The sequence below is a fragment of the Vicinamibacterales bacterium genome (assembly GCA_036012125.1).
Lineage (GTDB): Bacteria > Acidobacteriota > Vicinamibacteria > Vicinamibacterales > UBA823 > UBA11600.
This window is the reverse complement of record DASCOS010000025.1, coordinates 57672-115342: the sequence shown is the minus strand read 5'-3', so window position 1 is coordinate 115342 and position 57671 is coordinate 57672. Positions and strand designations below refer to the sequence as shown.

The following is a 57671-nucleotide window of genomic DNA, read 5'->3' as shown; positions in this document are numbered from 1 at the left end:
CAAGAGGGCGAGGTCAGGTCAAATCCCCCTGCACGCCCATCGGAACTCGTACACCGATGGATTTTACATCGCGTCAACGAGCTAAGTGCCGAAGTTGGTGAAGCGCTTGAAACGTTCCGTTTTGACGTTGCGGCTGACCGGCTATATCACTTTTTCTGGCACGAGTATGCGGACTGGTACATTGAATTAGTCAAACCTTCTCTCCAAGAAACTGGTCCAGAGCGTGAGACCGCCATTTCTGTTTTACTGGAGGTTCACGACCGGGCCTTAAGGCTTCTCCATCCAATTATTCCGTTTATAACGGAGGAAGTCTGGCAGCAGTTACCACAGCGACCTGGCGATGGCCGTTCCCAGGATGGCCAGCACCAAACACTGACACTCGCTGCGTTTCCTGGTCCGGAAGCCAAGTGGAAAGATGATGCGGCTGCAGCCGAGATGACCTTAATCCAAGAGGTTATCACTGCAATCCGCATCGTTCGAGCTGAGTGGGGGGTGCCACCCGCACAGAAAATTAAGGTTTTTATTGAAGGTGCAGACAAGCTGTCACAGCGGATTCTTGACGGTGGCGAAGCTCATCTCGTCAGACTCGCCGGGCTTGACGAGGTAGAGTTTCAAGATCGCGTAAAACGTCACCCGGAAACCGTGGTTCGGGTTGTCAGGGACCTTCAGGTGCACGTCCCGCTTGCCGGCATCGTTAATCGTCAGGACGAAGCTAATCGTGTTGCGAAGGAACTGTTGAAGATTAAAAAACAGCATGCCGCTGACCAAAGTAAGCTAGCGAATCCCAAGTTCAGGGAGCGCGCAGCGCCAGAGGTCGTGGCTGATACTGAGGCACGGGTTCAGGGGCTGATTAAGCAGCGTGACAAGCTCAAACGCCTTCTGGAGGAGCTTTCCCGGTAATGACTGAAGCATTGGAGCCGGCAGTCTACCGGAAGCTTGTCCAACGCGCACTGAAAGAAGACCTCGGCGCTGGTGACATTACGAGCGAAGCGATTGTCGAAACTACCAGCTGGGCCAAAGGTGGCATTCTCTCAAGGTCTACCTGCGTCCTGGCTGGACTTGAGATCGTAACTGAAGTATTCAGGCAGGTAGATTCCCGCGTCAAGCTAACGTGCCAGCGGTCTGACGGGGACAGCTGTGTCGCTGGGGAGGTTGTAGCTAATTTGTCAGGAGCTGCGCGATCGATTTTGGCTGGCGAGCGTACTGCGCTGAATTTTCTACAACGTCTGTCTGGTATAGCGACCCTTACGCGCGCGTTTGTTGGTGCGAGTGCGGGCGTTTTGACTGTGTTAGATACGCGTAAGACGACTCCGATGTTACGGAGGCTGGAAAAATACGCTGTACGGGTAGGAGGTGGGTCTAACCACCGCTTCGCACTGGATGACGGGGTTTTGATCAAGGATAACCATATTGTCCTTGCTGGGGGCGTGGCAGTAGCGCTAGATCTGGTGCGGGGGGCCAAGCTTGATAAGTCGATTGAAGTCGAGGTTGACAGCGTCGAGGAAGCCGACGACGCCCTAGATGCGGGTGCTGATAGGTTACTGGTGGATAACATGACTGATGCTGATGTCCGTGAAGTGGTGCGCCGTAGTCGGGGCCGAGCCAAGATCGAGATATCAGGAGGCGTGACATTGAAAAGGATGCCAGGCCTGGTCGCAACGGGGGCAGACTACGTCTCGGTCGGTGCGCTAACGCATTCAGCACCGTCGGTTGACTTTAGTCTTGAGCTTGTGCGGTCAGATCATTGAGTAACTACGGTCTACCGGTGCCAATGGTGGCTGCGTTTAGAACACATAGGGACCGGCTCGGATGTTTCGTGGGGCGAGTTACCTACCTGGAAGAAACCGGATCAACAAACGACAAGGCGATCGAACTTGCTCTGGCTGGTGCACCAGAGGGCACGACTGTGGTTGCCGGGGCCCAGACCGCTGGGAGAGGTCGCCGCGGACGTTCTTGGTTGTCTCCCCAAGGTGCCGGCCTTTACGCTTCGGTGGTGTTCCGACCTCCACTATTGTCTCCGGTATTGACGCTGATGAGCGGCGTCGCGTTGGTCGAAGCGATACGCTGTCGGGCAGGGCTTACAGTGGTGCTCAAATGGCCGAATGACTTAATGGTTAAGCGAGGTGTTATTAGGAAGCTCGGTGGTATTCTTTCCGAAGCTGGAGCCTCGCCGACTGGTCTTGAGTACGTCGTGGTCGGGTTTGGTATTAATCTGCTAGCGGCGTCGAATCTGTCGGCACTGTCCGATACGGCTACTTCAATCGAGTCTGAATGTGGCGAAGTTGTGCCATTGGAAGACCTCCTAGTTGAAGTGTTAGCTGCACTGTCGGTATGGCGAGCAAGAATGGTCGACGGCCAGATGAATGCTATTCTGAATCGTTGGCGCACACTGTCCCCGTCGAGCATTGCCTCTGCGGTCGAACTGGATGGGCCGTCTGGAGTGCGACGTGGCACGACTGCTGGCATCGACGCTGATGGGGCGTTGTTGGTACGCGTCAATGGAACGACTGAACGGGTTGTTTCTGGTGAGGTACGCTGGGTTTAAGGCTCACCTGAAGACCATTCTGCTAAGGAACGGTATGACATGCTCCTGACGGTTGACGTGGGCAATACGAATCTCGTGTTTGGGGTCTTCAAAGGTGAAACGCTCACCCAAAGTTGGCGTCTTGCCACGCTGCGGGAGCGCACTGCGGATGAGCTCGGTATTCTTGTGAGCGATCTCTTTGAAGCGAGGGGCCTCGATAAAGCAGAGATTGACGGCGTTATCATGGCATCGGTTGTTCCGTCACTAACCGGCACAATGGCCGAGATGATCAGACGTTACTTCGATCTCCAAACCAAGGTCGTCGAGCCAGCCGAGGACGCCGTATTCGCGGGTATGCCTATACGCTACGAGCGGCCGAGCGAAGTAGGCGCCGACCGATTTGTCAATGGAATCGCTGCCTATGAGCGCTTCGGACGTGTGGACGGTAGGCCGGTTGTCGTCGTCGACTTTGGCACTGCTACGACGTTCGATTGCATCTCTTCGCGTGGTGAGTATCTTGGTGGTGTCATTTGTCCAGGCGTTGACATTTCAGCTGATGCGCTATTTCAGCGTGCAGCGCAGCTTCCACGCGTTGATGTCTGCAAACCCAAGCGCGTCATCGGGCAAACGACGGTCGAGTCGATGCAGTCAGGTTTATTCTATGGATATGTTGCGATGGTCGAGGGTATCGAGGCTCGACTACGCGATGAATTTGAGCCTACGTCTGGTGAGGGTGCACCGATTTGTGTTGCGACCGGAGGAATGGCTGCCGTCGTTGCTGAGCAAACTTCAGTTATAGAGGCAGTCGTGCCAGAACTCACCTTGTACGGTCTCCGGATAGTCTGGGAACGTTTTCGTGCCAAGATGTCGCAGTGAGTGACTACGCTGAATACTGTCGGGCTGTTGAAACTTACCTCTGTCAGAAGAACCGAGGTCGCCTCATCCGTTTGGTTGGTCCAGCTTTTGAGTTGGTACGCGGCTGGGCTGAACAGGGCTTGCCACTCAAAATAGTCATGCGCGGTATTGATGAGCGCGTAACACGGTATGAGGCCAAGAGTAAGAGTAGTCGACGGTATCCATTGCATATCGAGTTCTGCGAGAACGATGTGCTTCGTGCATTTGATGATTGGCGGCGGTCTGTTGGTCCCACGATAGATGTTGACCAGCGCGATGATAGTCGGGCTACGGCTAAGAGCCTACCAAAACATCTGACCACTGTGATGTCGAGGCTAACGGCTTGCCTTATGAATCCAGAGCCTTGGCCAGGCCTTCACGTTGTGTTGAATCGCGTCGTTCGTGCCCTTGATGAACTTCGTGAACAGGCGAAAACAGTACGCGGTTCTGTTCGTTCCGACCTCCTCAAGAGTCTCCAGAATCTAGATGGAGCCATGATGCGGGATATTCGGGTCGTGGCCGACGAACCCACGATTAAAGCTGTGGAGGCTGAAGTGGCGACGGAACTTGGTGTTTTCCGAGAGAGGATGTCACAGTCTGCGTACGAGGAAGCGACCAAACTTGCAGTCGAACAACGTTTACGGGTTCAGCTCGGCCTACCGCGCTTGAGTTCCACCTAATTGAATCGGTTGAGCTACGAGATGGACTCGGGAGCCCTACTTGAGCTAGCGATTGAGCGGCCAGCTGTTGGCGGCCGGATGATTGCAAGGCACGACGGCCGTGTAATATTGGTGTCCGGAGCAATTCCCGGTGAGCGGGTCCGGGCACGGGTCGCACACTCCCGTCGTGGCGTGCCGGTAGCCTCGACCGAAGAGGTCATTCTTGCTGACCATGACCGCCGTCCTGTGTTATGCGATCCCTCCTGCGGCGGGAATGTGTTTTCCCATATTGCATATTCGCGGCAACTCTCACTGAAACGTGAAATTGTTGCTGATGCGTTCGCCCGTATCGGGCGACTTCCGCCTCCAAAAGACATAACGATCGCCCCTTCTTTTGAGCAAGGTTATCGATTACGAGCCCGTTTGTATGTAGCAGGGAAACGGGTGGGATTTCTACGTAGTGGGTCGCATCACCTATGTGATGCTGCTAAGACAGGACAGCTTTCGACCGAGACTGGGAAAGTTATCGGCGATTTGCAATCTTTATTTTCATCGCACATTCCTGACAGCACTATCAGAGCTATTGACCTCGCCGAGTCGGTCGATGGTGAACAGCGAGTAATCCATTGCTGGCTAGACCGAGAGCGACCGGCCGATGTCACAGCACTCTCGTCACTGGGCGCTGTATCAGGCATTGGAGGAGTTTCAGCCTCCGTGCGACGCGCTGAACCAGTTCAACACGTGATCGGTGAGCCAGAAATCATCGAATCTTGGTCTACGATGCTTCCGTCGCTGTCACAAGTGCCTGAAGTTCCTCTCCGTCGACGTCCACCTGCGTTTTTTCAGGGCAATCGGTTTCTCCTAGCTACGCTCGTCGAGCGCGTTCTTATGGAGCTCACGCCTGGCCCCCTAGTTGACCTCTACGCTGGGGTTGGTGTGTTTGCGTTGGGAGCTGCAGCGTGTGGGGCGGATGATGTGACAGCCGTAGAAAACGATCCGATTTCTGTGGCAGATTTGGTAGCCAATGCACAGTCCGCCGGGGGACGGGTGCGCGTCGTGAGACGAACAGTCGAGCGCTACCTACGAGGGAAGCGGCGCAGTTCGCGTGGCGTCTGGATTATTGACCCTCCACGAACCGGGCTGTCGCGTGAGGCGCGGGTTTTGATTGCGAACACTGGACCATGCCGGCTTGTCTATGTTTCGTGTGACGTTGCCACACTTGCACGCGACCTCTCCGTACTAGGTGGTGCGGGCTACAGTCTCCGTCGGTTAGACGGCTTCGACTTTTTCCCGAATACGGCTCACGTTGAGTTGATGGCAGTGCTCGAACGTTAGTGCCAGGCCTACATTCGAGAGGGAACCTCGCACCCTATCAATCCCAAAGCACGAGTCATTTGCGTCTTAAAGTAGAGCGTCGCTCCTGCCCGCCAGAGTTGGAGCTCTGCCTGTTCTTCGTTCACGATTGGGTGATGGTGGTAGAAGGTGTTAAACAGTTGCGCCAGCCCGAAAGAGTACTTGGCTAGTATGGATGGCTCGAGACTTCTCACGGCCTGATCGACAACCTCGTCGAGTCGTGCAGACTCGAGCACCAGTTCCCACAGGCCATCGCCATCACCGCGGGCTAGGCAATCTGTAGATACCGAACCGAGCTTTTCAATGATGGCAGGCTCATCAAGGTCTGTCCGCTCGTGCAGTTTCTTGAAGATATTATTCGCACGGACTGCAGCGTATTGTAAATATGGACCACTTTCCCCTTCAAAACTCAAAGCTTCGTCAATGTCGAAGACAATAACTTTACTGCGCGAGAACTTGATCATGAAGTAACGCACAGCTGCGGTGGAAATCATACGGCTGATACTTGCTGCCTCGTCAGCAGGCAAATTCGGATTCCGCTTGGTTACTTCACGGCTTGCGGCTTCAACGAGGCGGTCCAGGAGCTCATCGGCCTTTACGCCGAGGCCTTTGCGGCCTGATACTTCAACGAATGGACGGTCCGTGTCGATGTTTTCTAGTCCTAAAGCTCGCGCCGTGCTGTGGGACAACGTGACCATCTCATATGAGAAATGAATTGAGTGTTCGGCTTGGGCGGTATAACCCATAGCCCGTAGGGCCTGCGCGAGTAGTTGCTGTAAATAAGCTTGACGGGTGTCTATAACGTTGTAGACGGTATCGGCACATCCAAACACCGGTGGAGCAGTTGCAGTAGGTTCGACCGACGGGTTTGAACTAGTGGCCCATAGCGGTTGGTCGTTAAGCGAGGTATTAAACGGGCGGTAGAAAAAATTGGCACCAAGCAGTCCAAACTTCCAGAACTGGTAGGCGATATCCTTGCCAACGTAGGTCACTGTGTTGTCCGATCGGACAATCACTTTTAGGCGTGCTTCTTCTGGTTCAACAGCCGTGTTGTTCGACGGGTTTTCGGAAGCGGTAGTGGTCTGGTCACTCAACTGCATTACCCAGCAGCCCGCGAGTTTACCTTCCTTCGGCTGAAACATTACGCCGGCTTTGGTCAGGATGTCGAAGGCGCGAGCCCAAAAGCGCAGCCTGAGAATGTCGCCTTCCCAGGTAAGTAGGTCGTAGTTGATCTTCAGTCTTGCCATCGTTGCCAAATGACAGCGGACGATGTGGTCGGCGATTATCGCAGCTGTGTCGGCCATTTCATTGTTGCCAGCTTCCAGTGCCTGCAAGGCCTCGGATCTCAGACGGAGTCGGCTTGAATCGGCTTCGTACCACTCGGTTACTCTTGTATACAAATCCCAGCAGTAGTGATCGAAGTTTGTTTTCCTGGCTTCTGATTTGACTTTGTCCAGACCCATCGATTCCAGCTCACGAAAAGCCACGACCATATCGGCGACCTGTACTCCCGTATCATCGATGTAGTTTTGAACCTCGACGTGATGGCCTTGGAAACGTAGAAGTTGGCTCAACGTATCTCCGAGCACTGCGTTCCGGAGGTGCCCGATGTGCGCGGCCTTGTTAGGATTGATCGCCGTGTGTTCAACAATGGTTTTACCTTGACTGACGCCTATGGAATCTTGCTGAACAGGCAGGTTGATTCGATTGGTCAGAAAAGATCGACGATCGAGAAAGAAGTTAATGTATCCGTTCGGAGAGGGCTCAATGGCGGTAACACCATCAATCTCACCCAGCGCGTCAACGAGCTCCGTAGAAATTACTCGTGGCGCTTTGCGCGCGACCTTTGCCAGTTCAAACGCTACCGGTACGGCTAGATCGCCAATGGTACGGTTTGGCGGTATCTGAATAGTAATTGATGGCAGTGCGGTGTCGTCGAGACCGTAGAGCCGTTTTGCCACCGCTCTTATTTGTGTCTTTATGAGTTCGTGAATCGGAAGAATCATGTGGTCTGGTTTTACTTCTTGGGTAGTTCTGGACTCGATAACATCGAATGACCGGAGTCTAGGTGCTGAAGCGCCCTGGCGTAATCATCGGGTGTATTTACGTTGGAGAAGAGTAGGCCGCTCGGATCATGCGGTGCAATCTCGTTTATTCCAACCTCTCGGACTCGTAGGTGCGGTAGTAGTTCCTGAATCTTGAGCGCGCCGTTGTTGATTTGCTGCCGCAAGCGTGATGCGCACCGTCGGGAGTAACATGCACACATTGGTTCGTAACCATTGGCGGTTTTCGGAATGGTCACATCAGCAGACCGGTCGGCATTGACGAGAAGACGCAAGAACGGTTCATTAATGAACGGCATGTCACAGGCCACGACCAGCACAGGGTCCACGGTGGCGTGCACGAGTGCCGTATAGATTCCACCGATCGCACCAGAACCTGGGATTTCGTCGTTGATCACCGGTACGCCCAGTCCGGTGTAGGCGCTTTCGTTGTTGGTGATAATCAGAAGTTTCTCAGTTATCGCTCGGAGAACCGCGATCTGGCGTTCGACGAGACTGGTCGTGCCAAATGGTAGGGTCCCTTTCACTCGCCCGTTGAGTCGCCGCGCTTCACCACCGGCGATAATGGCCGCCGTACACATGCGCCAGCGGTAACCTTATCAAAAAAGGCGTGAGGTTCGGAAAAAGTGGGGAAGGTGTAGTCTCCCGAGTTGATTAAACTTAGCCTGTTTTCATCGATTTTGGTGCGTTGACACAGTCTGCGCGCTCCGTTAGCTTACGAAGAGCGAGCGCGCTGCAGAGGCTAAGGGATTCCTGAGTGTTGTTGATTATGAAGAGATTGGCCCGTAAGGCCTGGCTGCAGGCTCTACTCGTTCAGCCTGCCTTAGCGCGCCTGAGTCCGATCCTGTTTGTCCTGTTGTTATTGAGTTCAACGACTGTGTTCAGTCGTCAGACAGTAGCCCCTTCAACATCAAATCGTCCACTCGTGCTGGTGGCTGAGGTGGATGCCATAATCCATCCTGTTTCGGCTGAGTACATGGTACAGGTGATTGACCGTGCGGATGCGGCCGATGCCGACCTAGTCGTATTCACCCTACGGACACCTGGTGGGTTGGTTGAGTCGACACGATCGATCACATCACGCATGATTTCGGCTAAGACGCCAGTTGTTGTATTCGTAGCTCCAAGTGGTGCGCGTGCTGCGTCAGCTGGCTTTCTGATCACGATTGCGGCAGACGTGGCTGCCATGGCGCCGGGTACCCACATTGGGGCAGCCCATCCTGTTAGCGGCAGCGGACAACAACTCGACGAGGCCGTATCCGAAAAGGCCGCATCGGATGTAGCGGCTTTTGCTCGATCCCTGGCGACTCAACGCAATCGTAATGTTGAGTTCGCTGAGCAGGCAGTAATTGAGAGTAGAGCGTTTACTGAAGACGAAGCTGCTGAGGCTGAACCACCACTGATCGATATCGTCACATCGGACTTAGACAGTCTCTTAGAGGTGCTCGACGGTCGTTTGATTACCAGGTTTGACGGACGTGAGGTCAGGCTGCGGACGGCCGATGCTCGGGTCGAGCGGCTACAGATGACATGGCGTCAGCAAGTGTTGAGCGTGATTGCACGGCCGGAGGTGGCCTACATTCTTTTCAGCCTCGGCACTCTAGGTCTAACGATCGAATTGTGGAATCCTGGTGCAATTCTACCTGGTGTTGTCGGTGGACTCTGTCTCTTACTGGCGTTCTTCGCGTTTCAGGTGCTGCCGGTGAATTTAGCTGGTGTTGTTCTTATTGGATTCGGTCTTGGACTGCTGGTCCTAGAAGCGATGGTAACCAGTTTCGGGATGTTAGCGTTGGGTGGTGTTGTCAGTATCGCTTTAGGTTCGCTCATGTTGATCGATTCACCGATGCCAGAGTTGCAAATTGGGTTGTCGATGGTGCTTCCGATGACGCTCGCGCTTTCAGGCATCGTTTTCTTCCTGGCGAGGCTGGGCGTTGCGGCGCAGCGTCGACGAGCTGTAACGGGCCGTGCGGGCATGATCGATGAGATTGGGCGCGCACTCACGACGTTTGAGGCAGGCGGTTCTGGCCAAGTCGTGGCCCACGGTGAAATTTGGTCGGCGACAGGCACGGAGCCAATCGCCGAGGGTGACCAGGTTAAGGTGGTCGGAGTGAACGGTCTCACGCTCACTGTCCGTCGACTGGCGTCAGCCCTACAAGGAGGAGATAAGCAATGAATGTATCCCCTATTGCAGTATTCGGCCTGATCGTGGTGTTGTACTTGATCAGCTCAATCAAGATTTTGAATGAGTATGAGCGTGGCGTCATCTTCCGTCTTGGCAAGTTGCTACCACATTCGAAGGGTCCTGGCGTGATCCTTGTCTTTGCACCGATTGATCGTATTGTTCGGGTGAGCCTCCGCACGATCGTGATGGACGTGCCGCCACAAGACGTTATCACGCGGGACAATGTTTCCGTGAAGGTCAATGCAGTTGTCTATTTCCGCGTAATGGAACCTGGCCGTGCCATTGTCGAAGTTGAGAATTTCCATTATGCGACGTCCCAATTAGCGCAGACTACCTTACGCAGCGTGCTTGGCCAGGTGGAGCTTGACGGCCTGTTGTCCCAGCGTGAACGTCTCAATCAAGACCTCCAAGGCATTCTCGATCAAAATACCGACGCGTGGGGAATTAAGGTTTCAGCAGTTGAGGTTAAACACGTCGATCTTCCACCCGACATGCAGCGAGCGATGGCTCGACAGGCTGAGGCGGAACGCGAGAAACGTGCTAAAATCATTCATGCTGAGGGTGAGTACACTGCGTCGGAGCAACTTTCGCAGGCGGCGGCCGTACTCGCCACTGAGCCGAATGCAATTACGCTCCGATACCTGCAGACTCTGACCGAGATTGCCTCCGAGAAGAACTCGACGATTGTCTTTCCGTTACCGGTCGAGTTGTTGAACATGCTGCGCAAGACCTCCGGAGCGAGTGAGCCGTCGACATAACAGGCATCAGACCATGTCGGATGACGGTTTTCGTGAAATTCAGCTGAGTGGCAAGCAACTCGTTTTCCTCTTTATGGCCACGACTGTTGTGTCCGTGGCGATCTTTCTGTGTGGTGTGCTCGTTGGGCGCGGTGTTGGTGCTCGCCAAGCGTCGGGGTCAACACCGATTGCGGATAGTATCGGTCGAGGTGGCCAAGTAATTGGGGACGAGCTGCCTAATTGGACTCAGCCTATTGACGAGGCTAATACGGAAATCGCAGACGAGTTATACGCTGAACCCTCTGAATCGTCCCTGGAAGACGAACGCGCCGCGACCATAGGTCCCAGCGAGCAAGTGTTGCCATTGGAACCTTTTACGGTACAGGTAGCAGCACTAACCGGTCGTGCTAGCGCCGAGGTAATTCGAGACCAACTTTCGGATAAAGGATACCCCGCTTATTTGCTCGATCCCCCGCCTGGCGTACCAGGGGAGATGTTTCGTGTCCGCGTCGGCCGGTATCAGGACCGTGCTGATGCCGAGCACGTTCGTCTTCGTCTCGAGCAGGAAGAAAAGTTCAAGCCCTGGATTACCCGCTAGCCATTCTTTCCGGCGTTCTTCTCGCACTGAGTTTTCCAAAATTCGGCCAACCCGCGTTGGCTTGGGTTGCGCTGGTGCCACTACTTGCAGCGCTAGGTAGTGCGAAAGGTATACAAGTCCAGCGTGCATTCGGGCTCGGCTTGGCCACGGGTGCAGTCGCATTTGCCGGGACGCTCTACTGGATTAGTGAAGTTATGATGACTTACGGCGGTTTGGCATGGCCAACGGCCTTGGCTGTGAACGCTCTACTCGTATTTTACTTAGCCATTTTTTTTGGGCTGTTCGCAGTGATGGCGATCCGCGGCATCTCAATTAGCGTAACTGTTGGCCTTGTTACCACATCGGCCGCGTGGGTTGTTAGCGAGTTTGGCCGAGGTTACCTGTTCGGCGGTTTCCCCTGGGCACTTCTCGGCTATTCCCAGGCTGAAGTTCTACCCGTAGCCCAGTTGGCGAGCGTGTTCGGGGTCTATGGTATTTCATTTCTCATCGTCCTTGTTAATGGAGCTTTGGCCAGTATTGCCGTTAGAGTGGATCGCCGCCGGCTGACTACTGGCGGTGTTGTCCTTGGCATTGCAGTCTTAATTGCGTGTTGGGGCCAATGGCGTCTTAGTCAAAATACACTGATTAACGAAGGTGAACCAGTTCGCGTAGCGATGATCCAGGGGAATGTGGCACAGGATCAAAAACATGATCCCGGTTTTCGGACGTCCATCCTGGACACTTACCTGTCGGCGAGTCGCTCCGCGGCCGCGGATGGTGCGAAGCTCTTGATTTGGCCGGAATCGGCGCTTCCACTCCCGTTTGATCAGGATGTTGGCACGGTTGTAGCAATTCAAAATCTTGCCAAGGAAACCGGTTCCCATATCCTGTTCGGTAGTGAAGAGAGTGAAGAAACCGACGGTTTTCACTACTACAATTCAGCCTTTCACGTTGGTCCTACTGGGATTGACCGACCGACCTACCGGAAAATTCATCTTGTGCCGTTCGGAGAGTATGTGCCATATAGACGCTTTCTGTTTTTTGCCGATAAGCTTGTTGAAAGTGTGCCGGATTTTTCACCTGGCACCGAAACCATCACCTTTTCGATGAATGGGCATCGATTCAGTAGCGCGATATGCTACGAGGTGGTATATCCAAGTTTGGTGCGTTCGGCTGTTTTGGCGGGCAGTGAACTCCTTACAACGATCACGAACGATGCTTGGTTTGGGCGAACATCAGCACCGCATCAGCATTTTTCGCAGGCGGCCATGCGGGCCATCGAGCAGGGACGCTACCTTGTACGTGCCGCGAACACCGGTATAAGCGGTGTGGTCGATCCCTACGGCCGTGTGCTTGCACAGACCGAATTGTTTGAAAATGCTAGAGTCGTAGCTGATGTGCGATGGATTAATGTCAAGACGGTATACGGGTGGACGGGTGATTTGTTTGTCTATCTTTGTCTCATGCTAGTGATTTGTGTTTTGGTATTTGGTGTGCGGGCGAGCTGGTAAGACCCAGAGGGAGCAAGTGTGTCTGCGACGCGTGAAGAACAATTTTCTCGGTATCAAGATTTAATTAAGCGGGCGAAGGATTTGCGGGGTTATCTTTGACGCTGCTAGTTCAGTGGGCGAACTCGCCAAGTTGGAATCCCAGGCGGCCGCGCCAGACTTTTGGAAGGACCAGATGGCGGCCCAGCGTGTGCTTCAGCGCCAGCGGAGGCTCAAGGATGATCGGGTGCTCGTCGACTCACTACAGCAGCGTAGCGAGGATCTCTCGGTACTAATTGACTGGGCCGAGCAAGGTGAGCCTGTTGATGATGACCTAAACCGAGCTCTCGATGAGTTGAACGTTGAGGTTGAGGCCGCTGAAATAAAGCGGATGCTAGGTGGCGAGCACGATCGTAAGAGTGCCATTCTTACAATTCATCCAGGTGCTGGCGGTACTGAATCCCAGGATTGGGCTGAGATGCTGCTCCGACTCTATCTGCGTTGGACTGAGCAGCGTGGATTCAGCCGCGAAGTAATCGACCTCCAACCGGGCGACGAAGCTGGGATCAAAAGCGTTACATTGACGGTAAACGGTGATTATGCCTATGGCCTGCTACTGGCCGAAGCCGGTGTGCATCGACTTGTGCGGATCTCTCCGTACGACCAGGCAGGCCGTCGACATACTTCGTTCGCCTCTGTTTTTGTCTGGCCTGAATTACCCGATGACGTTGAGGTCGAGATCGAAGACAAGGACCTTCGTATTGACACCTATCGTTCAAGTGGCGCCGGTGGTCAGCACGTGAACGTGACTGATTCCGCTGTACGAATCACCCACATTCCAACTGGTATTGTTGTTTCGTGTCAGAACGAACGGTCGCAGCATCGCAACCGTGACTCGGCCATGAAGGTATTGCGCGCGCGACTTTACGATATGAAGTTAAGAGAACAGCAAGCTAAACTGGAACAAATCGGTGGCGAGAAAAAAGAGATTGCATTTGGCAACCAGATCCGGAGCTACGTGCTACATCCGTACCGGTTGATCAAGGACCACAGGACTAAGATGGAGGTGGGCGACGTAGACAGTGTGCTAGATGGGCAACTCGACGGTTTTATCAAGGCCTATTTGATGCAGAAGGCCTCTGGAACGTTAGGGAAGCCGGCAGACGACGAGTAGACGTGACCCAAGGTTGGTCGGGGCTAGAAGGTGATGTTAGGCTCGGTGCCCGCGATAAACGTTTCACGGATGGCGTCCGGCGCAGAAGGTTCCGTGATGTCACCGGTCAGACGATTAACAGACAAGTGAACGATGTTTACGGGTTGAAGGAATTCCGGTCGATCTGTTCTGTCACCAATGTAAGCTCGCATAAAGTCGATCCAGATTGGCAGTGCTGCGCGAGCACCCTCTTCTTGTGGCCCTAAAGTCATCTTCTGATCGTGGCCGACCCACACGCCAACAGTCACATCCGGGTCATATCCTACAAACCACGCGTCAGTGTATTCGTCCACTGTTCCAGTTTTCCCAGCAAGTGGCCAATCGAGCACCTTTGCCTGCTGACCCGTTCCCCGTTCCACGACGCCACGTAACAGACTTGTCATGATGAATGACGTGTCTGCGGGAAGTGCCTCGTACGCGCTAGGCCGATTGTCTTCAATGGTGTTACCATCCCGATCCATTACCCTTAACACTTGAAACGGTTCGAGCCGAACACCTTGATTGGGGAAGATTGCATAGGCGGTCGTAATTTCCAAAAGTGTACTCTCAGCTGCACCGAGTGCGACCGAGAGAAACGGTGGAAGATCGGAAGCGAAGCCCATACGTTTGGCATACTCAACGACTTGTTCAGGGCCCAATTCGGCCATCATTTGCACCGCTGGAATGTTTCGAGAATCTTCAAGTGCATGTCGGAGTGTTACTGGTCCTTCGAACTCGAGGTCATAGTTGCGAGGCTCGTACTCAGGCTGGTCCGGCCCGGCCGGAAAGCTAATAGGTTCGTCAACGATAATTGATGTCGGCGTGTAGCCTCGATCGATGGCTGTCGCGTAAAGGAGTGGCTTGAACAGTGACCCGAGTTGGCGTTGAGCCTGCACGGCTCGATTGAACTTGCTTCGCTCGAAGTTATAGCCGCCGACCATGGCCAGGATACGACCCGTGCGGTTCTCAATGGCAATCAGTGCAGCTTCTGCAACCGGTTCCTGGTCGAGAGAGGCAGAGAGCGTCAGGGCCTCGTTGTTGACTGATAAAACTTCGACGAGCACGAGATCGCCGATCTTGAGGAACTGTGGTGCTGATTTCCGAGTCCAACGAAAACCATCTTGTTCGATTGTGCCGCTGTAGCGTCCGAGGCGAAAATCAATTTGGTTTTCCGAAACGCTGGTGACGACGGCCGGCACATGGTCGCCAGGAGTCGTTGGGCGGCGCCACTGAGGGTGCTCATAGACTTCGATCGATGTAGTGGTGGTTTCGAGTACGTTCTCTATCGGTCCGCGGAAGCCACGCCGCTTATCAAGACGGTGGAGGCCCGCACGTACCGCTTCGTTGGCGGCGTGCTGAAGGCCGATGTCTAGAGTCGTGTGCACTGAAAGACCGCCCTCATACAGTTGTTTAGCACCGTAATTACTCTCGAGATGCTGCCTGACTTCCTCGACGAAGTATGGTGCAATTGATGCCTCGCCTCGTCGGTCGGTGACCTCGATCGGTGTGTTTCTTACGATGGCAGCCTCCTCAGCTGTTATGTATCCGTCATCCTCCATCCTTCCTAAAACGTAGTTACGTCTCGTGCTTGCCAGTTCGAGGTTAACGAAAGGACTCTGTCGTGCCGGTAATTGAATGATGCCAGCGAGGAGTGAGGCTTCGGCGAGGTCGAGTTCATCGGCTGATTTGTCGAAGTACATCCTAGATGCGGCTTCAACGCCGAAAGCGCCATGGCCGAAGAGAACCTGGTTGCAATACATCGTAAGAATTTCCCGCTTGGTGTACCTCTTCTCGATCTGAAAGGTGAGCAGGAGTTCCTTAATTTTCCTCTCCCAGGTCTTATCAAGGGTTAGGAATAGATTGCGCGCTAGCTGCTGCGTTATCGTACTCGCACCATAAAGACGCTGGTTCATGATGTCCCGTACAATCGTGATGGCGAGGCGGGGAATGCTAATTCCGAAATGGCTGTTGAAACCACCGTCCTCTGCCGCCACGATCGCCTCTCGGAGGCGTGGAGCCATATCCTCATAGGCAATAACAATCCTTCTCTGAGTTGCAAATTCGGTTACCACTTCTCCATTGGCTGCGTAGACGCGCGTGATGACACTCGGGGCGTAATCGTCAAGTGCAGTGATCTGTGGAAGGTCACCAGCGAATGCGAACAGGACACCGCTAACAGTCCCCAGAATCGCTATGCCGACAAATATCGCGATTATGCTAGCCCTGCGAGTGATACGAATGAGATAACGAGGCAACCAGTTACCCTTATGAGAGAAACACCTTGCCAAGGCTGAAATTTTTCTCAGCGCTCTAAAGCCAAATTATAGCACGTGAGGTACAAGTGATTGATTTGCATGTAATTAAGGAGATTAAGGTGATTTTGCTCTGAAAGTAGTTGACAATGACATACTCATATTTTATACTAACGTTAATATAAATTGACTAATTTAGCCTTCGACCGTTTAGAACAGTAGACCTGTCGGTGGCGGTGCTGGGTAAGGGTGTCGGATATGAGCAAAATTATTGGTATTGACCTTGGCACGACAAACTCGGTTGTCGCCGTGATTGAGGGCGGCGAACCTGTGGTTATCACAAATCCCGAAGGGAACCGTCTGACGCCCTCGGTTGTTGGTTTCACGTCGGCCGAGGAGCGATTGAGTGGACAGGTTGCGAAACGCCAAGCCGTGACGAATCCAGAAAACACGGTTTTTTCAATCAAGAGATTTATGGGGCGCAAAGCGGACGAGGTGACCGAGGAGATGACGATGGTCCCTTACTCGGTTGTTGCTGGATCCAACGGCGACGTGCGTATCAAAATCAGTGGTCGAGACGAGCCGTATACCCCGCCGCAAATTTCAGCGATGGTTCTCCAAAAACTGCGACAAGCTGCCGAGGCCTATCTTGGCCAGGAGGTCACGCAGGCTGTCATCACGGTACCCGCCTACTTCAATGACGCCCAGCGGCAAGCCACTAAAGATGCTGGCCAGATCGCTGGTCTTGAGGTGATGCGGATTGTCAATGAGCCGACAGCCGCTGCCTTGGCCTACGGGTTGGACAAGAAGGCTGACGAGACGATCGCGGTGTTCGATTTTGGCGGCGGCACCTTCGACATTTCGATTCTGGAGGTAGGCGAGGGGGTTGTAGAGGTCAAAGCTACGAACGGTGACACTCACCTAGGTGGAGACAATCTCGATCAACGCGTTATCGACTGGATCGTTGCCGAATTCAGGAAAGAAACAGGGATTGATCTAAGCAAGGATCGTATGGCACTCCAACGTCTCAAGGAGGCTGCAGAAAAGGCTAAGACGGAACTTTCGACTGTCAAGGAGACCGACATCAATTTGCCGTTCATAACGGCCGATCAGTCTGGACCAAAGCATTTAGCGATGAAGTTAACGCGTGCGAAATTTGAACAATTGGTTGAGGAGTTGCTTCAAAAGGTTGTTGGTCCTGTCAAACAGGCACTTGCTGATGCCGGTCTGGAGGCGTCGAAAATTGACGAAGTGGTGCTGGTTGGAGGGTCGACCCGCGTGCCGAGGGTTCAGGAGATCGTTAAGGAGCTGTTCGGCAAGGAGCCGCATCGAGGTGTCAACCCGGACGAAGTAGTGGCCGTCGGCGCAGCTATCCAAGCCGGTGTGTTAGCGGGTGAAGTAAAAGATCTCCTGCTGCTTGATGTGACGCCGCTCTCTTTGGGCATAGAGACGCTAGGCGGGGTTTCTACATCGTTGATTTCACGGAACACTACTATCCCTACTCATAAGAGTGAGGTGTTCTCCACGGCTGCTGACAATCAAACCAGTGTTGAGGTGCACGTGCTGCAGGGAGAACGGCCTTTGGCCCGCGATAATAGAACCCTGGGCAAGTTTCATCTCGTGGGTCTACCACCAGCACCGCGTGGCATACCCCAGATTGAAGTTGCTTTCGATATTGATGCGAACGGTATAGTCAACGTTTCGGCAAAAGATCGAGGCACAGGAAAGGAACAAAAGATTACGATTACGTCGTCTGGCGGTCTCAAGCAGGAAGAAGTCGATCAGATGATGAAAGAGGCTGAACTGCACGCTGAGGACGATAAGAAGCAGCATGAAGAAATCGAGACCCGCAACAAGGCTGACCAGGCCGTTTACGGGGCTGAGCGGATGCTGCAGGACAGTGGTGACAAACTTTCGGAAACTGAAAAGTCCGCCGTTGAAGCCGCGATCGCTGATGTGAAACAAGCGCTCGAGGGTGGTGAGACTGAAGCAGTTGTGCAGGCAATGGAAAAATTGAACACGGCGCAGCACAAAGCGGCTGAGACGCTGTATAAGGCAGGTCAGGAGGCTGAGACCCCGGCGCCTGATGCCGAGGCCACGGCGGACACGTCGTCGAATGCGGATGCGTCTTCCGACGGAGATGTGATTGACGCCGAAGTCGTTGAGGACGAAAAGAAATAAGGTTTTAAGGCCTAAAGGGGAGCCTTGACTGATGGACCTCTACATCATCCTCGGTCTTGAGCGGAGCGCAACACTGAGCGACGTTAGGCGTGCTTATCGCCGACTCGCCCGCAAGTACCATCCCGGTATCAACCCAGGTGACCGTAATTCAGCGAGTGTCTTTAGCCGTGTTACCGAGGCCTATCAAGTTCTCAGCGATCCCGAACAACGACGGCGCTATGACAGCCGCGGCAGCTTGACCGACACCCTGCCCGAATCGTCGTTTGAGTTTCAAGGATTTGACTTCTCAGGTTCTGCGGAGGGTGAGTCGGCTTCAACATTCGGTGATCTTTTTGCCGATGTTTTGCGGACCGACGACCGGGCAGATGGGGTAGCGGCCGATGGGACCGATTTACACCTGTCCATTCGAATTAGCTTCAACGAGTCGATGCGCGGGACTGAACGCGCGGTGACGGTGGCCCGACTTAATCGATGCGATGACTGTCGGGGCTCTGGCGTGCTACGAATGGTCGAAGGTCGCTGCGCTGCATGTCGTGGTACGGGTAGGGTGCGGTGGGTTCGTGGGCACATGGTTTTTTCGCGGACTTGTGTGCATTGTGGAGGCTCTGGCCGTCAAGAGCATCGTGCTTGTCTGCGGTGCGAGGGTAGCGGCGCGGTCCAGGGTTCGGAATCCGTCCGTGTACGTATTCCAGCCGGTGTCGACGACGGTGGACGGGTCAGAGTGCCGAAGCGCGGGCACGTGGGTCGTCGCGGTGGAAGATCCGGAGACCTGTATCTCACGGTTGAAGTCGAGCCGCACCCACTGTTTACCCGCGAGGGAAAGGACCTACATCTCGTGTTACCCGTCGCGGTTTATGAGGCCGCACTGGGAGCGAAGATTGAGGTGCCTACCTTGGATGGCCGTGGAAATATCAGAATTCCGCCTGGTACTCAGTCGGGGCAGCGCTTCCGCCTGCGTGGTCGGGGTGTGCCGGATTTTCGGGATCGTGACCATGCTGGCGATCTTGTAGTGGAGGTCCAGTTGGTATTGCCACGAGTTGTAGATGAGCGATCGAAGGCATTGTTACGCGAATTCGCCGAACTCAACGAGGGCAATGTGCGTGAGGATTTTTAGACCCTGGTGCATGACGCGCCCGGTGTGAGCGAGTAGACATGCCAAAGACACAAGCAAGTGAAGCACACTACATGATCAGCGCCGTCGCGCAGAAATATAATATTCATCCGCAAACCCTTCGTCTGTATGAGCGCGAGGGTCTCCTCAAGCCGTCTCGTACTGATGGAAACACAAGGCTGTATGGTGAAGAAGACCTCGAGCAGCTGGAAACAATACTCGCATTGACCCGTGACCTGGGTGTCAACATGGCGGGTGTTGAAATTATTCTGAACATGCGAGAAAAAATTGAAAAGATGCAGCTGGAGGTTAACGAATTCGTCGCGTATGTGAAACAGGAACTCGAGAGAGGTCTTGGTGATTGGGAACAGCGCCTTGGAACGGCTTTGGTCAAAGCTTCGCCGACTGACCTTGTCCGTGCATCCTCAGTGAGGCCTGCTGACCCATCAGCCCGTGGCGAACAGAACTCAAGTCGATCACGTTCCTGAACTGGTTCCTCGGTTCTCAGGTATCTCCGTATTGCCCCCCACGCCGTTCGCGCTACAATGTGGCGCGCCTTATTACCTACCGGCGAAGAGTGTTAGAAATATATGGCTTGTCTACACTGTGGTGATACCGGATGGAAACCCGTCGAGGCGGAGGGCGTTCAGCAGGTCGTTCGATGCGACTGCTGGCGAGAAGCACTTTCCGGTAAGTTGCTTGACGACGCACGAATTCCACCGAGGTATCGGAAATGTAGCCTCGACGGGTTTGTTGTCTACCCAAACGAAAAGTTGCAGAAGGCTGTAGTGCGGGCACAGGCGTTTACCGACGCCTTTCCAGTGGTTGAGCAGGGATTGTTTTTTGTCGGACCGCCGGGCATTGGCAAGACCCATCTAGCCGTCGCTGTTCTTCGAGCGGTTATCCAGCGGAGTGGTGCGCGGGGACTCTTCTATGACACACGGGAATTGCTCCGTCTCATCCGGAGTACCTATAACCCGGTGGTTCGCGCGACTGAATCGGATGTACTACGGCCAGTTATTGAATCCGAGCTTCTCGTGCTGGACGATCTTGGCGCTGAAAAGACCTCTGAATGGGTTGACGAAACGCTGAACCTGATTGTCAATACGAGGTATAACGAGCGCCGACCCACTATCTTTACCTCCAATTATGAGGAGTACCCTGAAAACCTAGGAGATTCTCTGATTGACCAGGTAGGTTTCCGGATGCACTCCCGTCTGCACGAAATGTGCGAGTTTCTTGAGTTTAGAGGTGCCGACTACCGTTTCTATGACGCTTCGAAGGGCCCTGCGACGGCCGCGGACCTTCTCAACATGTACAAGAATCCGCCAAGTCGACCCCGAGGGACTGGACGGCGGGCTTCCGGTCAACTTAAGGCGAGGTTTCGTGAGGGCAAGACGGACGTTCGTTGGCCGGGAGGAAAGGCAGGTACGTCGTGACTGCCCCGCTCAAGATAGCTGCATCTCTTGCGAGACACTGCGCCAATTCTCGCGTCGGCCTCTACATTCACGTTCCGTTCTGCGAAGCGATTTGCAGTTACTGCAACTTTACACGCGGCCTGTTTGACGCCGCGCCCGCCCGCCGCTACGTGGCAGCCGTGGTGGAGGAAATCAGGCGGGCGTCGGCGCCACTGTCGGTGGATACAATTTACTTCGGCGGGGGTACGCCATCACTACTTGAGCCTGAGGAAGTCACTCGGATTATTGATGTATGCCGATCGTCATTTTGCGTCTCAGGAAAAGCTGAAATTACGATGGAATCGAATCCTGAGTCGGCGACCAAGGAGCGCTTGGCTGGTTATCGGGCTGCAGGCGTCACGCGCCTCAGCCTTGGCGTTCAGTCCTTTCGTGACACGGAACTCGTCATGCTCGGTCGCTTGCACAGCAGCGTCGCGGCCCGACGGGCATTTACTTTCGCTCGTGCGGTTGGGTTCAAGGACGTTAGTCTCGACCTCATGATGTGGCTTCCAGGTCAGAAGGTCCTTGAGTGGCTTGAGTCGGTGGAAGAATTGATTGCAGTTGGGCCGGACCATGCTTCGCTATATCTGCTTGAGGTGTACCCAAATTCGCCGCTACGCGACGAAATGATACGGGCCGCTTCGACCCAAGCGCCAGATGATGTGGCGGCGGAAATGTATCTATCGGCACTTGTGCGTCTTGACCAGGCGGGTTTTCAACAATACGAGATTTCGAATGTTGCGCGGCCCGGCCACCGGTCTCGACACAATTTGAAATACTGGATGGATGGCCAGTGGATCGGTTTTGGCCCAGGAGCCCATTCGACTGTCGGCGAGGAGCGGTGGAGCAATACGTCGGAAACTTCTGTCTATTTGGACCGCCTCGAGGCAGGGAGTGATCCGAGTTGTGCCCACCAGAAACGCTCCCCCGAACAACAATTATCCGAAGCCTTGTTTATGGGTCTCCGCCTCACCGAGGGTGTTGATGTTGCCGCTGTTGGTGACTGTTATGGTGTTGACGTTCCCACACGTTATGGGGCCGAGTTACAGCCCTTTATCGACGATGGACAGCTCGTCGAAGAGGGTGATCAGTTGCGGCTGAGCCGCGAAGGGATGTTGTTGGCCAATGAGGTTATGGCGGTTTTCGTCTGACCCACGAGTACGGTAGAGTACCGCCTTTCGATCTGAAGGAGGTCGCGGATGCGTTCACTTGAGGGAGTTTCGTTTCGTCGCCCGGCTTGGATCGGGTTACCTGTCGTCCTAGCTGTGTTAATCGGGGCAGTGTTTGGCTTTGGGGTGCAGGAGTTGGTTCGCGCAGAAGCCCAGAACCCAGTCTCGAATTTTAATGAGGGTGCTGGATTTATCCAGGCGGTCATCGAAGGGGACAAGACTGACGACTTCGAAAACGTAATGCAAAAGGTTAAGGAAGCGTTGCAGAACAGTGAGAACTCGACACGGCAGCAGCAAGCGGAGGGTTGGAAAATATACAGGACGGATGTGCCGCAACAGGGTGGGAATGTGCTTTATTTTATGGTTATTGACCCAGCGGTGAGAGATGCAAATTACACGATCTCGACCATTCTGTCAGAAGGATATCCGTCCGGTGGAGAGGCGCAATCGCTTTACGGTATGTTCAGCGGTTCGTTCGCCGGTGGAATGGCTAGAATTAATATGCAGTTAGTGAGTGACTTCAGCAATTAGCCGCTGCTAACTTCGCACAGTACAAATTAAATAATTCCACGAACTCCTACGATAGCGATACTCGACGGCTACGAACTTTTGTTGTTCGTAGCCGTCGGTTCGTTATGGGCGTGTGTGCTTACAAGTGAAGACCGGTTATCTACAAGTCAAAAGGCGAGGTTGAGTCCAGCGTAGATCCGGTGGGGTCGGGAATGGACCGGCGCGCCGCGGAGACTAAACACTCGGTAGTCGATTCGTGCACGGATTTGACCGGTAAGTCTAATCTTCAGTCCACCACCTGCGTTCAGTCCCACGTGAGTTTCTTGTAGGTCAGCGAACCTCTCGCGGTAGAGGCCGCCGCCGGTTGTTGCGTAAAACTGGAAACCGTTAGACGTCATCGGTGTTTGTACGAGGACGTTGACCATGCCTGTTTGGAGACCAGGCGTGCGTTGCGACTTATCTTCACCAGCATTTGCGTACTCGACCTCGAACCCGAGGTTGAGCAAGGTTAGCCCCGCGCTGAAACCGCGTGCCCAGCCGTGGGGGGTCATCGTGTTCATACCAGCAAACACGGTGGCATCAGCTACCGCCTTATTCGGAACGATTACGATGAATATAGCGAAGATTGCGGTCAGTGCTGTCCGACACGTAAGACCGGTAGGAACACGCATGCTGCGCCAGCGGGCTATGGCACCTCGGGTGCGGTTGGTAGCAGTTCGGTTTCCGTGAAGTCAGCGACTAACGTCAGGTTGAGCAGACTTGGACTATATGCGTAGGACGCTGCGAAGTTCTCCCAAAGATCCTGCGCTTCAAGGGGTAATTCCTGTCGAAGCAGTTCACCAATTGAATAATTAGCTTCAGTCACAGTGGGGTCAATGACGAATACGTAGAGAACAGAAGTTTGATCAGGTGGGCCAGGCTCTGTAGCTCGATATACCTTCCAACCTGCAGCCTGCGCACGTCGCGTCTCGTCGGCACTGTTACTCATCGCATCGAGCACGCGGGTGACCACATCCTCAAAGTCAGCAGTCTTCTCCAAAAGGATTGGATGGAACATCATGCCGCCTTCGCCGGCATAAACCCGCTCCTGAGCATGGCCTACTGAAGCGCTGACGAGCACGATGCTCAATCCGACGCACAACGTTGCTCGTGAGAACATTAGGTCGCTCCTTGCGTGTGGAAGTGGCGGCTCTGACGTGGCTAGTATTATACGTCGGGAGCGCACCTTGGGGTCACAATCTGTCTAGTAACAGACTGATGATGTCCCGTGCGAGCCGCTAAATCATGCACAGCCCCTGTGATAGAGTGCTGCCCGAGTCGATGGACGCAGAGAGCGAGCGTGTGCTGGCTGCACGTGTGCTCGGTGGAGACCCGCGGGCGGTGTCCCGAGCGATTTCGTTGATTGAAGAAGGTGTGCCAGAGGGTGCACGCCTCGTACGTGAACTCTTCAGTCATACTGGCCGCGCGTGGGTCGTAGGTGTGACTGGGCCACCAGGTGTCGGAAAAAGCACACTGGTTGATCGTGTTGCCAAGGTGTTTCGATCCGGAGGACGCCGTGTTGGCATCGTCGCTGTTGACCCAACCAGTCCGTTTAGCGGCGGTGCGGTATTGGGTGACCGTATTCGTATGCAAACCCATGCTGGTGACGACGGTGTCTTTATCAGGAGTATGGCAACCCGGGGGCGACTTGGGGGCTTGGCTCAAGCAGCACGTGAGGCGACGTTAGTATTAGACGCTGCTGGTCACGATGTTGTATTCCTCGAGACTGTGGGCGTTGGACAGGCCGAGGTAGACATTACGTATGCGGCCGATATTGCGGTTGTGATGGTTGCGCCAGGGTTCGGTGATGATGTGCAAGCGATCAAGGCTGGAATCTTAGAGATTGCCGACGTGTTTGTGGTCAATAAAGCCGACCACAGTGGCGCGGAGGGTACCGTTGCTCAGCTGGAGGCGATGCTCTCACTGGACGAACCGTCGCACGAGCATTGGCGGCCACCGATTGTTAAGACGCAGGCGACGACTGGCGATGGCGTGAATGACTTCGTGGGTGCGCTCGATCGATTCCGCGAATATGCCGGCGATGATTTACGGTATCAGAGGCGGTATCGGTTGGAGGTGAGTGAACTGCGCCGTTTGCTTGGTGAAGCATTTTGGCGGCATGTCGAACAACTCGTAAGTCCAAGTGAGCTTGACAAGGTAACGGCTCAGCTTGCACGGCGAGAGTTGGACCCCTACACAGCAGTTGATACGATCATGAATCGCGTCCTTGCCGAACGCGACGCTGATCGGAAGCCTTGATACCGCGCTGAAATGAAAGCGACGTTGGATCACGTCGGGATAGCCGTTCGAGACCTCAATGAGGCGCTTCGCTTCTTCCGTGACGTTTTAGGGTTACAGGTGTCGCAGACCGAGTTCGTTTCTGACCAGCAGGTTCGTGTTACTCACGTCGAAACTGGTGGGGCTTCACTCGAGTTTCTTGAGGCAACTGAGCCGGCTTCCCCGGTTGCTCGGTTTCTAGAACGGCGTGGGTCTGCCCTTCACCATATTACCTTGGCAGTTGATGACTTAGAATCGGTGCTGGAGGACTTGCAAACCCGAGGTATTAAACTCATCGATGTAGCCCCCCGCATTGGTGTCGGTGGCTCTCGGATTGCGTTCATCCATCCCTCGAGTACTCACGGTTTACTTATTGAATTAAAACAGTCCGACCACGCGTGTTGACCATTTGAGTGAGTGGAATAGATCGACTTATGCAACCAGTTCTCGTTGTCGGTTCGGTAGCGTTCGATTCGATTGAGACGCCGTTTGGTGTCGCCGGTCGTGTCGTAGGTGGAGCAGCGACTTATTTCGCTGTTGCTGCTGCCCATTTCACAGATGTACGGATGGTGGCGGTGGTCGGTGAAGACTTTACTGATGAGCAGATGGGTATCTTTCGGGGTCGCCGAATCGACTTGACCGGTTTACAGCAAGTGCCGGGAAAAACATTTCGATGGAAGGGCAAGTACAGCGAAGACTTGAATGACCGCGAATCAATCTACACCTTTCTCAATGTATTTGAAGAATTCCAACCGAATCTACCACCGGTGTATCGGACTTCGCCGTTTGTATTCTTGGGTAATATCCACCCAAGATTACAGCTTGAGGTGCTCGATCAAGTGGAGTCGCCGGAGTTCGTAGTCGCTGACACAATGAACTATTGGATTGAGAAAACTCCTGAAGAGCTTCGCCAAGTGCTGACTCGGGTCGATGCGTTGGTTATTAACGACGCAGAGGCCAGACAGTTAAGTAAAGAATCGAATCTCGTCAAGGCCGTGCAGAAACTTCAAACAATGGGACCAAGGTTGCTCATTATCAAGCGTGGAGAACACGGTGTGCTTATGTTTGGCCCCGATGGATTCTTTGCGGTTCCTGGCCTACCACTCAACAACGTCCGCGACCCAACCGGCGCGGGAGACACGTTTGGTGGTGGCTTGCTCGGGTATCTTGCAGAATGCTCGATTGTTAATCATGACACCTTAACCCGTGCCGTCATTGCGGGTAGCACCATGGCGTCGTTTTCGGTCGAGGCGTTTGGTCTCGAGCGGCTACTATGTGTTACGTCTGATGAGATTCAGCAGCGATTCCTAGAATTCAGGAGGCTCACGTCTTTCAATGAACTTTAATCTACTCGTGACTTGTCCCTCGGATGTTGAGGATCGTCACATCGGACGAAGTGAGCGCGAATTTGGTCGCGCGGAGTGGATTGGCCGAAGTTCAATTCGAACCTTGTTGGCCTTATGACTAAGTATTCACGACGGTCCCGTGCGCAGGCGCAGGTAGCTGGCAACGTGGAAAGTCCAACAACCTTGATCTGCTTAATGGCGTGGGCAGTGCCCGGCGCCGGTCATTTGTGGCAGGGTCGAGTTCGTCAGGGCTTGGTATTTATGGTGACGTTGCCTCTGATGTTTGCGACCGGACTCTGGCTTGAGGGACGCATCTTTTTTTTTGATGCATCCGAGCCGTTAGTTGCCCTTGCCGCGGTGGCTAACTTCGGCATTGGCTTGCTCTACTTACTGGGGCGGGTCATAGACCTTGGCTCGGGGAACGCCGTCGCAGCGACCTACGAATACGGCAACTCCTTTCTGATTGTTGCGGGACTACTTAATGCCCTAGTGGTAGTTGATGCTTACGACGTCTCGCTCGGTCGGAAATAGGGACTCAGTGCATGGCAAGTCACTTTTTCCTGATGGTACTTTTCTCGTGTTTTGTGTCTGTGGTGTTTGCTGCATTGATGCGTGACAAGCCCGAGGACCAGATTCGTTTTGGCGCAATGCTCTTTGCTGCATTTCTGCTTACTGGCGTCACCCTTGGTTGGCTCATGTATCCCTTTCCCCTGTGATCGGCAGCATGCTGACGGAATGATGCCTAAGAGCATGCCCGACCGTCGTCTTGAATCTCGTTGGTGGTTGTGGGGACCGGTTTGGGCGCATATGACAGCAATTTTCATTTCGTCCTCGCTGCCAGGGTCGGCCGTACCGTCCGCGGTACCTGACAAATCGGTACACCTCGCCGTCTACGGTCTTCTCGGAGCTCTCCTGCTCCGTGCGCTCGCTGATGGACGATGGGCTGGTGTGAGGGGTAAGACTGCTCTTGCCTCGATTTTCTTAACGATTGCCTACGGCATTTCTGATGAGTGGCACCAATCGTTTGTGCCGGGGCGAACGCCAGATTCCATTGACCTTATAGTTGATGGGGTCGGTGCTGCTACTGTGGTCGGTGCCACTTGGGTGTGGAGTATAATTAGGGCACGTCGAGCGCATGCCACGCGTTGCTCGGGCCACGCCGCGCCGACCTTCACCGAACGACTCCCGTGACGTCCGACTGCGTCCTTCCGCTTTGGTAGGTGGTTCGGCCGGGTCGCGTCTCGGACACGCGAGGCGATAAGAGAACTGCATGGCTTTTGAGAATCTTGAAGTAGCGCATGAGGATGCCGTTGTCATCGTCACGATCAACCGTCCAAAGGTGCTGAACGCTCTTAATGGCCAAACCATCGACGAGTTGCATCAGGTCGTGGCCGAGGCCTCTAGTAGCGAGTCCGTCCGTTGCGTCGTGCTGACTGGGGCCGGTGACAAGGCGTTCGTGGCTGGTGCTGACATCGCCGAGTTAGCTGAACTAACGCCGGTGAATGGCAGTGCGCATGCGCGGCGCGGCCAAGCGCTGTTTGGGTTGATTGAGAGTTTAGGCAAGCCGGTCATTGCGGCGATCAATGGTTACGCCTTAGGCGGCGGGTGTGAACTCGCGATGGCGTGTACCTTACGTCTGGCTTCGGACTCTGCCAAGCTCGGCCAGCCCGAGATTAATCTTGGAATTATGCCCGGCTACGCGGGTTCGCAGCGTCTACCCCGACTGGTTGGCAAGGGGCGGGCCCTTGAATTGTTGCTGACGGGAGCTCACATAAGTGCCGAGGAGGCTCGCCTGATTGGCCTGGTCAATCGCGTCGTGCCGGCCGCCGAGCTGATGACTGAGGCAAGAAAGCTCGCGAGGGAATTGGCAGGCAAGGCACCGGTCGCGGTCCGCGCAATCATTGCTGCAGTTAACGAAGGATTAGAAATGCCGTTTTCCCAGGCCGTGGTCCATGAGTCAGTTTTGTTTGGCTTAGTTACGTCGACCGATGATATGCGTGAAGGAACTAACGCGTTTCTTGAAAAGCGTAAGGCGGTCTTTAAGGGTTCGTGAGGTTCACTTCCAGTGACGCGTTCATTCGACTCATCGGTCTTGCCAGACGCCAGGAATCTCCATGTAGCCTTGGTCGTGTCTCAGTATCATCGTGAGGTAACGGACCGGTTGCGGCAGGGTGCGATGGCTGGACTTAAGCAGGCGGGTACTGACGAGGAAGACGTGGAAGTAGTGGAGGTTCCGGGAACGTTTGAAATTCCATTGGCCGCTCGCTGTGCTGCCGAAAGTGGTCGATTTAATGCGATAGTTTGCTTGGGATGTGTGATCAAGGGTGATACCGCGCACTTTGAGTTCATCGCTTCGGCAGTGGCTCACGGCATTACGGCCGCCTCGGCTGAGACGGGTGTTCCGATGACTTTTGGTGTTTTAACGACCAACTCACTTGACGAGGCTATGGCACGTACTTCGGTCGAGGACCTCACAAACGACGGTCCATCCAACAAGGGGTGGGAAGCAGCCGCGGCCGCTATTGGGTTGGTAAATGCGTTGACGACACTTACCATTGGAAGTGAGATACCCGCGCACCTCGAACCGCCGGAGGGCGGGTGAGCATCGTGCGGCAGCGAGGTCGCTCGAGCAAAGCTGATACTCCGGATGAACCTACGCGACATCAGAGTCGTGAGGCCGCTCTTCAGCTGCTGTACCAGAGTGAAGTTGGTAAGGTTCCTATAGACGTCGCCCTCGAAACATTTGATCGACTGGAATTCATTCCATCGCAGCGGGAATTTTCCACGTGGCTCGCTAAAGGTACCGCTTCACACTTAAAGGACATCGATCCTCTCATTACGAGGAGTGCCCAACATTGGCGCCTAACGCGCATGGCTGTGATTGACCGTTTGATTATGAGGATCGCCGTTTTTGAGTTTCTGTACGCGCACGACACTCCCCGAGCGGTCGTGATCAATGAAGCAATTGAGCTAGCCAGAACGTTCAGTGCCCATGAAGCAGTGCCTTTTGTGAACGGCGTTCTCGACGACATTAAACGTCATCTCGATGGAGAAACAGTCGATTGAAAATAGGTAATACGTTATGACGAACGAAACCGATCAACTCGCTCAGCGACGCAGCAATATGGTCGAAGTTGGTCGTTTAGGTCGTAAGTTGTACCCAAATTCATTTCCGTGCAGTGACACGATTGCGGAATTGATCGATCGCCATGCTCAACAGTCTGGTGATGCACTGGAGGTCGCAAAACCCAATACGACGACTGCAGGGCGGATTCTCAGTATCCGAAGTTTTGGCAAGGCCAACTTTCTCGTGCTATCCGACGGACGTGTTCGGATCCAGGTATATGTACGGAAGGATGGATTATCAGCTGACGACTTCGCTCTGTTTAAGCTGCTCGACTTTGGAGACCTAATCGGAATTGAGGGAAGGCTCTTCCGGACGAGGACCGATGAGCTCACGATCTGGGCATCGAGGATTGAATTTTTGGCTAAGTGTCTGAACCCGCTTCCAGAAAAATGGCACGGCTTAAGCGATATCGAAATTCGGTACCGGCAGAGATACCTTGACCTCATTGTAAATCCCGAAGCACGTCGCGTTTTTGAAGTACGTAGTCGTGTGCTAGAGGGTCTACGAAATTTTATGAATGCACGACAATACCTTGAGGTCGAGACGCCGATGATGCAACGAATCGCTGGCGGCGCCCTAGCGCGGCCGTTTAAGACTCATCACAACGCGCTCGATCTTGATCTCTATCTTCGTATCGCGCCTGAACTTTACCTCAAGCGTTTGGTCGTAGGTGGTATTGAGAGGGTTTATGAGATTAACAGGAATTTTCGGAACGAAGGGATTTCGACCCAGCACAATCCTGAGTTCACAATGCTAGAGTTCTACCAGGCTTTCAGTGATTATCGTGATTTGATGGGGCTTACCGAGCAGATGTTATCGGAAGTCGCACAGCACTCAACGGGTTCAGATAAGGTCTCTTATGGTGAGCATCAGATCTCGTTTTCTCCACCCTACGCGCGAGTGGCACTTCGGGATGCTGTGTGCGAGGCCGCTTCTGTGCGTCTCGGGAAGACAATTCAAGATGGCACACTCCGTGTGCGCGAGTCTGCTGTCGATTTGGCGCAACGGCTCGATGTTGATGTTCCGGCAGGAGCGACGGTTGGCAATATTGTTCTAACTCTGTTCGAGGAGCTTTGCGAGAGGACGATCATGCAGCCAACGTTTGTTTACGACTATCCAACTGAAATTTCACCGCTGTCAAAGCAGCGGGCTGATGACCCAGAGACCGTCGAACGCTTTGAGCTATACGCTGGTGGGCTTGAGATTGCCAATGCCTTCAGTGAATTGAATGACCCTGCGGAGCAACGCCGTCGTTTCGAAGCCCAGCGTCAGGATCGTCAGCAAGGTGATCTAGAAGCGCACGCTATGGATGAGGACTACCTTCGTGCATTGGAGTACGGTCTTCCACCAACCGCTGGGGAAGGGTTAGGTATCGACCGTCTTGTGATGCTACTCACCGATAGTCATTCGATTCGTGACGTCATCTTGTTTCCGCTGATGCGTCCGCGTCGCGAGTGACCCTTCGATTATTATGCGTCTGCCGTTTGAATTGTATATCGCGCTACGGTATCTGCTAGCTCGCCGCCGACAGGCGTTCATTTCTTTAATTTCAGTAATTTCCACTGTCGGCGTGGCGGTAGGAGTGATGGCTCTACTCATTGCCCTTGCTCTAATGACCGGACTGCAGCAGGAGTTACGCGATCGGATCGTTGGTTCGGCCGGACACATTTATGTGTGGAAACTTGGCGAGTCAGGTCTGGCTGAATACGAAGTCGAACTTGAACGGCTTCGCCAGGTGCCGAGGGTCACGCGGGCTGCCCCAGTCATTTTGGGCCAGGCACTAGCAACGACGGACACAAGCGAAGCATTTATTACTCTTAAGGGGATTGATCCAAATCTTGAGGCCGATGTTACTGAAATCGGTTCCGCAATTCGTGACGGGACTCTTGATGCGCTCGCTCCTTCTGTCGCTGGTACCCTCGAAGGGCTAGTCATTGGCGAAGGTCTTGCGGCAAAGCTTGGCGCCTTCGTCGGTGATGAGGTTACGTTACTGACGCCGCAGGGGCGGCTATCCCCGATGGGTGTAATGCCTCGAGCGCGGCAATTCCGCATTGTCGGTCTCTTTGATATGGGATTGCACGAGTTTGATACCAGTTATGCCTATGTTCGCCTCGATGTGGCTGCGAGGCTGTTGGACCGCACGGGTGCTGATTTTATAGAACTCAAGGTTGACGATTTGTACGCGGCGTCTGATGTCGCGGAGTCAATCACTCGGGAGCTTGGCACGAGCTATCTAACCCAAGACTGGTCGGATCTAAACCGCTCGCTCTTCTCAGCGCTTTGGTTGGAGAAAATGGCGATCTCGATCACCATAGGGCTGATCGTGCTCGTTGCTGCGCTAAATATCGTCGCGTCACTCATTCTTCTCGTTATGGATAAGAGTCGCGACATCGCAATTCTCAAAACTATGGGGACAAGCACTAGAAGTGTTACGGCGATCTTCATGCTTCAGGGACTAATCATCGGGCTCGTAGGCACAGCTGTTGGCGCGATTGGTGGTGTTGTGGCAACCCAGGTTCTTGACCGGCAACAATTATTGCAGTTACCAGGTGATGTGTATCAGGTGACCTACGTACCTTTCACTCTTGATCCACTCGACATTGTAATGGTGTTGTTATCAGCGGTTGCTGTGTGTTTCGTTGCCACTATCTATCCGTCTCGTCAGGCGTCTAGTGTCGACCCCGCGCAGGCGTTACGTTACCAGTGAAGGGTATGCCTTACATCGAGGTTTCCCAGTTATCGAAGTCATTCCAAACGCAAAGTGGGCCCGTTTCAGTTCTCCGTGACCTCGAGTTTACTGTTGAAACTGGCGAGATGGTTGCAATTGTGGGCGCGTCGGGCGTAGGGAAGAGCACGCTGTTACAGTTGCTAGGTGGCCTGGATTCCGTTGACAGTGGAAGTATTGTTGTCGGCGGTGTTGACATCGCGACCCTCTCAGATGGAGAGCGCATAACTTTTCGGCATTCGCAAGTTGGTTTTGTTTTTCAGTTCCACCATCTTCTCCCTGAATTCACGGCGCTCGAAAATACTGAGATGCCGTTGCGAATCGCTCGGATTAATCCAGAGCAGGGCCGTCCTCGGGCGAAAGCGCTTCTTGTTCGTGTGGGCTTGGGTAACCGACTTGATCACCGTCCAGGGATGTTGTCTGGTGGAGAGCAGCAGCGGGTGGCGATTGCCAGAGCGCTTGCGATGGAGCCGACCCTTCTATTGGCTGACGAGCCCACTGGTGACCTCGACGAGGCGACGGCCCAGACTCTCCATGATCTTTTACGCGAAATGCACCGGGAGCGGAGACTTACCTCGATTATTGCAACCCATAACATGCGATTGGCGGCCGGCTGCGATCGTGTGCTTCGTTTAGAAGTGGGCCAACTTCGACTGACCTGAATTCGAAGAAACCTATGGAATAGCGCAAGTATCGAGGCTTTGTCGTTTGGTGGAACTAGTGTGCAGTTGGGATGACCCTCAACCAAAGTGTTGTCGTCTCAGGCTGTAAGACTCAGAAAAATGAAAGGTTTACGGATCCCTAGGCAATCAATGAAGGAAGACTGATGGCTTATAATGGTTTGGAGAGCGGCACCGCTGTCGCAGATTGAGAACGGGATGTTCGAAAGGTATACGGAACGGGCTCGCCGGGTGTTGTTCTTCGCGCGTTATGAGGCGAGCCAACTAGGTAGCATTTCTATCGAGACCGAGCATTTACTTCTGGGCTTGATCCGTGAGGGTAAGGGGCTAACTAGTCGTATTTTTTCGCGTTCTAACCTTTCTCTTGAAAATATCCGGAAGCAGATTGAAGGCCGCACCGTTTTCAGGGAGAAGGTGTCGACGTCGGTAGAGATTCCCTTTAGCGGTGAGTCGAAGCGTCTCCTTCAGTTCGCGGCCGAGGAAGCTGATCGCTTACTGCACAACTACATCGGTACCGAGCATCTCTTGCTTGGAATCTTGCGGGAAGAACGCTCTAAAGCTGCGTCGATCCTGATGGAAAAGGGAATGCGGCTCAATAGTGTCCGCGAACACATCGTAGCGCTTCTGAATGAAAAGACGACGATTGCGCGGGTAAAAGAAACGCCGCTTCTCGCTGAATTTTCCCGTGATCTTACAGACTCGGCTATGAAGACAGAATTAGATCCACTCGTCGGGCGCGAACTCGAGTTGGAGCGACTTCAACAGGTGCTCTCTCGCCGAACGAAAAACAACGCCGTTCTCATCGGTGAACCCGGCGTCGGGAAGACTGCCATCGTCGAGGGTTTGGCTCAGAGAATCGTCCAAGGGGAAGTACCGCATTTCCTAGCTGACAAACGGCTCTTGATGCTTGACATCTCTCTCATTGTTGCTGGAACGAAGTACAGGGGACAGTTTGAAGAACGCCTAAAGGCAATTATGAAAGAGTTGACCGAGAACTCGAACGTCATTGTTTTCATCGACGAATTACATACGCTTGTCGGCGCCGGCTCGGCTGAAGGATCTCTTGATGCGGCGAATATCCTTAAGCCCTCACTTTCACGGGGTGAAATTCGCTGTATTGGAGCCACCACTCCAGCTGAGTACCTGAAATACATAGAGAAAGATCGATCTTTAGAGCGGAGGTTTCAGGCAGTCAAGGTGGATCCCCCAGGCGAGAACGAGGCGCTCAAGATTCTGCTTGGTGTGAAGGAACGCTATGAGTCGTTCCACCATGTTAAGTACACAGAGGAGGCGCTCAAGGCTGCTGTGTATCAGTCGAGTCGCTACATTACTGATCGGTTCTTGCCGGATAAAGCGATCGATATTATGGACGAGGCCGGTGCTCGCGCCAAACTACGCCATGCTGGACGTAGTGAGGAATTTTGCGAAATCAATAAGAGTATCCAAGTTGCGGTCGAACAGATGGAAAACGCTGCTGCTCAAAAGAACTATGAAAAGGCACAGTTCTTTCGGGAGCAAGAGGTCATCGCTCGGGAGAATCTCCAGCTCGTTCGAGAGAAATTCGACGTGAAGTCGAATACTCAGCAAGCTGTTGTTGAAAAAAAGCAAATCGATGAAGTTGTCTCCAAGTGGACTGGCGTGCCAATCACGTCCATTAACCAGGATGAGGGTGACAGACTGTTGCAGATGGAGGAGGAACTTCACCATCGTGTTGTTAGCCAGGGCAAGGCTATTTCCGCGCTAGCGCGCGCGATCCGTCGCTCACGTGCTGGCTTGAAAGCCCCGAATCGGCCGGTTGGTAGTTTTGTGTTCCTCGGGCCAACCGGAGTTGGTAAGACCGAGCTAGCCCGGGCACTCGCAAATTTCTTGTTTGGGACTGATGCAGCTCTTATTCGTTTCGACATGTCTGAATATATGGAAAAGCATTCAGTATCGAAACTGATCGGTTCGCCGCCTGGCTACGTTGGTTACGAGGAAGGCGGGCAGCTCACTGAAAAAGTCAAGCGTAGTCCCTATTCTGTGGTACTCCTCGACGAAATAGAGAAGGCTCACCCTGACCTCTTCAATATCCTTTTGCAGGTCTTTGAAGATGGGCACCTGACTGATGGACTTGGTAATCGTGTCAATTTCAAAAACACGATTCTCATCATGACCTCGAATATTGGGGCTCGGTACATCCAGAAGAAGGCGTCGCTCGGGTTTCAGTCATCTGATGCGAAAGAGGTTAGTAAGAATATTAACGAGAAGGTGCTGGGAGAGGTTAAGCGTATCTTCAATCCCGAATTCATCAATCGGATCGACGAAACTATCGTGTTTGAAGCACTATCCAACAAAGATTTAGCAAGAATTACGCAGCTTTTGATTGTTCAGCTCAACGAGCACTTGGTAGACCGGCATCTGCGGATAGAGCTGACACAAGAAGCGATCGCCTGGATCATCGATCAGACATGTAATGACCGTTCCTACGGGGCGCGGCCGCTGCGTCGGGCGATCCAACGATATGTTGAAGATCCACTGTCCGAGGAGCTAATCCGGGGCCGACTGAATGAGGGTAATGTCGAGGTCTACGTCGATTCTGGATGTCTCGCTTACCGGGCCGTGGACGGCGAGCTTGATGGTCGCCAGCTGGTTAGCGACACTTAGGTTCTCCAAAGGGAGAGGCGATTCAAGTTCGAGGCAGAAATGGTGGCGCCAGTTCTTTTCCAAGAGCGATGCGTGAGAGGGGTTGGGGAAACGACCTATGCGGGTTGTTGTGACTAGAAGATTAGAAGGGATTGTTCAGGCGGCGGTGAGGACGGTGTTGGTCTGGAGGATTGCAGTCGTCCTGGTCATCGGCACGTGTCCTATGGCAGTTCTGGCTGAGCCGGTAGCGATGATTTTACCACCAGCGGCGGAGACACAACAGTCTGAAGCAATGCCGCCGACTGGGTCAGTGCCTGTTGTGCGGACGATTCAGATTGCCTTCCCAGCGCAGGGGAATGTGCCCTCTATTGAGCCGTCCACTTACCTGTACTATATCGAGACACGCCCGAGTCGTCCGTCTGAACATGTGTGGTTGGAATATGACGAGGAACGGGTGCTTGATGACTTCCGCAATTTGTGGGCGACAGGATTCCTCGACGACCTAACTATTGAGTATAACGACGAACCCTATCCCAATGGCGTGGTGGGCCGGAACATCGTCTACAACATGGAAGAGCGTGAACGGGTTCGCATTGTTGAATTCAACGGTTCTGATCAACTCGACCGCACGAAGATTGAAGAAATGTTGGTACAAGCTGAGACTGCGATTCAACTTGATACCTTCATCGACACCGGATTAATCAAGAAAGCTAAGACAATTCTGCAGGTGATGCTTGCCGAAGAGGGTCATCACAATCCTGTAGTCACTCACACCATTGAAGCCGTTGCTGGAGGACCGAAGCGGGTGCGTCTTACTTTTAATATCGAGGATGGTCCAGAAACACGCATCAGAGAGATCGAATTTGCAGGCAACGAAGAGCAAAGTGACCGCGTGTTGCGAGGCCAGATGAAGGCAAATAAAGAGCCGGTCAAAATCTGGCCGCTAAACTTTTTCTTCAGACGCGGGACCTTTAAGGAGCACCGTTTTGCTGAGGATGCGGACGGGATCATTCAGCATTACAGGAGACTTGGTTATGTGCGGGCCCAGGTTGGTCGACCAGAATTGACTACCCTTGAGGATTCTGTAGACGGCAAAAAGCGGTACGTGAAGATGCGGATTCCTATCTCAGAGGGGATTCGATATCGGCTCGGAGAAATGACGTTTGAAGGCGTGGAGATTATGCGCCTTGACGCAGTCCGACGCCAGTTCGAGATCGAGGAAGGGGATTATTACAACGAAAAGGTGATCCGAGACGGGATTGAACGAGCGCAAATGATGTATGGCTCCTCCGGTTACATGGAGTTTGTGGCCTTCCCGGACCTTTCCCCTCGCGACCAGGTTGTGGAAGATGATGGCAATGTCCGACGTATTGACGCCCCGCCGATTGTGGACGTAACGATTCGAGCAGAAGAAGGTGAGCAGTACTTTGTTGGGCGGATTGACTTCTCGGGTAACACAACGACGAGGGACAAAGTGGTTCGACGCGAACTTCGAGTATTTGAGGGCGGAGTGTTCAATACCGAAATGCTCAAGATAAGCGTCCGTCGGTTAAATCAACTCGGTTATTTCATACCGCTTGAGGAGGATGCCGTTGACGTTGAGAAGACTGAGGGAAAAGATAACGAAGTCAACCTAAGCATCCCTTTGGAGGAAGAGAATCGCAACCAAATCAGTTTTGGCATGGGTTACTCCGAATGGGATGGTTTCTTCGGGCAGCTGTCGTTCGGCACCTCGAACTTTATCGGCCGCGGTGAGGCAGTGAACTTCTCATTGCAGCATGGTGAATGGTCAAAAAATTATATGATCGGGTTCACTGAGCCGTTCCTGTTTGACCGCAACATCGCCGCCGGATTCAGTGTGTTTAAGACGAAGCTGAATTGGATTGGGCAGTTCACACAGAGCTCACTGGGGGCGAACTTCAACGTCAGTAAACCGATTGCGATGTTCACACGGATGTCGTTTGGATATGCCTACGAGCAAACAAAGGTTAGCGATCTCGCTCCGGCCTTCAACAATCCGAGACTACTACAGTACAATCCATATCTGACGGATTCGTTGCTTCTTGGAACGGATGGTGCCCGCACTGTCAGCAAGTGGGTTCCGGGCATAATTCACAATACGATCGACCACCCAATTTTTCCGAGCGCTGGTAAACGCATCACTACCTCGCTTGAGTTTGCGGGTCCTGGTGGCAATACCAAGTTTTATCGGCCGCGCCTCGAAACTATCTTTTATGTTCCGCACACCCCGGCAACATCGTTTGGTTTTCGGCTCGATACACAGTACATCAGGCCGTATTCCGACACGACCTACATCCCGCTTTTTGAACGGATTTATCTTGGCGGTGAGTATAGTATTCGTGGATTTGACCTTCGCACCGTTGGGCCGCGTGACGAGGCGTCAGGGCTCGTGCTCGGTGGCACCAAGAGTGTACTCCTCAGTGCCGAATATATGATTACATTGGCGCAGCCTGTGCGTTTGGTTCTGTTCTACGACACTGGGCAGGTCCAGGAAACTGGTGTGAATTTTAACTATGATGATTTTAAGACGTCGACCGGGGCTGAAGTGCGGTTTCTCATGCCCGTCATGAACGTGCCGATGCGGTTGATTTTTGCTTATAACCCGCAGCGTACAGGTGTTCTCGATAATAATTTCAGGCCAGAAGGACGGTTCAATTTTCGGTTCGCTGTGGGCGCTCCGTTTTAGGGATGGGGTTGAGTTGAATGCGTAGAAGCGAAAATAATGGTCGTAACGGTGTAGAATGGGGCGCTGTTCTGGTGTGATGGCTGGCCTAGCGGAAGTGCTTGGTCACGGTTAAGAGTATGAGTTGGTTTTGATGCTCGGATTTCTGAAGGGGAAGCAGTCGATGAAAGTATCGTGTGTTGTCGCGATGTCCGTGTTTGTGCTGGGCCTGGGAACCGGTCAGGTTTGGGCAGCTGGGCAAGAGGCGCAGGTAGCGCTCCCGGAGGGGGCTCCCATAGCTTGGGTCAATGTGCCACAGATCGCTGCCGAATCAGCCAGTGGACAAGAACTTGCTGGACAAGTGCAGGCGCTCAATGAGGAGAAGATTGCCGAAATCAACGCGATGAACACAGAACTCCAGGCTACTCAAGAGAAGCTCGAACAGGGCGGTACAGTGATGAGTGAGACTGCGGCCGCGCAACTTCAGCGCGACATCGGACGGTTGCAGATTGATATCCAACGTGCTACCGAGGACGCCCAGGTCGAAGTACAAACCCTGACAGAAGAATTACAGATTGATTTTCAAGATAGCCTAATGCCGATTATTGGAGAAATAGCTGCTGAGAAGCAGTTGCATATTGTATTCAGCGTAACCGATTCTGGGGTGGTCTGGACCTTACCAGGGCTCAACATCACTGCTGATGTGATTGCTCGATTCGACGCTGCGCATACAGCGTCAGGGGGCGACGACCAGCCATAACCGTAACGCTCCCGTTCGCCGCAATGTGACTAGCGGACCGCACCTTGGACGCTGCTTGCTGGTTCGCGTAGGGCGGCGTCGTGGCCGCGTGTTCCGAAGCCTCCGTGCCTATCAACATTCCGGAAACGCTCGATAAGCTCAGTTACCGGTATCCCTCTTTCCTTGTCGATTCGGTTGTCGACCATGAGCCTGGCCGCTCAATCACCGCGATCAAGAACGTCACATTCAACGAAGAATTCTTTCAAGGGCACTTTCCTGGTATGCCCTTGATGCCAGGCGTGCTTATGATCGAGGCGTTCACACAGGTTGCGGCGATTCTAGTATTACAAGACCCCGATCGTGCTACTCAGCGAACTTTTCTTAGAGGTGTAGACCAGGCGAAGTTTCGTCGGCAGGTTGTACCAGGTGATCGCCTGCGTCTCGAGGTGAAGCTTCGTAGATCGGCTGGCGAATTAACTGAAGTTGATTGCCTGGCGGACGTTGAAAATCAGCCCGTTGCCGCTGCAACCCTTTTACTTGGCGTAAAAGAGGTTGATATTGAGATTGATCCCACGGCCCTTGTGGCCCCTGGCGCGGAGATTGGCGCTGGTAGCGTCATCGGATCTCACGCGATCATTGGCGAGCACGTCAAACTGGGGCGGCGTTGTCATATAGATGCTTCGGCTGTAGTCGATGGCATGACCGAGATCGGCGACGATACGAAGGTGTTTCCCTGTGCTTCCATCGGGTTAATTCCACAGGATCTTAAATTTCATGGGGAACAGAGTCGTCTGGTAATTGGTCAACGAAACGTCTTCCGAGAATTTGTTACGGTCCATCGGGGCACTGAAGGTGGCGGGGGTACTACGAGGATCGGTAACGATAACCTCTTTATGGCGTATGCGCACGTTGCTCACGACTGTACAGTCGGCAACCATACGATTTTCGGCAACGGTGCCACGCTTGGTGGACATGTGTCGGTTGAGGATTATGCGACGATCAGTGCTCTATCTGGCGTCCACCAATTCTGCCGAGTTGGTGAACACGCATTTGTAGGTGGGTTTTCAGTCGTTACCCGTGACGCCTTGCCTTATGCGCGAACAGTTGGTAACCGTGCTCGGGTTTATGGAGTCAACACGATTGGTCTGGTGCGGAGAGGCTTTTCACCCGGCGTGATCACCCAGCTTAAACGCGTGTACCGTTACCTCCTCCAGTCGAAACTCAATACCAGCCAGGCGCTAGAAAGAATTCAAGCTGACAAGACGCTACTCTGTGCCGAGGTTGACTATCTCGTGAATTTCATCCGGTCGTCGGAACGTGGTGTTGGCTTACGTAGGCCTGGTCGACGTCTTGACGAATTGATCGTAGATGATTAGCCGCACAGTCTCCGAGACTCCACCCATCGGTGTCATTGCAGGCAACGGCCGGTTTCCATTCCTAGTGCTCGATGGGGCACGCCAACTTGGTCGAAACGTTACCATTGTGGCGATCCAGGAAGAGGCTGATCGCAGTATTGAGCAAGCTGCGGAGGGTGTTCCGGAGGCTGTTGTCCATTGGGTATCGCTAGGCCAACTGGGGAGATGCATCTCATTACTAAAAAAGTCTGGTGTTAGCGAGGCTGTAATGGCCGGTCAGGTGAAACACTCCAAGTTGTTTTCTGGCCTAATACCGGATTCAACTTTACTGTTGGTGTTGAAACGGCTTCAGGTGCAGTCCACCGACGCTTTACTATCGGCGATTGCGGATGTCCTTGGAGAGCACGGCATCACGTTAATTGAATCAACAGCCTTTCTTGAGTCCTTGCTAGCCAAGTCTGGCACGTTGACACGCAGAGAACCAACGATTGATGAATTGGCCGATTTTGAGTTCGGTTACCGGATAGCCGATACCGTTGCTGGTCTTGATATTGGCCAAACCGTCGTTGTGAAAGATAGGACCATAGTCGCGGTCGAGGCGATGGAAGGGACGGACAAGGTCATTGGGCGAGCCGGTCGGCTTGCGGGACCTGGCACCCGTATTGTGAAAGTGGCAAAGCCGAATCAGGATATGCGGTTCGATGTACCAGTCGTCGGGGTACCGACTATTGAGGCGATGCGAGATGCTGGTGCGTCGGCACTGTCAATCGATGCGGGTAGAACTTTGATAGTAGATGGCGACGCGTTCGTGCAAGCGGCTGATGAGGCAGGACTATCAGTCGTCGGACGAATAATTGAATGCCCCGGGTAGCCACGGTGACAGAGCATTCACTCCGTGTTGCAGTTGTCGGCGTCGGTCACGTAGGAAGTCAACACGCCCGTATTCTGTCGTCCCTAGCAGGCGCTGAACTCGTCGCCACTGTTGACATCGATGAGGGTAGTGCGATTAGAGCCGCTCGCGGGACCTCAGCGAAGGCTGAGACCGACGTTGCAGCACTTAAGGGCCGTGTGGATGCTGTGATCGTGGCGGTTCCCACAAAGAACCACTTGGAGGTTGCCAGGCCACTTCTTAACGCTGGCATTCCGGTGCTCGTTGAGAAGCCGATGGCGAGTAACCTCGCCGAGGCCGACGAGATGCTAGCCTTAGCGGAGCATTCTGGTACGTGCCTTACGGTTGGCCACACCGAGCGCTTCAACCCGGCGTTGACAACGACTTTACCGCTAGTCGACAAGCCGAGGTTTATCGAGGTCCATAGGCTTGGTGCTCACACGTCACGGAGCTTGGATATCGATGTCGTATTCGATGTCATGATTCACGATCTTGACGTTATTCTCAACGTGCTTAACTCTGACGTAGTATCCATCGAGGCGGTCGGCGTACCGATTCTGAGTGATCGCATTGACATTGCGAACGCGCGAATCCGGTTTGAGTCCGGTTGCGTTGTAAACTTAACCGCAAGTCGTATCAGCCGAGAACGTGTGCGAAAGATCAGGTTCTTTCAGTCAGGTTCTTATTTGTCAGTGGATTATGTTAAGCAACAGGCTGAGCATTGGCGTCTTTTGGTTGACGAAGAAGGAGAGTCTACAATCGAGGGTGGTCCAATCGAGGTAACGGGCGGGGAGCCGCTTGAGCGTGAGCTCACTGATTTCGTGCTTGCGGTGCGTGATAAACGAAATCCGGCTGTATCAGGAGCGGAAGGACGGCGCGCCCTAGCGCTCGCCGAGCAAATCACAAAGCGGATCACTGATTATGTCTAATGAAGCGGCATTGGATGACCTTCGCGCGACGTTGACAGAAGGTGGCCAACTTAGTGATGGTCAGGTGGAAAACCTCACCTTGAATACCGACTTACTTTCTCTTGGCATGCTTGCTGACGATGTACGACGGTCTCGACACGGGGACTCTACGACTTTCGTTCGTGTGGCTGAAGTGCCTGTGCAGGGATCGGTTTCTCCGGAGTTAAGAGGAGAGGCGATGGAGCTTCGGATCATCGGTGTTCCGGATTCTCCGGAAGTGATGGTATCGGCAGTCCGACTAGCTGCCGAGGCCGGTAGACCTGTTACGGGATACGCTGTTCATGATCTCTTGGAAATGTCCAATGGTGATATGGCTTTGTTTAGAAACTTATTGGATGAGCTACTCGAGGTAGGACTGGCGGCCATCTCGGAGCTCGTTGTGGACCGTACACCTGAGCCCGAGTCCGTTATCAGCACTGTTGTGGATGCAGGTTTAGCGATTTCTCGCGTTACAATTCATGAGGCTCTCGGTGATAAAAGGATCGGATTTGTGAAGGCCGTGGCTGGCTGGATGCTACCGGCGAACGGAGTGTGGGCTTTTGCTCCGCTACCCCGTGCTGATGTAGTGAGCGACTCCGGTGCGCCGCCACCAACTGGGTACGACGATGTTCGGCAGGTTGCGCTAGCGCGTTTACTGGTTGACAATATTGGCTCGATTCAGGTCGACTGGACATTGCACGGACCGAAGTTGGCTCAGGTAGCTCTGACTTTCGGTGCCGATGACATCGACGCTGTGCCTGCCGTTGATGCTGTTGATTTGGGTTCGCGAAGAACATCGTTGGAGGAAGTCCGGCAGAATATTCGCGCCGCGGCGTTTGTGCCTGTTGAAAGAAACGGCTGCTTTGAGAGAGTTATGTGATGATTCGTCTGGGGGCGGTGTCCTATCTGAACGCACGGCCGTTGGTGCACGGACTCGATCAGCAGACCAATAGATTCTCGTTACGCTTCGACGTGCCGTCGAGATGTGCCTCGCTTCTCCACGACGGGAGTGTAGACCTTGGCTTGATACCATCAATTGAAGTTACTCAGCGGCCTGACTATCACGTTGTACCTAACGTAGCGATCGCGTCGACAGGGCGTGTGGCTTCGGTAGCCGTCTTTGCTAGCCGTCCAATTACAGCGGTGCGATCGATTGCCGTTGATAGAAGTTCCCGTACGTCTGTGGCGCTGTTACGTGTTCTTTGTGCCCAGTCGTTTGACATTGAACCGAAGTTTGTGACCCTAGAGCCAGACATCAAGGCGATGCTTAAGCGTTGTGACGCTGCACTTCTCATCGGCGATGCGGCGCTGTTTACCGACCATGATGCACTTGGCATTGAGAAGATTGATCTCGGTGAAGAGTGGACAGCAATGACGAATCTTCCATTCGTATGGGCTTTTTGGGCTGGGCGTCCTGGAGTGGTCGAATCTGGGGACATCGCGGCCTTGACTGCTGCACGAGATGCTGGTGTGAAGGCTAGCGACGCTATTGCAACTAAGTTCTGTGAAGGGGATGAGGGAAAGGTTGAGATAGCGGTGGATTACCTTCGTGACAATATTAGTTTCACCCTCGATGACTCTGCGCGTGCCGGTCTCAAGAAATTCCTTGAAGCTGCGAAGGACCAGCGTGTTGTGCAATTACTGCCGCCACTGAATTACTACGAGCCGTGACAGTGAACTCTCAGACCGTTGACGAAATCGCTCGCAAAGTGGGTGATGGCGGTCGCCTAAACCGGAGGGAAGCTCTAACCCTATACGAACAGGCACCAACCCACCTGCTCGGTTGTCTGGCTGATGAGGCGTGCGCTCGTCGTCACCCATCTGGGATTGTTACCTATATCATCGACCGAAACGTCAACTACACCAATGTCTGTGTGGCGAAGTGCAATTTTTGTGCTTTCTATCGACCCGTGGGGTCTGCTGAAGGCTATGTGCTCGGCTTTGACGAATTGTTTACCAAGATCGACGAGACGATTGCAGTCGGCGGTGAACAGTTGCTACTGCAGGGCGGGCATAATCCCGATCTTCCGCTTAAATGGTACGAAGATCTATTTCGTGCAGTCAAAACGCGATATCCGTCATTCCGACTACATGCATTGTCGCCACCAGAAATTATCCACCTCTCGCGTCTTTGCCAATTGGACGTACCGTCAATCATTGAACGGCTTACCAGTGCCGGGTTGGATAGTATCCCCGGGGGTGGCGCTGAGATCCTCGTTGATCGGGTAAGGCGGGAGCTAAACTGCTACAGCAAAGCTTCAACCAGGGAATGGTTAGGTGTAATGCGGGAGGCCCACCGTGTGGGCCTAAGAACCACAGTTACGATGATGTTCGGGACGGTCGAAAGTTTAGATGAGCGTATCGAGCATTTGATGCGCGTACGCGATCTTCAGGACGAAACTGGCGGGTTCACGGCATTCATCACTTGGAGCTTCCAGCCGTCAAATACTGAGCGTGGTGGCAGGGAAGCAACTGGAGTGGACTACCTACGCACCTTAGCCTTGGCAAGGCTTGTACTTGACAACATTGACAATATGCAGGCGTCTTGGGTCACCCAAGGAGGCAAAGTCGGACAGCTCAGCTTGTCATACGGTGCGAATGATATGGGCAGCGTTATGATTGAAGAAAACGTTGTCCGGGCTGCGGGTGCCGCCTTCTGTATGGACGAGTTAGAAATTGTTAGAAATATTGAAAACGCCGGTTTTATTCCGAAACGGCGGAATGTGCACTATAAAGTGCTTGGTGATCCAGTCGTGCGGCAACGTGACGTTCCAAGGATGACCACGCTCGCCCAAGCTAGGGCTGCTAATGATCATTCGGTGCCGGAAGAATTGGTGAGATATCGTGCTAGGACGCCTAGTGGAAAGCGGCAGCGCGTCCAGCGATAGAGGGTCCTCTTCCCGATGCGTCGTTACCGCGCTGCTTGGGCTCTCCCCATCGCGGCTCCCCCAATCAAGAATGCCAGTGTTACGCTCGATCGTGGGCGCATTGTTTCCATTGGTCCGGCCCCCTCGAACACTTCTACAGCCAGCAAAGACTACGTTGATCTCGGTTCAGCCGTAGTATTACCTGGTCTAGTTAACGCGCACACGCACCTCGAACTTTCGTTTCTAGGAGGCCGCATAGCACCTACTGAGTCAATGCCTGAGTGGGTCGATGAGGTCCTTAGTTCAAAGCTTGGCGCTGACATTGAGAAACGTAATGCTATTGAATCGTCCATCGTTGAGTTAAGGCGTCATGGCACAGCTCTCGTTGGGGACATCAGTAACACCTTGGCGACGGTCGCGCCACTTAAGCGAGCGCCTCTTTCGGCGGTGGTCTTTCACGAACTTCTGGGGTTCAACTCCTCCGACCCTGATGCCCAAGCGCGTTCCGCGGTCGAGGCAACCGACTTGTCGAGCGAAGTCGAAGGCGTCAGAGTCAGTGTTGCTGCGCATGCGCCCTATTCGGTGTCACCTGCATTATTTGAAGCATTACGCCGCGAATTAAGTTCCAAATGTCCAATGGCGCCAATCACCGTGCATCTAGCCGAATCGGCTGAGGAATTAGTGTTTCTCGACGATGGCGGAGGCCCTTGGCGGCAGTTACTGGAGCGACGTGGTGCATGGAATCCATCTTGGGAACCTCCCCGGTGCAGCCCGGTCGAGTTTCTTAAGCGGGTTGGTTGGCACGACCCTTCGGTCATCGTCGTACACGGCGTGCACTTAAGTGTTGAGGACCTTCTTGGACTTTCGGAAAGTGGCGTAACGTTAGTGACCTGTCCACGAAGTAATGTGTGGACAGGAGTCGGACCGCCCCCCATTAATCGTTTTATAGAATCTGGTGTCAGCCTAGCGGTCGGTACGGACAGCCTAGCTAGCGTACCCGACCTAAATCTTTTTGCCGAAATTGCGAGACTGCGGGAAATCTCACCAGAGGTTCCGGCCTCGTCCTTACTCATGAGCGCCACGATTGGGGGTGCGAGAGCGCTCCGCTGGGAGGATGAGTTTGGCACGATTGAGCCGGGGAAGAGTGCGGACTTGATTACTGTGGCACTTCCCGAGACCGTCAGTGATGTGGAAGAATATCTGGTCTGCGGTATCGGTGCTTCAGACATTACTTGGCTCGAGGACGTGTCCTGAGGGAGGAGTAGCTAGTCATTGTTCCCGAATCGAGGAGGGGTGGATTGATGCTGAGTCGGATCCAAGCTTACGCCTCATTCGTCCGTTTTAGTCACTCGGTGTTTGCGTTGCCGTTCGCTTTGGCGGGCATGCTGCTAGCGTCACGGTACACACAAGTCACACTCAGTCGTGTGGGCTGGGTCATTGCCGCTATGGTGGCTGCCCGCACCGCGGCAATGGGCTTCAACCGTCTAGTGGATGCGAGACACGATGCGTTGAACCCTCGTACCGAGGCGAGAGAAATACCCCGCGGCGTCATTTCACGCTTCCAAGCGGTGATGTTTGTAATGTGTTGGTCATCGGTGTTCGTTGCTGTGACCTCTCAGATTTCTGTCCTCTGTCTTGCCTTGTCGCCTGTTGCATTGGCAATCGCTTTTTGGTACTCGCTGGCGAAGCGATATACGAACTATTCGCAACTATTTCTCGGACTTGCAATGGCAGTTGCGCCGGTTGGGGGGTGGCTGGCCGCGGGCGGGCGCTCGGGTTGGGAACCATGGTTGCTCGGTGTGGCGATTGGGATGTGGGTCGGGGGCTTCGATGTGCTGTATGCCTGCCAAGATGTTGAATTTGATCGGAACCAGGGCCTACGATCCATTCCAGTCAGATACGGGGTGTTGAAATCATTGTGGATCTCTCGCGGTATGCACGTGGTGACGGTCGTCATGCTCACAGCACTAGCTGCGGTAACGAGTTTAGGGCAGATTTATCTTTTCGGTGTGGGTGTAGTAGCGGCACTGTTAGTCTACGAGCAGTCTCTCGTGCGCGCTAATGACTTGTCGCGTATTAAGCAGGCGTTTGATTTGAATGGCTATGTCGGCATTCTCTATTTAGCGACCACTTCGGCAGCAATCTATGTCGGATGAATCTCGCCGATCGATCGCCATTGCCATTACTGGTGCCAGCGGTGCGCTATACGCTGTACGCACCGTTGCCGCTCTGCTTGAACGAACGTTCCATGTTGAATTGGTCGTGAGTGACTTTGGGCGTCGGCTTCTAATGGAGGAGCTCAGTGTTTCCGCTGACCGTTTATTACCGCATCTTATAGAGACTTATGGTGAGACTGTTGAGCGTGGGAGCTTGCAGCTACATTCGAACAAAGATCTTGGTGCGGGTATTGCGAGCGGTAGCCATGGCTGTGACGGGATGGTTATCGTGCCGTGTTCAATGAAAACGCTGGCTGGGGTAGCCCACGGACTGTCACGGAATCTAGCCGAGCGGGCGGCCGACGTAATGTTGAAAGAACGTCATCCGTTAATCCTTGTACCACGCGAGACTCCAATGAGCCTACCGCAGTTGAGAAACATGGTTACCTGTGCCGAAGCAGGGGCGATGGTCCTTCCCGCGATGCCTGCGTTCTACCAAGGACCTAAAGAGCTAAGCGATCTAGCGGATTTCATGGCAGGGAAAATTTTGGCAGCACTTGGGCTGAAGCATAATCTGTACCCGGCATGGAAGGAATGACCGTCGGTCCGAAACCTCTTCAGAAGGACGCTCACTATATCGCGAGCATGTTTAATGCTATCGCACCACGATATGACATCCTGAATCATCTATTGAGTGCTGGGTTTGATAGACGATGGCGTGCTCGAGCAATCGCTGAACTCGAATTAAGTGGGCAGGAAACGCTTGTTGATCTCTGCACAGGGACTGGCGACCTGGCACTCGCGGCAATTCGCTCACGTCGTTCCGGGGCACGGCATGTCGTTGGGATTGATTTTGCCAGTGCGATGTTGCACTTAGGAGCTCAAAAGATACAACGCTTCGCGAGTAACTCGTCCGTCCACCTAATGCGCGGGGACGTGTCGTGCATTCCGTTGTCAGATGAGTCAGCCGACGTGGTGACGATCGGTTTTGGGATCCGAAACGTCTCAGATAGCAAACTGGTTTGTGCCGAAATCCGTCGTGTACTTCGTTCCGGCGGACGTCTAGCAATTCTCGAATTTAGCATGCCTTCAACCGCGGTCTTCAGAGGGCTGTACCGGTGGTATTTTACGCATTTCCTGCCACGCCTCGGCCGCCTCGTTTCGCGTCATTCGGAGGCTTATTCTTACTTGCCGGCCTCGGTACAGTCCTTCTTAACTCCGGCCGCGTTGTCGGCCCTGCTGGTGGAGTCGGGCTTCACGAATGTGCGGACAATTCCACTTACCTGCGGTGTTGTATATCTGTATTTGGCAACCCGCACCTGATCAATAGGGAAATTGCTGGCTGTTATAATCTTCCTACTGACTTATGTACTTTGAGTTCGATTCATCGCGTCCCGACCCGCCGTCTTTTGACGGTCCGATGTCGCGCCGCGAGGGGTTTCTGATTTCGGTTCTGGGCCATGTCTTGCTACTGGTGCTTGTACTACTGATTCCTGGGCTGCCGTTTGTCCAAGAGGTAGTTCAACGTCGCGCACAAGAGCGCGCGGCTCGCAATGCAGAGCTTCTTGAAGAGCGGTTGGCAGAACAGCGCCAAGCCGAACGCTTTGTTTTTGTTCAACCACGCATTGATACTGAGGCACTAGAGTCCCCAGATGTCGGCATGCTGTCAGATCGGGATCGTTCGGCGATGGCTCCTGAGCGTTCGGCTGAGCCACTGAATCCGGTTCCATTCGCGCGTGGCGATTCTTCTGAACTTGTCATCCTTCCAGAACTTGCCGAGGAGGTAAGGGGTGATGGTCCAGGATTGGATCCCGCCGATGGTGAACCGGATGGTGAAACTGTTGAGGAACTTGCTAGTCCTGAAGATGCCGTGGTTAATGAGGCTGAGGTGTTGGCGAATGCGGCCGATACTGGTGTCATCGACGACAGAGAACTTGGTGAGGTCGACATAAATGATCCCGGTACAGTTGGTAACGACGCACCGAGGACAGCATCTAGAATTCCTCCGTCGGGAGTCCAGGCGCCATTATCTGGCGGTTCGTTAGGTGAAGTTATCCGCAATCTTGAGAGGTATGTCGATCAAGAGACCTTCGATAATCCAAGTGGAGGAGGCGGACAGTTCGGTCCTTCGATTCAGTTCGATACTAAGGGCGTAGAATTTGGGCCATGGATTCGGCGCTTTATCGCTCAGATCAAACGTAACTGGCTGGTGCCATACGCGGCTATGGCTTTTAAGGGACACACGGTGGTTACCTTCAACGTTTATAAGAACGGTATGTTGACCGACGTGACTGTTATCCAGCCATCAACAATCGACTCGTTTAATTTATCGGCACGCAACGCTCTGTTGGCATCTGACCCTACACAGCCGTTGCCGTCAGAATATCCAGCTGACAAGGCGTTCTTCACGGTCACCTTTTATTACAATGAACGCCCGCCCCTCTAACTAGTGCCAATCTTTAGGTTGTGGTTCCCGAATCTGTAGTGGAGGTCGGTATTTGAGTGGCCGATTAGCGGGCGGTCCGTCCACCCGACTGCCGAGTAAGACCAAGATCTTGGTCGCAATCGTCGGTCCAACTGCAACTGGCAAGAGCACGTTGGGAATCGAAATCGCTGAGCGTTTTGGCGGTGAGGTGATCAGCTGTGATTCGACAGCTGTCTACAGAGGATTTGATATTGGTACTGATAAAGTTCCGTTGGAAGGGCGTCGAGGAATACCGCACCACCTGATCGACGTTGTCGATCCACGTGAGAACTATTCGGCAGCGCGGTATGCTACCGATGCGAGTGCCGTAGTATTTGAGACCATCGCTCGGGGGCGGCTGCCGATACTTGTTGGTGGTACGGGACTCTACTATCGTGCACTCACTCGCGGTTTATTTCCTGGCCCTGGGCGGGACTCCGACCTTCGGGAACGGTTGTTGGCCTTGAGCGACAGATACGGCGTGGAACGGCTGCACCGTTTAGTTCGACATGTCGATCCCGAATCAGCCGATCGGATCCATGCCAGAGACGCAAAGCGCTTAATTCGAGCTTTGGAAGTCTACTATCTCACCGGACGGCCTCTGACACGCCACTTCGACGGGACCCATTCACCGCTAATTGGATATAGCATTATTGGTATTGCCTTACGCCAGTCAAGTGACCTGACAGCAGTGAAAGTGGCGCGGCGTGTAGAAAGTCAGCTTACCGAAGGGCTCATCGACGAAGTCCGGCGGTTGCGTGCTATGGGTATACCTGACTCGGCATTGCCATTCGGTGGCATGGTGTACCGGCAAGTGTTGGCTTTTTTAAATGGAGTTGGCACCGAGGAGAGTACGCGTGATGACATCATACGGGCCAACCGTCGATACGCTCGGCGTCAGTTGATCTGGTTTAGGAAAGAGCCTAATCTACACTGGATTCAGGTTGACGATGGACCGGTGCACGCGTTTAGGTTGGCGGAACAAATCGTTCGTGACAACGTGGTAGCTCGGTCAGAGTCTGTAGTGTTATGAGGCGAACGGTGCCCATGATTATGGCGGGTGCCGGAAGTTCGGTGCGACCCTCATCCTTTTCGTTCTCCCGTGCGATTGTGGTTGTTCTTGACGGCGCCGGGGTTGGTGCGCTGCCTGATGCGTCGGAGTACGCGGACGAGGGTAGTAATACCCTCGGGAACATTGCGCGGCACGTAGACCTTTTGATTCCGACGCTTCGCGCGATGGGGCTTGGGAACGTTGTCGATCTTGGAGGTTCGTCACCGGTGCCGTTATCGGCATTCGGACGGATGGCTGAGGCCTCACCGGGCAAAGATTCCGTGACGGGACACTGGGAGTTGACCGGCGTGGTCCTTGACCGTCCGTTTCCTCTATTTGTTGACGGTTTTCCTTTACACGTCATTGCCGATCTCGAACGCCGGATTGGTTATAAGACCTTGGGTAATTCAACAGCTTCAGGAACTGAGATCATTGAGAGACTTGGAAGAGAGCACCTTGAGACTGGTTCACCAATTGTTTACACATCAGTTGATAGTGTCTGCCAAATTGCTGCCCATGAATCCATAATGTCAGTGCCCGAGCTGTATCGTTGCTGTGAGATTGCGTTTGAGATCATGGTTGAGGGACTAGGTGTAGGTCGGGTCATCGCCCGTCCTTTCGCCGGTGAAGTTGGGGCCTTCCAGCGTACAGCAGGGCGACGAGATTTTACGTGCCCAGCGCCAGGTGACACGTTGTTCGATCGGGCAACAGCCGCTGGGGTTCCAGTGGTAACGATTGGCAAAGTTGATGACCTTTTCGCTGGCCGAGGTATTTCAAAGGCGGTCCACACTTCATCCGATGATGACGTAATGGATGCACTTGAGCGTACACTGACGTCGACGCCACAAGGCATCATTATGGCCAACTTGGTCGACTTCGATACTGTTTACGGTCACCGAAATGACGTGTTGGGATATGCGGCTAATTTGGAGCAGTTTGATCGTCGGCTGGCCAGTTTACTTCCATATATTCAGGGCGGCGATCTGTTTATCATTACCGCTGACCACGGGAATGACCCGACAACTCCAAGTACGGATCACTCGCGTGAGTATGTGCCCGTTCTTATTTCCGGATCGTCGGTTCGTGCTGGCACGAACGTGGGGACCCGATCGAGCTTCGCCGATGTCGGTCAAACAATTGCTGAAGGCCTTGGATTGAAACCGCTCGCGTCGGGCATGAGCTTTCTCAGCGAGATCGCACTAGGGGCATAGTCAGTAAGTCGGCCAGGGCTTAAGCGTGTGAGATGAACGAGATGGCTACGATAAGAGAAGGACTTGAAGCGCGCGAACATGAGTTTCTTGCCCCTCAGGCCTCCAAGAGTGATGCAAGTAAAGGGCGGCCTCAAGACGAAGCTGAGGATCCGATCCGTCCTGCATTTCAACGCGACCGTGACCGTATCGTGCATTGTAAGGCGTTTCGTCGATTGAAGCATAAGACGCAGGTGTTCTTTTCACCAGCTGGAGATCACTACCGCACACGCCTGACACACACACTTGAGGTCTCCCAGATCGCGCGAACCGTTTCGAAAGCTCTTCGTCTGCATGAAGAGCTGACTGAGGCCATTGCACTAGGACACGACCTAGGTCACACACCTTTTGGACATGCTGGTGAGCGAGTGTTACGGGAACTCATTCCCAGCGGATTTAATCATTACGAACAAAGTTTACGCATCGTGGATCGACTAGAAAACGATGGTCAAGGTCTCAATTTGACTTGGGAAGTGCGGGACGGAATTGCCAAACACTCGAAGGGAAAGCATGGTGCACCGGTAGGTGCAGCGGATACAGATCGGGTAACGGCGCTTGAGGGGCAGGTAGCGCGTGTTGCTGACATGATTGCATATGTGAATCACGACATCGACGATGCCTTACGAGCGGGTCTCCTAGCGGAGGCGGACCTTCCAGCCAAGCCGATAGCGCTTCTAGGGGGCACCAAATCTGAGCGGATCAGTCGACTCGTGACCGATGTAATACTTCAAACGATGCAGGCAGAGCTCGACCGGGTACGAATGAGCGAAGAAGTCTTGGATGCGCTGCTCGCCCTTCGAGCATTTCTATTCGAGGCGGTGTATGAGAACAGCGATGCAACAGTTGAGTTCAAAAAGGCATCGGGGATTCTTGGAGGCCTTTGGGAAAAAGTACATGAGCAACCTAAAGCCTTCCTTGACGAGGGTATAGTAGCGACTGAGGGCATTGATACTGCGGCGCGGGATTTCCTCGCTGGTATGACCGATCGGTTTGCGGTGAGTCTTTACGAACGACTGTTCATTCCAAAACCTTGGGTTGAGTTGGTGTGAGGCGTACAAGCACGGTGAATATTCTGCCATTCGTGTTAAAATCTCGGGTTCGGAACCGCTTGTGTAGGCTGCCAGATGCTATTGGATCTCAAGACTCTGAGCGAACCTCGTGTTCGCCTTGAACGGACCTATCCACCGTCGGCTTTTAAGGCAACTGACGAATTCACCGTCGGCAAACCCGTAGAGCTAGTGTGCGATGTCGAGAAGATCCGTAATTGGTATCAATTGGCAGGTCATCTTGCTACGAGGCTTCGAGTGCAATGCTGTCGGTGTGGAGAGTTGTGTGACACAGAGTTGGACGTGGCGTTCGACCTTCGCTACGTCTCTGAAGCGCTGAACACTGGGACGAATGACGTGGAGATCGGCGATGAAGATTTAACGGTAGCCTTTTATCGCGACGATCAGATCGATCTCCGACAACTCATGGCCGAACAGTTCTATTTGGCATTGCCGATGAAGCCACTTTGCCAGGAAGGTTGCCGCGGGCTTTGTACTGCTTGCGGCAAGAATCTTAATTTTACCGATTGTAAATGCTCGATCAAATGGCGTGATCCGAGATTAGCTGCTCTTGATGGACTACTGAAAGGAAAGTCTTCGAAATAACGTAAGTGATCGAGTAAGGAGTTGATGATGCCGAATCCGAAACGGAGACATTCAAAGTCGCGTACCGCCAAACGACGAACGCACGATGCGCTGTCGGTGCCTCCGATGGGAGAGTGCCCGCAGTGTCATGAGATGAAGCCGCCGCATAAGGTCTGTCCGCACTGTGGATACTATAGAGGCCGCCCGATTCGTGAAATCGACGAGTCGTAAGCGGGGACCATTTCAAGATCTGAGCGTGGAGACTCTGAGTATTTCATGTTGATCGGGGAGCAATGCCTCCCGTGACAAGATCAAACAGCGCGTAGGTTATAAGTCGCCGAATGTGCGCATTGTGAATGTAACCGGTCCAGTAGGCGTGAAACAGCTCTCAGGTTACCGTGCTCGAAACCACTTACTCACAGCAGTAGTTGGTTGGTTGAGAAATTAGAGATGTTGTCGTTTATCTTTCCAGGGCAGGGGTCACAATGTGTGGGTATGGGCCGCGATCTTGTGAACGCGTATCCTGAGTGTCGCACTACTTTTGAGGAGGCCGATGAAGTGCTCGGCGAGTCACTCAGTAGGCTTTGTTTTGAAGGTCCAGAAGAACACTTAACGTTGACTGAGAATGCTCAACCGGCCATTCTGACAGTGAGTGTCGCAATGTATCGAGGATTAATTGAGCGTGGTCTGAGGCCGACGTGCGTCGCCGGGCATAGCCTAGGTGAGTACTCCGCACATGTGGCTGCAGGTACGATAGCGTTTGCAGACGCACTGGGTATCGTGAAGCGTCGGGGTAGATATATGCAGGAGGCTGTGCCTGTTGGGGCTGGTGCGATGTCTGCCATACTGGGTTTAGATGCTAGTAGCGTCAAGCAGGCGTGCGATGAGTCGGGCAACGGTGAGGTTGTCGCGCCCGCCAACTTAAATGCTCCTCGGCAAGTCGTGATTGCTGGCGACCGTGAGGCCGTACATCGTGCCGGTGAAGTGGCAAAAAGGATGGGCGCGAAACGTGTCATTTCGTTGACGGTGAGCGCGCCATTTCACTGTGCCCTGATGCAGCCTGTGGCAGATCGGCTGGCGCCGGAATTACGAAGGCTGAGTGCAACCGATCCCCGCATTCCGGTCGTAGCTAATGTTGATGCTGAGCCTAAACGCGATGCTCAGGCTTCGATTGATGCGCTTATTCAGCAGATCGCTTCGCCCGTGTTATGGGAGCAAGTTATTAGACGTCTTGCATCGGATGGTAGTCGCACGTATGTTGAGGTGGGGCCGGGTTCGGTGTTAACCGGGCTGATGAAGAAAATTGACCGTGCTCTTCGGGCGGTTGCGGTGGATACGTTACCCACGTTGAACCACGCTAAGGAGTTAATTGGATAGTCCCAACGGTTGAGGGAACGGTCTCTTGCTAGAGACTGCCGGGTGATTGCATGACGAAAATAGGTGACCGTGTGACAATTGTTACGGGCGCATCGCGTGGTATTGGGCGTGCGGTCGCCGAACAACTCGCTGAGGCTGGCTGTATGGTTGTCGCCGCCGCGCGCGCGCAACATGCTGAGGAGACGGTAGCGACGATTTTAGCGTCAGGAGGCCGAGCCGAACTTGCGAGTCTCGATGTGACTGAACCTGATGCTGTTCGTAATCTGGTTAGTGATGTGGTGAAGAGGTTAGGAAGAATCGATGTTTTGGTAGCGAATGCTGGAATCGCTCGTGACCAGCTATTACTTCGTCTGCAGCGAAAGGATTGGGACGACGTTCTGACGACGAATCTTACGGCCGTTTTCACATGTGTTCAGGCAGTCCTTCGCCCTATGATACGGCAGCGATTCGGTCGCATTATCACGATCAGTTCTGTAGTGGGACAGATGGGTAATGCGGGTCAGGCGAGTTACGCTGCGTCGAAAGCTGGTTTAATCGGCTTTACCAAAGCGGTAGCCAAAGAAGTTGCCTCTCGTGGTGTTACGGCAAACGTTGTAGCGCCTGGATTGATCGACACTGATATGACACGGGCTCTCGGTAGTAAAGGTCGGGACGACTGGCAGTCATTGGTGCCGCTTGGCCGGATGGGCACTCCCGCCGAAGTCGCACATGCGGTAAGGTTTCTTGCATCCGACGAGGCATCGTATATTACTGGGCAGGTTGTAGGTGTTAACGGTGGAATGTACATGTAGGAGGTGTGAATGGTCGTCACGGACAAAGTCAAGGGCATCATTGTGGAGCAACTCGGCGTTGGTGAGGAGGAAGTAACCCCGGATGCTTCCTTTGTCGATGATCTAGGAGCGGATTCGCTCGACACAGTCGAGCTGGTCATGGCGCTGGAAGAAGAGTTCAATATCGAGATTCCTGATGAGGATGCGGAGAAGATCACTCGAGTGAAGGAAGCCGTTGACTATATCGAGACGCACTCCAAGGCCAAGAAGTAGCGCCTGTAGACACGCGGAGGCTGTGTGAAGAGGCGAGTTGTTGTCACCGGCGTTGGACTCGTGTCGTCGTTAGGAGTTGGCACGGAGGAGAACTGGGAGGCGCTTTGCGCTGGGCGTAGTGGTATCGGGTCTATAACCCGATTTGACGCGTCTGAGTTCTCGACACGCATTGCAGGGGAGGTCAAGAACTTCGACCCCTTGCAGTTTATCGCCAAGAAGGACGTCAAGAAGATGGACGTCTTCATTCAATACGCTATTGCTGCCGCCGAGTTTGCGGTTCGCGATGCCGGTTTAGAAGTTACGCCGGAGATTGCTGAGCGGGTTGGAGTCTTCATCGCGTCTGGCATAGGAGGGTTCAGTGCCATCGAACGCGAGCATCGGTCGTTACTCAAGGACGGTCCGAGAAAAATTTCACCATTCTTTATTCCGTCAGTCATCATTAATCTTGCTGCTGGACAGGTTTCGATCCGTTTTGGGGCTAAGGGGCCCAATTCTGCGACGGTCACTGCCTGTTCGGCCTCTGCTCACGCGGTCGGTGACGCGTTTGAAATCATCAGTCGAGGCGCAGCTGATGTAATGATTGCGGGTGGTTCTGAGGCAGCCATCACACCACTCGGCGTTGGTGGTTTCGCGGCGATGAGAGCTTTGTCTAAGAGGAACGACGAGCCCGAGCGTGCGAGTCGTCCGTTTGACCGTGATCGTGATGGGTTCGTTATGGGTGAGGGTGCGGGAGTCGTCATTCTTGAGGAATACGAGCAGGCAATAGCGAGGAAGGCCCCGTTGTACGCGGAGCTAGTTGGTTACGGGATGTCGGGAGATGCCTTCCACGTGACGGCGCCCTCCGAAGATGCCGATGGGGCGGTGAGAGCTATACGGGCGGCACTGGCACGCGGGGAGTGTCCCCCAGACCAAGTCGATTACATTAATGCGCACGGCACCTCGACTCCCTACAACGATAAATTGGAGACATTGGCGATTAAGAACGTTTTCGGCGGTCAAGCCAGCAAACTAGCTGTATCCTCAACCAAGTCGATGACTGGGCATTTACTGGGTGCGGCGGGTGGTTTGGAAGCTGGTATCACCGCTTTGGCTGTTCGACGACAAACGCTCCCGCCGACGATTAATCTTGATACCCCCGACCCTGACTGTGACCTTGACTATGTGTCGGGATTGGCACGTCCTGCGTTGATTAGGTATGCGTTGTCGAATTCGTTTGGGTTCGGGGGTACGAACGCTGTACTTCTCTTCAAACGGTGCGATTCGTAGTCGATCCCATTGAACGCTACAGGGTCATCATTCGTTTAGTCTTCTCGTTGCGCATCCGCGCTAATTAACAACATGAACATTATTGTCTGCATTAAGCAGGTGCTCACCCGTGATTGGCCATTCCAAGTTGATGCTCAGGGGACTTGGGTCCGAGAACAGGATGCTAGCTTTGAGATGAACGAGCCAGACTCTTACGCGCTCGAAGCCGCGCTACGTCTTAAAGAGAAGCATGGCGGTGAAGTGATAGTCTGCTCGATGGGGCCAGCTCGGGTGACTCAGGTTATTCGTGAAGGGTTGGCTCGAGGTGCAGATCGAGCCATTCACGTTGTCAGTGATGATACCGCGCGAATAGATGCGTTCGGTGTTGCTCAGGCGCTTGCCGCCGCCATCAAGTTTGAGGAGGCCTCTCTTGTACTCACAGGCCTCCAATCTGATGATCATGGCTTTGCCCAGACCGGCATCATCTTATCTGCACTTCTGGGTTTGCCGCACGCTACCATCGTGATGGATATTGAAGTCAGTGATGACGCAGTTAGAGTCAAGCGTGAACTCGAGGGCGGATGGTTCCAGTGGGTTGCGTTGCCGATGCCTGCGCTACTGACGATTCAGAGTGGGATCAACCAGTTACGGTATGCCACCCTGAAGGGCATCATGGCTGCTAAAAAGAAGGAAATTCGGACTATTCAGGCTGTAGCACCTGGTGAGGCACGTCAGCGAATCGTAGCGCTGTATCCACCAGAAAAGGAAAAGCAGACACACTTTGTTGATGGAACTTCTTCGGAGGCTGCCAAG

58 protein-coding genes (2 of these 58 cut by a window edge) are annotated in these 57671 nt (G+C 53.7%); 53 read left to right on the top strand and 5 right to left on the bottom strand.

All coding sequences use genetic code 11. The annotated features are described in order from the left end of the window. The 6 genes in view from QGH09_09065 to QGH09_09040 are tightly spaced (at most 39 nt apart) and all read left to right on the top strand, a layout consistent with a single transcriptional unit that may run on beyond the window. A protein-coding gene (locus QGH09_09065; GenBank protein ID HJO18333.1) for a valine--tRNA ligase crosses the window boundary here: on the top strand, positions 1-900 show its end. 1767 nt of this gene lie to the left of the window's left edge; the window shows 900 of its 2667 coding nt (coding positions 1768-2667); its start codon lies beyond the left edge, outside the window; it ends in the stop codon at positions 898-900. After that, the gene (gene nadC, locus QGH09_09060) at positions 900-1748 is read left to right on the top strand and encodes a carboxylating nicotinate-nucleotide diphosphorylase (GenBank protein ID HJO18332.1); all 849 of its coding nucleotides are present in this window, start codon (positions 900-902) and stop codon (positions 1746-1748) included. The genes QGH09_09065 and nadC overlap by 1 nt, the downstream gene beginning before the upstream one ends. Beyond that, positions 1745-2545, top strand: coding sequence for a biotin--[acetyl-CoA-carboxylase] ligase (locus QGH09_09055; GenBank protein HJO18331.1), 801 nt, complete (start codon positions 1745-1747; stop codon positions 2543-2545). The genes nadC and QGH09_09055 overlap by 4 nt, the downstream gene beginning before the upstream one ends. A gap of 39 nt (positions 2546-2584) precedes the next feature. Further along, positions 2585-3400 (top strand): type III pantothenate kinase, encoded by an 816-nt coding sequence (locus tag QGH09_09050; protein ID HJO18330.1) that lies wholly within the window; start codon positions 2585-2587, stop codon positions 3398-3400. Beyond that, positions 3397-4098: a hypothetical protein gene (locus tag QGH09_09045; GenBank protein HJO18329.1), complete on the top strand. Its 702-nt coding sequence runs from the start codon at positions 3397-3399 to the stop codon at positions 4096-4098. The genes QGH09_09050 and QGH09_09045 overlap by 4 nt, the downstream gene beginning before the upstream one ends. Before the next feature lie 21 nt (positions 4099-4119). Continuing rightward, positions 4120-5412, top strand: coding sequence for an RsmD family RNA methyltransferase (locus QGH09_09040; protein HJO18328.1), 1293 nt, complete (start codon positions 4120-4122; stop codon positions 5410-5412). 8 nt (positions 5413-5420) lie between these two features. Here the strand turns inward: QGH09_09040 and QGH09_09035 are convergent, their stop codons facing one another. Continuing rightward, positions 5421-7436, bottom strand: coding sequence for an arginine--tRNA ligase (locus QGH09_09035; protein HJO18327.1), 2016 nt, complete (start codon positions 7434-7436; stop codon positions 5421-5423). A gap of 11 nt (positions 7437-7447) precedes the next feature. Then, positions 7448-8074, bottom strand: coding sequence for a molybdenum cofactor guanylyltransferase (locus QGH09_09030; GenBank protein ID HJO18326.1), 627 nt, complete (start codon positions 8072-8074; stop codon positions 7448-7450). Positions 8075-8262: 188 nt separating this feature from the next. On the opposite strand from QGH09_09030, the gene QGH09_09025 reads away from it, so the two are divergent. The 5 genes from QGH09_09025 to prfB all read left to right on the top strand — a co-directional run bounded on the left by QGH09_09025 (position 8263) and on the right by prfB (position 13650). Then, the gene (locus tag QGH09_09025) at positions 8263-9666 is read left to right on the top strand and encodes a nodulation protein NfeD (protein ID HJO18325.1); all 1404 of its coding nucleotides are present in this window, start codon (positions 8263-8265) and stop codon (positions 9664-9666) included. Further along, complete coding sequence (locus QGH09_09020; GenBank protein HJO18324.1) at positions 9663-10433, top strand: slipin family protein; 771 nt, start codon at positions 9663-9665, stop codon at positions 10431-10433. Before QGH09_09025 ends, QGH09_09020 begins: the two co-directional genes overlap by 4 nt. Before the next feature lie 13 nt (positions 10434-10446). Beyond that, on the top strand, positions 10447-11010 hold the full coding sequence (locus tag QGH09_09015; GenBank protein ID HJO18323.1) for an SPOR domain-containing protein: 564 nt from the start codon (positions 10447-10449) through the stop codon (positions 11008-11010). Continuing rightward, positions 10995-12500, top strand: coding sequence for an apolipoprotein N-acyltransferase (lnt, locus tag QGH09_09010; protein ID HJO18322.1), 1506 nt, complete (start codon positions 10995-10997; stop codon positions 12498-12500). The genes QGH09_09015 and lnt overlap by 16 nt, the downstream gene beginning before the upstream one ends. Before the next feature lie 18 nt (positions 12501-12518). Then, a protein-coding gene (gene prfB / locus QGH09_09005) for a peptide chain release factor 2 (GenBank protein ID HJO18321.1) occupies positions 12519-13650 on the top strand; the annotation gives its coding sequence in 2 pieces (ribosomal slippage) (positions 12519-12596 and positions 12598-13650; 1131 coding nt in all). A gap of 23 nt (positions 13651-13673) precedes the next feature. On the opposite strand, the gene QGH09_09000 is transcribed toward prfB, so the two are convergent. Then, positions 13674-15923 carry a PBP1A family penicillin-binding protein gene (locus tag QGH09_09000; GenBank protein ID HJO18320.1) on the bottom strand — a complete coding sequence of 750 codons (2250 nt, stop codon included), beginning with the start codon at positions 15921-15923 and terminating at the stop codon, positions 13674-13676. A gap of 255 nt (positions 15924-16178) precedes the next feature. On the opposite strand from QGH09_09000, the gene dnaK reads away from it, so the two are divergent. From dnaK to QGH09_08970, 6 genes are all read left to right on the top strand, one after another. Then, a complete protein-coding gene (gene dnaK, locus QGH09_08995) occupies positions 16179-18101 on the top strand; it encodes a molecular chaperone DnaK (GenBank protein ID HJO18319.1) in 1923 nt (640 codons plus the stop codon). A 31-nt stretch (positions 18102-18132) separates the two neighbouring features. After that, positions 18133-19215, top strand: a complete 1083-nt coding sequence (gene dnaJ / locus QGH09_08990; GenBank protein HJO18318.1) for a molecular chaperone DnaJ — start codon at positions 18133-18135, stop codon at positions 19213-19215. Positions 19216-19253: 38 nt separating this feature from the next. After that, positions 19254-19700, top strand: coding sequence for a helix-turn-helix transcriptional regulator (locus QGH09_08985; protein HJO18317.1), 447 nt, complete (start codon positions 19254-19256; stop codon positions 19698-19700). 102 nt (positions 19701-19802) lie between these two features. Further along, the gene (locus QGH09_08980) at positions 19803-20651 is read left to right on the top strand and encodes an ATP-binding protein (protein ID HJO18316.1); all 849 of its coding nucleotides are present in this window, start codon (positions 19803-19805) and stop codon (positions 20649-20651) included. Beyond that, on the top strand, positions 20648-21820 hold the full coding sequence (gene hemW / locus QGH09_08975; GenBank protein HJO18315.1) for a radical SAM family heme chaperone HemW: 1173 nt from the start codon (positions 20648-20650) through the stop codon (positions 21818-21820). The genes QGH09_08980 and hemW overlap by 4 nt, the downstream gene beginning before the upstream one ends. Positions 21821-21868: 48 nt before the next feature. Then, on the top strand, positions 21869-22369 hold the full coding sequence (locus QGH09_08970) for a hypothetical protein (GenBank protein ID HJO18314.1): 501 nt from the start codon (positions 21869-21871) through the stop codon (positions 22367-22369). A gap of 146 nt (positions 22370-22515) precedes the next feature. On the opposite strand, the gene QGH09_08965 is transcribed toward QGH09_08970, so the two are convergent. Then, positions 22516-23019, bottom strand: coding sequence for an outer membrane beta-barrel protein (locus tag QGH09_08965; protein HJO18313.1), 504 nt, complete (start codon positions 23017-23019; stop codon positions 22516-22518). 14 nt (positions 23020-23033) lie between these two features. Then, positions 23034-23507, bottom strand: coding sequence for a hypothetical protein (locus tag QGH09_08960; GenBank protein HJO18312.1), 474 nt, complete (start codon positions 23505-23507; stop codon positions 23034-23036). Between the two features lie 161 nt (positions 23508-23668). On the opposite strand from QGH09_08960, the gene meaB reads away from it, so the two are divergent. The 36 genes from meaB to QGH09_08780 all read left to right on the top strand — a co-directional run. Continuing rightward, the gene (gene meaB, locus QGH09_08955) at positions 23669-24646 is read left to right on the top strand and encodes a methylmalonyl Co-A mutase-associated GTPase MeaB (GenBank protein ID HJO18311.1); all 978 of its coding nucleotides are present in this window, start codon (positions 23669-23671) and stop codon (positions 24644-24646) included. A 12-nt stretch (positions 24647-24658) separates the two neighbouring features. Continuing rightward, on the top strand, positions 24659-25069 hold the full coding sequence (gene mce / locus QGH09_08950; GenBank protein ID HJO18310.1) for a methylmalonyl-CoA epimerase: 411 nt from the start codon (positions 24659-24661) through the stop codon (positions 25067-25069). A 29-nt stretch (positions 25070-25098) separates the two neighbouring features. Next, positions 25099-26010 carry a PfkB family carbohydrate kinase gene (locus QGH09_08945; protein ID HJO18309.1) on the top strand — a complete coding sequence of 304 codons (912 nt, stop codon included), beginning with the start codon at positions 25099-25101 and terminating at the stop codon, positions 26008-26010. A gap of 114 nt (positions 26011-26124) precedes the next feature. Further along, positions 26125-26541 (top strand): DUF6677 family protein, encoded by a 417-nt coding sequence (locus tag QGH09_08940; GenBank protein ID HJO18308.1) that lies wholly within the window; start codon positions 26125-26127, stop codon positions 26539-26541. A gap of 11 nt (positions 26542-26552) precedes the next feature. Beyond that, positions 26553-26726: a hypothetical protein gene (locus QGH09_08935; GenBank protein HJO18307.1), complete on the top strand. Its 174-nt coding sequence runs from the start codon at positions 26553-26555 to the stop codon at positions 26724-26726. A gap of 34 nt (positions 26727-26760) precedes the next feature. Continuing rightward, the gene (locus tag QGH09_08930) at positions 26761-27201 is read left to right on the top strand and encodes a VanZ family protein (GenBank protein ID HJO18306.1); all 441 of its coding nucleotides are present in this window, start codon (positions 26761-26763) and stop codon (positions 27199-27201) included. A 79-nt stretch (positions 27202-27280) separates the two neighbouring features. Continuing rightward, complete coding sequence (locus tag QGH09_08925) at positions 27281-28063, top strand: enoyl-CoA hydratase-related protein (protein HJO18305.1); 783 nt, start codon at positions 27281-27283, stop codon at positions 28061-28063. A 12-nt stretch (positions 28064-28075) separates the two neighbouring features. Then, positions 28076-28612 carry a 6,7-dimethyl-8-ribityllumazine synthase gene (gene ribH / locus QGH09_08920; GenBank protein HJO18304.1) on the top strand — a complete coding sequence of 179 codons (537 nt, stop codon included), beginning with the start codon at positions 28076-28078 and terminating at the stop codon, positions 28610-28612. Next, positions 28609-29076, top strand: coding sequence for a transcription antitermination factor NusB (gene nusB, locus QGH09_08915; protein HJO18303.1), 468 nt, complete (start codon positions 28609-28611; stop codon positions 29074-29076). Before ribH ends, nusB begins: the two co-directional genes overlap by 4 nt. A gap of 16 nt (positions 29077-29092) precedes the next feature. Further along, positions 29093-30595, top strand: a complete 1503-nt coding sequence (gene lysS, locus QGH09_08910) for a lysine--tRNA ligase (GenBank protein ID HJO18302.1) — start codon at positions 29093-29095, stop codon at positions 30593-30595. Between the two features lie 13 nt (positions 30596-30608). Further along, complete coding sequence (locus tag QGH09_08905; protein HJO18301.1) at positions 30609-31844, top strand: lipoprotein-releasing ABC transporter permease subunit; 1236 nt, start codon at positions 30609-30611, stop codon at positions 31842-31844. 5 nt (positions 31845-31849) lie between these two features. Then, positions 31850-32524 (top strand): ABC transporter ATP-binding protein, encoded by a 675-nt coding sequence (locus QGH09_08900; protein ID HJO18300.1) that lies wholly within the window; start codon positions 31850-31852, stop codon positions 32522-32524. Positions 32525-32698: 174 nt separating this feature from the next. Then, positions 32699-35185 (top strand): ATP-dependent Clp protease ATP-binding subunit, encoded by a 2487-nt coding sequence (locus tag QGH09_08895; GenBank protein HJO18299.1) that lies wholly within the window; start codon positions 32699-32701, stop codon positions 35183-35185. 109 nt (positions 35186-35294) lie between these two features. After that, on the top strand, positions 35295-37871 hold the full coding sequence (bamA, locus tag QGH09_08890) for an outer membrane protein assembly factor BamA (protein ID HJO18298.1): 2577 nt from the start codon (positions 35295-35297) through the stop codon (positions 37869-37871). Between the two features lie 130 nt (positions 37872-38001). After that, complete coding sequence (locus QGH09_08885; GenBank protein HJO18297.1) at positions 38002-38607, top strand: OmpH family outer membrane protein; 606 nt, start codon at positions 38002-38004, stop codon at positions 38605-38607. Between the two features lie 104 nt (positions 38608-38711). Further along, positions 38712-39962 (top strand): acyl-ACP--UDP-N-acetylglucosamine O-acyltransferase, encoded by a 1251-nt coding sequence (gene lpxA, locus QGH09_08880; protein HJO18296.1) that lies wholly within the window; start codon positions 38712-38714, stop codon positions 39960-39962. Continuing rightward, positions 39955-40812, top strand: a complete 858-nt coding sequence (gene lpxI / locus QGH09_08875; protein HJO18295.1) for a UDP-2,3-diacylglucosamine diphosphatase LpxI — start codon at positions 39955-39957, stop codon at positions 40810-40812. The genes lpxA and lpxI overlap by 8 nt, the downstream gene beginning before the upstream one ends. Next, complete coding sequence (locus tag QGH09_08870; GenBank protein ID HJO18294.1) at positions 40800-41759, top strand: Gfo/Idh/MocA family oxidoreductase; 960 nt, start codon at positions 40800-40802, stop codon at positions 41757-41759. The genes lpxI and QGH09_08870 overlap by 13 nt, the downstream gene beginning before the upstream one ends. Continuing rightward, entirely contained in the window at positions 41752-42657 is a 906-nt protein-coding gene (locus tag QGH09_08865) for a hypothetical protein (GenBank protein HJO18293.1), read from the top strand. The genes QGH09_08870 and QGH09_08865 overlap by 8 nt, the downstream gene beginning before the upstream one ends. Further along, complete coding sequence (locus QGH09_08860) at positions 42657-43448, top strand: menaquinone biosynthesis protein (protein HJO18292.1); 792 nt, start codon at positions 42657-42659, stop codon at positions 43446-43448. The genes QGH09_08865 and QGH09_08860 overlap by 1 nt, the downstream gene beginning before the upstream one ends. Before the next feature lie 2 nt (positions 43449-43450). Beyond that, a complete protein-coding gene (gene mqnC, locus QGH09_08855; GenBank protein ID HJO18291.1) occupies positions 43451-44665 on the top strand; it encodes a cyclic dehypoxanthinyl futalosine synthase in 1215 nt (404 codons plus the stop codon). A gap of 15 nt (positions 44666-44680) precedes the next feature. Continuing rightward, positions 44681-45898: an amidohydrolase family protein gene (locus QGH09_08850; protein ID HJO18290.1), complete on the top strand. Its 1218-nt coding sequence runs from the start codon at positions 44681-44683 to the stop codon at positions 45896-45898. A gap of 47 nt (positions 45899-45945) precedes the next feature. Beyond that, on the top strand, positions 45946-46800 hold the full coding sequence (locus QGH09_08845; GenBank protein HJO18289.1) for a UbiA-like polyprenyltransferase: 855 nt from the start codon (positions 45946-45948) through the stop codon (positions 46798-46800). Beyond that, complete coding sequence (locus QGH09_08840) at positions 46790-47398, top strand: UbiX family flavin prenyltransferase (protein ID HJO18288.1); 609 nt, start codon at positions 46790-46792, stop codon at positions 47396-47398. The genes QGH09_08845 and QGH09_08840 overlap by 11 nt, the downstream gene beginning before the upstream one ends. Then, positions 47386-48123 (top strand): bifunctional demethylmenaquinone methyltransferase/2-methoxy-6-polyprenyl-1,4-benzoquinol methylase UbiE, encoded by a 738-nt coding sequence (gene ubiE / locus QGH09_08835; GenBank protein HJO18287.1) that lies wholly within the window; start codon positions 47386-47388, stop codon positions 48121-48123. Before QGH09_08840 ends, ubiE begins: the two co-directional genes overlap by 13 nt. A 97-nt stretch (positions 48124-48220) precedes the next feature. Then, positions 48221-49246 (top strand): TonB C-terminal domain-containing protein, encoded by a 1026-nt coding sequence (locus QGH09_08830; GenBank protein ID HJO18286.1) that lies wholly within the window; start codon positions 48221-48223, stop codon positions 49244-49246. A gap of 52 nt (positions 49247-49298) precedes the next feature. Further along, positions 49299-50297: a tRNA (adenosine(37)-N6)-dimethylallyltransferase MiaA gene (miaA, locus tag QGH09_08825; protein ID HJO18285.1), complete on the top strand. Its 999-nt coding sequence runs from the start codon at positions 49299-49301 to the stop codon at positions 50295-50297. Between the two features lie 14 nt (positions 50298-50311). Then, the gene (locus QGH09_08820; protein HJO18284.1) at positions 50312-51526 is read left to right on the top strand and encodes a phosphopentomutase; all 1215 of its coding nucleotides are present in this window, start codon (positions 50312-50314) and stop codon (positions 51524-51526) included. A gap of 41 nt (positions 51527-51567) precedes the next feature. Beyond that, positions 51568-52611, top strand: a complete 1044-nt coding sequence (locus QGH09_08815; GenBank protein HJO18283.1) for a deoxyguanosinetriphosphate triphosphohydrolase — start codon at positions 51568-51570, stop codon at positions 52609-52611. A 75-nt stretch (positions 52612-52686) separates the two neighbouring features. Next, the gene (locus tag QGH09_08810; protein ID HJO18282.1) at positions 52687-53214 is read left to right on the top strand and encodes a DUF177 domain-containing protein; all 528 of its coding nucleotides are present in this window, start codon (positions 52687-52689) and stop codon (positions 53212-53214) included. A gap of 27 nt (positions 53215-53241) precedes the next feature. Continuing rightward, positions 53242-53424 carry a 50S ribosomal protein L32 gene (rpmF, locus tag QGH09_08805; protein ID HJO18281.1) on the top strand — a complete coding sequence of 61 codons (183 nt, stop codon included), beginning with the start codon at positions 53242-53244 and terminating at the stop codon, positions 53422-53424. Between the two features lie 219 nt (positions 53425-53643). Then, positions 53644-54570: an ACP S-malonyltransferase gene (gene fabD / locus QGH09_08800; protein ID HJO18280.1), complete on the top strand. Its 927-nt coding sequence runs from the start codon at positions 53644-53646 to the stop codon at positions 54568-54570. Positions 54571-54620: 50 nt separating this feature from the next. Next, a complete protein-coding gene (gene fabG / locus QGH09_08795; protein HJO18279.1) occupies positions 54621-55361 on the top strand; it encodes a 3-oxoacyl-[acyl-carrier-protein] reductase in 741 nt (246 codons plus the stop codon). A gap of 9 nt (positions 55362-55370) precedes the next feature. Continuing rightward, on the top strand, positions 55371-55613 hold the full coding sequence (acpP, locus tag QGH09_08790) for an acyl carrier protein (GenBank protein HJO18278.1): 243 nt from the start codon (positions 55371-55373) through the stop codon (positions 55611-55613). 24 nt (positions 55614-55637) lie between these two features. Beyond that, positions 55638-56879 carry a beta-ketoacyl-ACP synthase II gene (gene fabF / locus QGH09_08785; GenBank protein ID HJO18277.1) on the top strand — a complete coding sequence of 414 codons (1242 nt, stop codon included), beginning with the start codon at positions 55638-55640 and terminating at the stop codon, positions 56877-56879. Positions 56880-56951: 72 nt separating this feature from the next. Beyond that, positions 56952-57671: the 5' portion of an electron transfer flavoprotein subunit beta/FixA family protein gene (locus tag QGH09_08780; GenBank protein ID HJO18276.1), read on the top strand. Its footprint extends 42 nt past the window's final position; only the first 720 of its 762 coding nucleotides appear in the window; its start codon is at positions 56952-56954; its stop codon lies beyond the right edge, outside the window.

Coding starts and splice junctions, on each gene's coding strand:
- nadC (HJO18332.1), top strand. CDS start 900: ATGACTGAAGCATTGGAGCCGGCAGTCTACCGGAAGCTTGTCCAACGC.
- QGH09_09050 (HJO18330.1), top strand. CDS start 2,585: ATGCTCCTGACGGTTGACGTGGGCAATACGAATCTCGTGTTTGGGGTC.
- QGH09_09040 (HJO18328.1), top strand. CDS start 4,120: ATGGACTCGGGAGCCCTACTTGAGCTAGCGATTGAGCGGCCAGCTGTT.
- QGH09_09035 (HJO18327.1), bottom strand. CDS start 7,436: ATGATTCTTCCGATTCACGAACTCATAAAGACACAAATAAGAGCGGTG.
- QGH09_09030 (HJO18326.1), bottom strand. CDS start 8,074: ATGTGTACGGCGGCCATTATCGCCGGTGGTGAAGCGCGGCGACTCAAC.
- QGH09_09025 (HJO18325.1), top strand. CDS start 8,263: ATGAAGAGATTGGCCCGTAAGGCCTGGCTGCAGGCTCTACTCGTTCAG.
- QGH09_09020 (HJO18324.1), top strand. CDS start 9,663: ATGAATGTATCCCCTATTGCAGTATTCGGCCTGATCGTGGTGTTGTAC.
- QGH09_09015 (HJO18323.1), top strand. CDS start 10,447: ATGTCGGATGACGGTTTTCGTGAAATTCAGCTGAGTGGCAAGCAACTC.
- dnaK (HJO18319.1), top strand. CDS start 16,179: ATGAGCAAAATTATTGGTATTGACCTTGGCACGACAAACTCGGTTGTC.
- dnaJ (HJO18318.1), top strand. CDS start 18,133: ATGGACCTCTACATCATCCTCGGTCTTGAGCGGAGCGCAACACTGAGC.
- QGH09_08985 (HJO18317.1), top strand. CDS start 19,254: ATGCCAAAGACACAAGCAAGTGAAGCACACTACATGATCAGCGCCGTC.
- QGH09_08980 (HJO18316.1), top strand. CDS start 19,803: ATGGCTTGTCTACACTGTGGTGATACCGGATGGAAACCCGTCGAGGCG.
- QGH09_08970 (HJO18314.1), top strand. CDS start 21,869: ATGCGTTCACTTGAGGGAGTTTCGTTTCGTCGCCCGGCTTGGATCGGG.
- QGH09_08965 (HJO18313.1), bottom strand. CDS start 23,019: ATGCGTGTTCCTACCGGTCTTACGTGTCGGACAGCACTGACCGCAATC.
- QGH09_08960 (HJO18312.1), bottom strand. CDS start 23,507: ATGTTCTCACGAGCAACGTTGTGCGTCGGATTGAGCATCGTGCTCGTC.
- meaB (HJO18311.1), top strand. CDS start 23,669: ATGGACGCAGAGAGCGAGCGTGTGCTGGCTGCACGTGTGCTCGGTGGA.
- mce (HJO18310.1), top strand. CDS start 24,659: ATGAAAGCGACGTTGGATCACGTCGGGATAGCCGTTCGAGACCTCAAT.
- QGH09_08945 (HJO18309.1), top strand. CDS start 25,099: ATGCAACCAGTTCTCGTTGTCGGTTCGGTAGCGTTCGATTCGATTGAG.
- QGH09_08940 (HJO18308.1), top strand. CDS start 26,125: ATGACTAAGTATTCACGACGGTCCCGTGCGCAGGCGCAGGTAGCTGGC.
- QGH09_08935 (HJO18307.1), top strand. CDS start 26,553: ATGGCAAGTCACTTTTTCCTGATGGTACTTTTCTCGTGTTTTGTGTCT.
- QGH09_08930 (HJO18306.1), top strand. CDS start 26,761: ATGCCCGACCGTCGTCTTGAATCTCGTTGGTGGTTGTGGGGACCGGTT.
- QGH09_08925 (HJO18305.1), top strand. CDS start 27,281: ATGGCTTTTGAGAATCTTGAAGTAGCGCATGAGGATGCCGTTGTCATC.
- lysS (HJO18302.1), top strand. CDS start 29,093: ATGACGAACGAAACCGATCAACTCGCTCAGCGACGCAGCAATATGGTC.
- QGH09_08905 (HJO18301.1), top strand. CDS start 30,609: ATGCGTCTGCCGTTTGAATTGTATATCGCGCTACGGTATCTGCTAGCT.
- QGH09_08900 (HJO18300.1), top strand. CDS start 31,850: ATGCCTTACATCGAGGTTTCCCAGTTATCGAAGTCATTCCAAACGCAA.
- QGH09_08895 (HJO18299.1), top strand. CDS start 32,699: ATGGTTTGGAGAGCGGCACCGCTGTCGCAGATTGAGAACGGGATGTTC.
- QGH09_08885 (HJO18297.1), top strand. CDS start 38,002: ATGCTCGGATTTCTGAAGGGGAAGCAGTCGATGAAAGTATCGTGTGTT.
- lpxI (HJO18295.1), top strand. CDS start 39,955: ATGATTAGCCGCACAGTCTCCGAGACTCCACCCATCGGTGTCATTGCA.
- QGH09_08870 (HJO18294.1), top strand. CDS start 40,800: ATGCCCCGGGTAGCCACGGTGACAGAGCATTCACTCCGTGTTGCAGTT.
- QGH09_08865 (HJO18293.1), top strand. CDS start 41,752: ATGTCTAATGAAGCGGCATTGGATGACCTTCGCGCGACGTTGACAGAA.
- QGH09_08860 (HJO18292.1), top strand. CDS start 42,657: ATGATTCGTCTGGGGGCGGTGTCCTATCTGAACGCACGGCCGTTGGTG.
- QGH09_08850 (HJO18290.1), top strand. CDS start 44,681: ATGCGTCGTTACCGCGCTGCTTGGGCTCTCCCCATCGCGGCTCCCCCA.
- QGH09_08845 (HJO18289.1), top strand. CDS start 45,946: ATGCTGAGTCGGATCCAAGCTTACGCCTCATTCGTCCGTTTTAGTCAC.
- QGH09_08840 (HJO18288.1), top strand. CDS start 46,790: ATGTCGGATGAATCTCGCCGATCGATCGCCATTGCCATTACTGGTGCC.
- ubiE (HJO18287.1), top strand. CDS start 47,386: ATGGAAGGAATGACCGTCGGTCCGAAACCTCTTCAGAAGGACGCTCAC.
- QGH09_08830 (HJO18286.1), top strand. CDS start 48,221: ATGTCGCGCCGCGAGGGGTTTCTGATTTCGGTTCTGGGCCATGTCTTG.
- QGH09_08820 (HJO18284.1), top strand. CDS start 50,312: ATGATTATGGCGGGTGCCGGAAGTTCGGTGCGACCCTCATCCTTTTCG.
- QGH09_08815 (HJO18283.1), top strand. CDS start 51,568: ATGGCTACGATAAGAGAAGGACTTGAAGCGCGCGAACATGAGTTTCTT.
- QGH09_08810 (HJO18282.1), top strand. CDS start 52,687: ATGCTATTGGATCTCAAGACTCTGAGCGAACCTCGTGTTCGCCTTGAA.
- rpmF (HJO18281.1), top strand. CDS start 53,242: ATGCCGAATCCGAAACGGAGACATTCAAAGTCGCGTACCGCCAAACGA.
- fabD (HJO18280.1), top strand. CDS start 53,644: ATGTTGTCGTTTATCTTTCCAGGGCAGGGGTCACAATGTGTGGGTATG.
- fabG (HJO18279.1), top strand. CDS start 54,621: ATGACGAAAATAGGTGACCGTGTGACAATTGTTACGGGCGCATCGCGT.
- acpP (HJO18278.1), top strand. CDS start 55,371: ATGGTCGTCACGGACAAAGTCAAGGGCATCATTGTGGAGCAACTCGGC.